Source organism: Amycolatopsis sp. MJM2582 (assembly GCF_000754115.1).
GTDB lineage: Bacteria > Actinomycetota > Actinomycetes > Mycobacteriales > Pseudonocardiaceae > Amycolatopsis > Amycolatopsis japonica.
The window spans coordinates 55802-112015 of the sequence record NZ_JPLW01000006.1; the positions used below are offsets into that span (position 1 = coordinate 55802).

A 56214-nucleotide genomic window follows, 5' to 3' on the forward strand; every position below is an offset into this window, starting at 1 on the left:
CGCCACCGCGGCGGGCTCCGCCCAGGGATGCGTCGTGCGCACGAGCCGGACACCCGGACGGGTCAGCCAGCGCAGGAGGATGCCGATCTCCTCCGGGATCGCGCCGAAGAGCGGGCCGGGCCCCGGGATGACCGTCTCCGCCGAGGCCACGAGCATCTCGACGACCGGCATCGGCGGCACCCCGCGCCGCGCGACCCCCGCCGACGCGAGCCTGCCGTGCCGGATCACCGCCAGTTCCCAGCCGCCGTTCCCGTCCGGACCGGCGGCGATCAGCTCCGGGATACCCGCCAGCGCCGACTGCCGGTGCGCCCGGCCGACCGCGCGGATCAGCCCGGCCAGCTGATCGCGATGCTGGGCGGCCTGCTCGTAGTGTTCCGCCGCGGCGAGCCGGGCCAGCTGGTCGGCGGCGGCCCGCAGCGGACGCCCGTCCGTACCGGCGATGAGACCGGACACCGCCAGCACTCCCGGCCGGTACGCCTCGACCGTCTGCAGCCCGGCGCACGGCGCTCCGCAGCGGCCGAGCTCGGCGAGGACACAGGGCGTCCCGTTCGGCGCGGTCGCCGAGATGCGCTGGGTGCACGTCCGCAGCCCGGAGGCGCCGGCGAGGGTGTCCGCGGCGGACCGGGCGTCGGTCTGGGTGCGGAAGGGCCCCAGCATCCCGTCTCGCGGCATGCGGACCACCGAAAGGCGAGGGAACGCCTCCTCGGTCAGCGCGACCCACCACGCGTGCCGTGGGTTCTTGGAACGGCGGTTGTACATGGGGCGGTGGGCGGCGATCAGCCGGAGCTCACGGACGGCGGCTTCGAGCGCGTGCGCGCATTCCACCGCGTCGACCCGCTCGGCCAGCGCGACCATCTCCCGGATCCGGCCACGGCTCTCCGAACCGGTGAAGTACTGCCGGACCCGGCGGCGCAGATCGGACGACGTGCCGACGTAGAGGACCTCGTCGCTCGGGCCGCGGAAGAGATAGACGCCGGGCCTCGACGGCAGATGTTCGGCCAGCGACCGTTTGCGGCGCTGGGCCGCGGTCACCTCTGGCAGGTAGTCCAGCAGCTCTTCGAGGGTGTGGACGCCGAGATTGCCCACCCGTTCGAGCAGGGCGTGCAGGACGTCGACGGTGGCGCGCGCGTCGGCGAGCGCGCGGTGGTTGGGCGTCGTGCGCGCTCCGAACAACGCCGCCAGCGCGGAAAGCCGGTAGCTGGGCGTCTCGTCGCGGGAGATGACCCGGCGGGCGAGCCGGACCGTGCAGACGACGGCCGTCTTGGGCCAGTGGTAACCGTGGCCCTCGCAGGCCGCGCGCATGAATCCGGTGTCGAAGGCGGCGTTGTGCGCCACGAGCACGGCACCGGAGATGAATTCGAGGAACGCGGGGAGCACGCGCTCGATCCGGGGAGCGTCGTAGACCATCGCCCCGGTGATGCCGGTGAGCTCGACGATCTGCGGCGGGATCGGCATCCCCGGGTTGACGAAGGTGGCGAACTCGCCGACGACCTCGCCCGCGCGGATCTTGACCGCGCCGATCTCGGTGATCCCGTCCGGGCCGGGTTTCGTGCCGGTGGTCTCCAGGTCGAATACGACGAACGTGATGTCCCGCAAAGGAGTTCCCAGCTCGTCGAAGGCGAGTTGCGCCGCGCCGGGCCGCCGTCCGGTGTCCATGGTCGGGCACAGTAGGGGCGGGCACCGACAATCCCAGGATGCGCGCACGCCGTCCCATCGAGCGCGCCCCGAGGCCAGGGGGCCTACGCTGGAGCGATGCAACCGCAGCCCGCAGTGCCCGAATCGCCCGAGGACGCCACCGGCGGCCCCTCGGGTGTCGTGGCGTCGGCGGGTGCGCCGGAGCCGTCCGAAGAGGTGCCCGCCGAAGGCTGGACCGCCCTGCCGGAGACCGTGCGGGAGCGGATCGCCGAGCTGGCGGCCGCCGCCGTCGGCAAACTGCCGGTCGCCGACGTGCCGAGGCAGCTGCGCCCGGTCGCGAAGTTCGCCCCGGCGAAACGCGCGAAACTCGGCGGGACGGCGCTGCTCACCGCGTTGGGGGAGTCTTCGCAGTTCCGGGTCGCGGTCACCGAATGGCTGCGTGACCACCGCAAGGACGCCCTCGACCCGAACGCCCCCGATTCCGTCGCCGCCGCGGCCGCCGCCGTGCTGCTCGGCGAGGCGGGCGCGGCCGGACGGGTCCGGCTGGTGGCGAAGAACGCCGAGGAGACGGCGTTGCGTGCCGAACGCGACGCCGCGCTGGCGCGCAACCAGCGGCTCGAAGCGGAACTCGCCCAGGCGCGCGAAGAACTGCGTGAAGCCAAGGAGATCGCCGGTAGCGCGCGGGGCGAACGCGACGCCGAGGTCGAAAAGCTCTTGAAGCGCCTGCGGGAACAAGGTGTCCAGCTGCGCCAGGCGAAGGACGCCGTCGCCGAGGCGCACGCTCGGCTGGAGAGCGGAGGTGCCGAGAGCGCCGAAGAGATCAAGGCGCTGAAGGCGCAGTTGGACCGTGAGAGGCAGCGCGTCGCGACAGAGCGGGCGCGGGCGGAAAAGGCCGTCACGGATGCGGAGATCGCCCGTCAGTCGGCGCGTGAGGCGCGTCAGGCCGACGAGGTCAGGCTCGAGTTGCTGCTGGACACGATCGAAGGCGCGGTCGGCGGGCTCCGCCGCGAACTTTCGGTGAGCGCGCGGGGGCAGCGTCCGGCTGACATGGTGCGCGGCGCGACGTCGGGTCTGGGGGCGGGCGGCAAGATCCAGGACGTCACCGCGCTCGACCGGCATCTCGCGCTGCCCAACGTGCATTTGATCGTCGACGGCTACAACGTCACGAAGACCGGTTATCCGGAGCTGGCGCTCTCCGACCAGCGGGACAGGCTGATCCATCAGCTTTCCGCACTCGCCGCGCGGACTTCGGCCGAAGTGACCGTCGTGTTCGACGGCGCCGGCGTGCTTTCCGTGCCCGCCGCGGTGCCGCGCGGGGTGCGGGTGCTGTTCTCCGAACGCGGCGTGCTCGCGGACGACGTCATCCGGTCCCTCGTCGCGGCCGAGCCGCCGGGGCGGCCGATGGTGGTCGCGAGCACGGACCGGGCGGTGGCGGATTCGGTGCGGGGCAAGGGCGCGCATCCGGTGCCGTCGGCGGTGCTGGTGTCGCGGCTCAGCCGGGTGTAGCGCTTCCGGATGTCATGAAAGGGCCGTTCAGGACGTTTTTCGTCTTGAACGGCCCTTTCATGACATCCGGGCAGGCTCCTTGCCACGCATGAGGCCCGAAACTGTCGGTGGTCGCTCTTAATGTGCACCTCACCACTGAAAGTGAGGAGCCCGAGATGGACGACAAGGCCATCGCCGATATAGCCGACATAGAGACGCTCGTCATCGATTGCGACCGGTGCGCGGTCCGCGGTGACGCATGTCATGACTGCGTCGTCAGCGTCCTCCTCGGCGCGCCGCTCGCGCTCGAATGGGACGCCGACGAGCGGAAAGCGGTCGACGCGCTCGCCGAAGCCGGGATGGTCCCGCGCCTCCGGATGGTCGAGATCGTGGAGCAGGAGCGCCGGAAAACGGCCTGAGGACACGCCTCGACCGGGGTATTCGACGAGTGGTCGATCCGATCGGGTGAACGGTAGGTAGTCGTGATCGGCCCCAGGTTGTAACGCCCGTCACACCTTTCCGCTCATGCTGGTCCGAAGGTGTTTCGGCGCATCACGGAGAGTTTTTGCGCTTGCCATGGTGGACGCGGTGCCCGTGGTTTCGTAACCTGTCCGAGATCTCGTGGCCGGAAGTCGTCGCCAGACGGCGACACGGGATCGCCACTGAGGCAGCTTTGTCGGGGAGCTGCACCGGAACCAGCCACGCGCCAAACCTGTTGCGATAGCACTCGGCCAGGCGCGAGGCGGGAAACGCGGGGAACCGCGCGGACCTCACGGTCGGCGTCGCGGCTTCGCGGAAGAGGGCCCCCGACCTCTTCGTCCCGGGTTCCGAGTCGGTGGCCGACAGCAAAGGAGACACGCGCGACCGTGCAGTCGCATCCAGTCAAGCGCGTGGTGTCAGGAGCTTTGGCCGCGGCCGCGGTGATCACCGCGGTGACAGTGGCCCAGCCTTCAGCCACCGCTGCCCCAGGCCCCGCCCTCCAGCAGCCCCCGTCCGGTTCGGACGCCCTCGCCAAGTACCGCGACCTCGCGGCACAGGCCGAGAAGGCGAACGAAGACCTCCTCAAGGCGAAGGACGACCTCGCCGCGAAGCAGGGTGAGCTCGACAAGGCGACCGCCGACGCCGCCGCCGCCAAGGAGCTCGGTATCAAGGCGGCCGGTGACGAGAAGACCTTCCAGGCCGAGGTGAACAAGTTCGCCGGTGCCTCCTTCACCAGCGGTGTGCAGCTGAACAAGCTGTCGTCGCTGCTGTCGGGCGCGTCGACCCAGGACTTCCTGGAGCGTTCCTCGGCACTCGAGGTCCTCGCCGCGAACAAGAACACCGCTCTGACCAACCTGAGCGGTGCCGTCGCCCAGGCCGCGGCCGCGGCCAAGCAGGCGGCGGACGCCCAGAACACGGCCACCGCCGCCCGTGACACGGCCGCCAAGCTGACCACGGACATCGAGGCGCGCCAGAAGACGCTGAACGACCAGCTCAAGGAGATCGAGCGGGCCGGCGGCAACCTGAGCGCCTCGGATCGCAACGCCCAGAAGGACAAGGGCGGCGCGTTCCCCAACCTGCCCGCCCCGGGTCCCGCCGCGGCGGCGGCCCTCGCGGCCGCGAAGAGCAAGCTCGGCAGCCCGTACGGCTGGGGTGACACCGGACCGTCGTCCTTCGACTGCTCCGGTCTGATGCTCTGGGCGTACAAGCAGGCCGGTCTGACCCTGCCGCGGTCCAGCCGTCAGCAGTCGACCTTCGGCGCCCCGGTGCAGAGGTCGCAGCTCCAGCCGGGCGACCTGGTGTTCTACAACTCGCCGGTCTCGCACGTCGGCATGTACGTCGGCAACGGCATGATGGTGCACGCGCCGACCACCGGTGACGTCGTCAAGGTGTCGCCGCTGCAGAACAACTACGTCGGCGCCCGTCGCCCGACGGCCTGACGAACAGACGACAAGGGGCGGTACCGCGCGAGCGGTGCCGCCCCTTTCGCACGCGGAGGGCCAAGTAGCCTGCAGGGGTGCTGAGGACCCTGCTGGTGACCAACGACTTCCCGCCCCGGCCGGGCGGTATCCAGAACTACCTGAACTCGCTGGCCACCCGCCTGCCCGCCGACGACCTGGTCGTCTATGCCCCCTCCTGGGAATCGAGCACCGGCTCGCACGGCGAGTTCGACGCCGCCGCCCCGTTCGAGGTGGTGCGCCATCCGACGTCGCTGATGCTGCCGACCCCGGACGTGCTCAAGCGGGCGAAGGAGATCATGCGCGCCCGCGACTGCGAGGCCGTCTGGTTCGGCGCCGCGGCGCCGCTGGCGCTGCTGGGGCATCCGCTGCGCTCGGCGGGCGCGCGCCGGGTGCTGGCGTCGACGCACGGCCACGAGGTCGGCTGGTCGATGCTTCCTGGTTCACGGCAGGCACTGCGGCGGATCGGCGACACCGTCGACGTCGTCACCTACGTCAGCAAGTACACGCGTTCCCGCTTTTCGGCCGCTTTCGGCCCGATGGCGGGGCTGGAGATGCTCCCGTGCGGCGTGGACACCGCGCTCTACCGGCCGGATCCGGCCGCGGGCAAGGAGATCCGAGAGCGGCACGGGCTCGCCGACCGGCCGACGATCGTCTGTGTTTCGCGGCTGGTGCCGCGAAAAGGCCAGGACATGCTGATCAAGATCCTGCCCGAGCTCCGCAAGCGGATCCCGGACGTGGCGCTGCTGCTCGTCGGCGGCGGCCCCTACCGCAAGACGCTCACCGGGCTCGTCGGAGCGCTGGGGGTCGAAGACAGCGTCGTCATCACCGGATCGGTGCCGTGGAAGGAGTTGCCCGCGCACTACAACGCGGGCGACGTCTTCGCGATGCCGGCGCGGACGCGCGGGAAGGGGCTCGACGTCGAGGGTCTGGGCATCGTGTACCTGGAAGCCTCCGCGACCGGATTGCCGGTCGTCGCCGGGAATTCCGGCGGGGCGCCGGAAACGGTGCTGGACGAGGTCACCGGGCACGTCGTCGACGGCCGCGACGAGCAGCAGCTGAGGGAGACGCTGGCGGCGTTGCTGGCCGATCCGGTGCGGGCACGGCGGATGGGGGCCGCCGGTCGCGACTGGGTCGGCGAGAACTGGCGGTGGGACACCATGGCGAGCCGGCTTTCCGGCCTGCTCGACGGCGACCCCGTCGCGGCGGTGCGCTGAGGAATCAGGGTTCGTAGCGCGCCGGATGCTTCGGATCGTCGACGCGGATCACCACGTCCGACAGCGCCGACGGATCGACTTCCTGTTCGTAGCGCGCGTAAGCGGGAAGCGCCCAGGCGTCCGGCACCCGCCGCCTCAGCGCGCCGGGGGAGAGCCACAGATGCACGCTCAGGTCGAACGCGAGCCCCGCGCCGAACAGGAACTCCCCGTCCAGCAGGACGACGCCGCCCTCGGGCAGTTCAACGCGTTCGGCGCGCGTGGCGCGATCGCGGACCGGATCCCACAGCGACGGGAGGACGAGACCGCTGCCGTCCTCGGCGAGCGGGTCGAGCACTTCGCGTCGCAGGGCGCCGAGGTCGAGCCAGTCGCTGTAGCGCGAGTCCGGATCCTCTTTTCCGCGTTCGAAGCGCAGTGAAGCGGGGCGCAGGAAGTCGTTCGCCGAGATCCGCAACACCGCGTGACCGGCGATCCGCAGGGGATCGACCAGGGCGTCGGCGAGTTCTGTGGTGTTGGTCGCACCGGCCGCGCCGTCGACGGCGACCGCGATCCGGCGGCGGCCCGTGATCGAGGCGATGCGTTCGGTCAGTTCGGACACCAGCAGAGCGGGAGAAATCGGACGGTAGCGCACGGGAAGACATCCTCCACCCGGACCGGTGACTGCCGCACGGTACACCCGATGGGATGATGGCCCGGTGACCAAGACAACGGCCAAAACAGCCGGAAGTGGTTGGCAGGTAGGCGTTTCCCAGACGGTGCCGTACAGCGGCACCCAGGTGTGGGACTTCCTGGTCGGACGCGAGGGTGTGGGCATCTGGCTCGGTCCGGGCGCCGAACTCGGCCACGAGCTGGGCGCGGCGTACGAGACGGCCAACGGGACGACCGGCGAGATCCGCGGCCGCTCCGAAGGCGACAAGCTCCGGCTGACCTGGCGCCCGAAGGACTGGGACCACGACTCGACCCTGCAGATCACGGTGAGCGGCACCGACCAGAAGACCACGCTCCGTTTCCACCAGGAATGGCTCGCGGGCGCCGACGAACGCGAGGAACAGCGGGCATACTGGACCGAAGTGACCGAGCGAGTCGTGGCCGCGCTGGCCGAACGCTGACCGGCGCGCCGGGGAGGCGTACCGATGGGGGAACCGAAGAACCTGGAGTGGGATCTCGTCCAGGAACCACACCGGGTTTCGGCGCTGCTGCGCGAAGAGGGCCCGGCCCGCAAGGTCCGCCTGCCGCGCGGCCTCGAGGCCTGGATCGTCACCGGATACGCCGAAGCCCGCGCGATCCTCGCGGATTCCCGCGTGGGCAAGGATCCGGCGGCCATCCAGCGGCTCTTCGAACGTGACGGCTTCGTCTCGGCTGCTGACAGCGCCGTACGCGCGCTCGGCGCGCACATGCTCAACTCGGATCCGCCGGACCACACCCGGTTGCGCAGACTGGTCAATCAGGCCTTCACCTCGCGTACGGTTTCCCGGCTGCGGCCGAGGATCGAGCAGATCACCGCGGAACTGCTGGACGGCGTCGGCGACGCCGAGCGCGTCGACCTGCTGCCCGTTTTCGCCGTCCCGTTGCCGATCCGGGTGATCTGCGAACTGCTCGGCGTCCACGCGGGCGACCAGCCGGCGTTCGCGACCTGGTCGAACACGATGGTCGCCTGGTCGACGCCGGAGGAACTCCAGGCCGCGGCCGCGAAGATGCACGCGTACCTCGTCGACCTCATCGAAGAGAAACGCGCCGAGCCCGCCGAAGACCTGCTTTCGGGCCTGATCCACGCCAGCGACGAAGGCGATTCGCTCGCCGCGGACGAGTTGCTGGCCATGGCGTTCCTGCTGCTGGTGGCCGGGTTCGAGACGACGGTCAACCTGATCGCGAACAGTGTCTTGGCGCTGCTTCGCGAGCCGGAACAGCTGGCCGCCCTGCGCGCCGATCCCACGCTGCTGCCCGGCGCGGTCGAGGAGTTCCTGCGCTACGACGGCGCGATCCACCTGGCGACCATCCGGTTCACCAAGGAAACCGTGTCCGTCGGCGAAGTCGAGATCCCGGCGGGTGAGTTCGTCCTCGTCTCCCTGCTCGGCGCGAACCGGGACGCCGGACGCTTCGAAGAACCGCACCGCCTGGACGTCACCCGCTCGGCGGCGGGGCATCTCGCGTTCGGGCACGGCATCCACCACTGCGTCGGCGCCCCGCTGGCCCGTCTGGAGGCCGAGATCGCCTTGCGCGGGTTGCTGGAGCGGTTCCCCGGCCTCGGCTTGGACGCCGAGCCGGAAACGTTGCGGTGGCGGGAAAGCACCCTGGTCCACGGGCTGGAGACCCTCCCTGTGCGCCTGCGCTGAGGAGGGCGTGTCGTAGGGTCGCCGGATGGACGCCGCCGAACTCCTCGCGCTCGACGCGGAACACGTCTGGCACCCGTACGGGCCGATGCCGAGCACGATCGACTCCCTGCTGGTCCGCGAGGCGAGCGGGGTCCGGCTCACCCTCGACGACGGCCGCGAACTGGTCGACGGCATGTCGTCCTGGTGGGCGGCGATCCACGGCTACCGGAACCCGGTGCTGGACGCGGCGCTGGCGGAGCAGGCGGGCCGGATGAGTCACGTGATGTTCGGCGGGCTCACCCACGAACCGGCCATCAGGCTGGCCAAGACGCTGGTCGACCTCGCGCCGGAGGGGTTGCGGCACGTCTTCCTGTGCGACTCCGGTTCGGTGTCGGTCGAGGTCGCCGTCAAGATGTGCCTGCAGTACTGGCAGTCGGTGGGGCGCAAGGAAAAGCGGCGCCTGATGACCTGGCGCGGCGGCTACCACGGCGACACCTTCACGCCGATGAGCGTCTGCGACCCCGAGGGCGGGATGCACTCGCTGTGGCGCGGGATCCTGCCGGACCAGCTGTTCCTGCCCAAACCGCCCGGCGGTTTCGCCGACGAGCCGGATCGGGACTACCTCGATCTGCTCGCCACCGAGATCGAGCGGCACGCGGGCGAACTGGCCGCGATCATCGTCGAGCCGGTCGTGCAAGGTGCCGGCGGAATGCGGTTCCACCCGCCCGCGTACCTGCGCGCGCTGCGCGAGATCACCGAAGCGAACGACGTCCTGCTCATCTTCGACGAGATCGCCACCGGTTTCGGCCGCACCGGCCGGATGTTCGCCGCCGAGCACGCCGGGGTCACGCCCGACGTCCTGTGCCTCGGCAAGGCGCTGACCGGTGGGTACCTGACGATGGCGGCGGCGCTGTGCACGCCGGAGATCGCCGACGGTATCTCGCGCGGTGAGCTGCCCGTGCTGGCACACGGCCCGACGTTCATGGCGAATCCGCTGTCCTCGGCCGTCGCCAACGCCTCGCTGGGGATCCTGGCCGAAGGCGGCTGGAAGTCCGACGTCCCGCGGATCGAGGCCGCGCTGAAGGCCGGGCTCGAACCGGCTCGCGAGCTGCCCGCGGTCGCCGATGTGCGGGTGCTCGGCGCCATCGGCGTGATCGAACTGGACCATCCCGTGGACATGGCGGTGGCGACGGAGGTCCTCACCGGGAACGGGGTCTGGCTGCGCCCGTTCCGGAACCTGATCTACACGATGCCGCCCTACATCTCCGAGGCGGAAGACCTCGTCGCGATCACTTCCGCAATGGTCTCGGCCGCACAAAAAGCGTAAAAACGGCAAAGTTCAGCCCAAAGAGTGTGACAGCGGCCACAGCAATCCGGAGAGGCCACGCTCGGTACAGAGCGTGGTCGCGAGTTGATCTTGGTCAAGCGAACGGGCGAGTCCGATCGGGGTCCTTCTCGGGTGCTTTGCCCTGAAAGGGCGGTATGCCCTAGTTCGCGGGCGCACAAGCAAACCTGAGAAACCTTTGCGTAGCGGACTTTTGCGCGCCGATCGGGTTTCCTGCCCCCATGATCGACATCGTTGGTGACGAGCACGACACCGGGCCTCCGGGCCGCCGCAACCCCGCATCGACCCTCCTGAAGAACCTTCGCCACGACGTTCCGGCTTCGGTCGTCGTCTTCCTCGTGGCCGTCCCGCTTTCGCTCGGCGTCGCCCACGCCGCCGGAGCCCCCTTGCTCGCCGGACTCGTCTCCGCCGTCGTCGGCGGGATCGTCGCGAGCTTCTTCGGCGCCTCCGCCCTCCAGGTCAGCGGTCCCTCCGCCGCGCTGACCATCGTCATCGCGGAGACCATCGCCTCCTTCGGCTGGGCCGCCACCTGCGCGATGACCGCCGCGGCGGGCGTGGTCCAGATCCTCTTCGGCCTCACCCGCGTCGCGCGGGCGACGCTGGCGATCTCGCCCGCGATCGTGCACGGCCTGCTCGCCGGGATCGGCCTGATCCTCGTCCTCGGCCAGTTGCACGTGGTGCTGGGCGGTGTGGCGCGGAGTTCCACGATCGAGAACATCCTCGCGCTGCCGGGCCGGATCGTCGGCCACCACGACCAAGCGGCGCTGGTCGGCGTGGTCACCGTCGGTGTCCTGCTGGCGTGGACCCGGCTGCCGCGTTCGGTGCGCCGCGTCCCCGGCCCGCTGGCCGCCGTCGCGCTGGCGACCGGCCTTTCCGTCGCGGCGGGGATGGACCTGCCGCGCGTCGACCTCCCGAACGGGCTGCCGGGGCTGGGTTTCGTCCCCCAGGCGCCGTCCGGATCCGTGGCGGCGATCATCGCCGCCGTCCTCTCCATCGCGCTCATCGCCAGCCTGGAGAGCCTGCTGTCCGCCGTCGCCATCGACAAACTCCGCGACGGGCCGCGCACCGACCTCAACCGCGAACTGGTCGGCCAGGGCCTCGCGAACGTCGCCGCCGGTTCGCTCGGTGGCTTCCCGGTCACCGGCGTCGTCGTGCGCACCATGACCAACTTCGAAGCGGGCGCCCGCACCCGGATGTCGGCGATCCTGCACAGCGTCTGGATCCTCGGCTGCTGCCTGTTCCTGGCGGGCGCGCTGCGGCTGATCCCGCTCGCGGCGCTCGCCGGTCTCCTCGTCCACGTCGGCGCGAAACTGGTCAACCTCACCAATCTCCGCGAGGTCCGCCGCCACGGCGACCTGCCGGTCTATCTCGCGACCCTGCTCGGCGCGGTCGCCGTCAACCTGCTGACCGGCGTCGCCGCGGGGATCGCGGTGGCGCTCGCCTTGATGCTGCGCCGGATGTTGTTCTCCGGGATCCACGTCGAGCGGGACGGCTCGCGCACCCGCGTCGTCATCGAGGGCGCGCTCACTTTCCTTTCCGTGCCAAGGCTCACGACCGTCCTGGCCGAAGTCCCCGAGCGGGCGGAGGTGACGCTGGAGCTGTTCGTCGACTACCTCGACCACGCCGCATTCGACTGCCTGCGCGGCTGGCAGCGCGCGTACGAACGCGCCGGGGGAACGGTGATCGTTGACGAGATCGGGCATCCGTGGTTCGAACGCGGCAAGGCTGGCGTGCCGACCGTGCGCCGCGGCGTCGCGTCCCGGGTGGTGCCGCGCTGGCTGGCGCCGTGGTCGCAATGGCAGGCCGAACATCTCGAACTGCCGAGCCAGCGCGGCGGCAGTGTCCCGTTGTGCCGCGGCACTTCGGAGTTCCAGCGGCGGACGGCGCCGTTGCTGCGGAGCACTTGGGACGGGCTGGCGAACGGGCAACAGCCGCATACGCTCTTCATCACCTGTGGCGACGCGCGGATCGTGCCGAACCTGATCACCACGAGCGGACCGGGCGATCTGTTCACCGTGCGGAACATCGGGAATCTGGTCCCGCGCGCGGAAGCGGATTTCTCGGTGGGGGCGGCGATCGAGTACGCCGTCGGGCTGCTGCGGGTGCGGGAAGTAGTGGTGTGCGGGCATTCCGGCTGTGGCGCGATGAAGGCGTTGCTCGGGGACGCGCCCGACGGCCTCGCGCACCTCGGCGGCTGGCTCCGCCACGGCGAGGCGACCATGCGGCGCCGGGAAAGCGAAGGGCCGGTGCTGCTCGACGGCGAACGACCGGCGCACGAAGGCGATCGGCTCGCGCTGCACAACGTGGTGCAGCAGCTGGAAAACCTGCGCTCGTACCCGGTGGTCGACGCCGCGCTGGCGCGGGGGGAACTGCGGCTGACGGGGATGTACTTCGACGTCGGGAAGGCGAACGTGTACCTGCTCGACGAAGCGCTGCGGTCGTTCACGTCGGCGGCGGCCCCGGTGAAGTCCTGAGGCAGGGCGATCACGCGTGATCGGAGACCGATCTCGCGTGATCAGAGGCGTAACTCGCGTGATCGCGCGAGTTACGCCTTCAATCACGCGAGAGCCGGCTTCAATCACGCGAGATCGGGGTATGGGTTGACCGGGCGCCCAACCGATATTTCCCAGGATTCGGGACCAGGTAAGGCTTTTCGCAACGCGGGAGACATCTCCGGGCAACGAATCGGGGCGAAAGTGGGCCACGCCACCCGTCCGTAGGGTGATATTCACTCGATCAGGTGGTGCATATCGGACAATTCACCAGTTTCCTGGTGATCATGCTGGTGTCCACGAAAAAGCCCCTCGCCGTGCTTCGTCACGACCTGCCCGCCTCGTTGGTGGTGTTCCTCGTCGCCGTCCCGCTTTCCCTCGGGATCGCTCTCGCGTCAGGGGCGCCGATCGTCGCGGGGCTGATCGCCGCCGTGGTGGGAGGTGTGGTCGCCGGAGCCCTCGGCGGCTCCGCGCTTCAGGTCAGCGGCCCGGCCGCCGGCCTGACGGTGATCATGGCCGAGACCATCGCGACCTTCGGCTGGGCGACCACCTGCGCGATCACCGTCGCCGCGGGCGCGCTGCAGATCCTGCTGGGGCTGAGCCGGATCGCCCGCGCGGCGCTCGCCATCTCGCCGGCCATCGTCCACGGCATGCTGGCCGGGATCGGCGTCACGATCGTCCTCGGCCAGCTCCATGTCGTGCTGGGTGGATCGGCGCAGAGCTCGGCGCTCGAGAACATCGCGCAACTGCCCGCGCAGATCGTCGGCCACCACGACACCGCCGCGCTGATCGGCGTGCTCACCATCGGCATCCTGCTCGTGTGGCCGCGGCTGCCCAAGGCCGTCCGCAAGGTGCCCGGCCCGCTCGCCGCGATCGCGCTGGTGACCGTGCTTTCCGTCGCCACCGCGATGACGTTGCCGCGCGTCAACCTGCCGGGTGACCTGCTCAACATCCGCTTCGCCCCCGAATTCCCGGACACCGGCTGGGGCGCGTTCGCCGTCGCGGTGGTCACCATCGCCCTGATCGCGAGCGTGGAAAGCCTGCTGTCGGCCGTCGCCGTCGACAAGATGCACACGGGGCCGCGGTCGAACCTCGACCGCGAACTGATCGGCCAGGGCGCCGCGAACATGACTTCCGGCGCGCTCGGCGGCCTCCCGGTCACCGGGGTGATCGTCCGCAGTTCGACCAACGTCGCCGCCGGCGCCCGCACCCGGGCGTCCGCGATCCTGCACGGCGTCTGGATCCTGGTGTTCGTCGCCGCGTTCGCCGGGCTCATCCAGAACATCCCGCTGGCCGCGCTGGCCGGTCTGCTCGTCCACGTCGGCGCGAAACTGGTGAACCCCGGCCATATGAAGCAGGTCCTCAAACACGGCGACCTGGGGCTGTACCTGGTGACGCTCGCCGGTGTCGTCGTCTTCGACCTGCTCACCGGCGTCCTGCTCGGTATCGCGCTTTCGGTGCTGCTGATGCTGCGTCGCACGGTGTGGTCCGGGATCCACGCCGAGCGCGACGGCGGCGAATGGCGCGTCGTCGTCGAGGGCGTCCTGACGTTCCTTTCCGTGCCGAGGCTCAGCCGTGTGCTCGCGACCGTGCCCGACGGTGCGAAGGTGACCCTGGAACTGGTCGTCGACTACCTCGACCACGCAGCCTTCGAGAGCCTGTCGAACTGGCAGCAGGGCCATGAACGCGCCGGCGGCACGGTGATCGTCGACGAGGTCGGGCATCCGTGGTTCGCCAAGGGCAAGTCCGGCGACCCCACGCTGACCCGGACGGCGGCGGCGCGGTCGGTGCCGCGGTTCCTCGCGCCGTGGTCCGACTGGCAGGCCAAGGACGTCGAACTGCCCGGACAGCGCGGCGGGCCCACCCTGCGTGGGGCGACCGAGTTCCAGCGGCGCACGGCCGCGCTCATGCAGCCGGCGCTCAGCAAACTGGCGGGCGGCCAGTCGCCGCACACCCTGTTCATCACCTGCGGGGACGCGCGGATCGTGCCGAACATGATCACCACGAGCGGTCCCGGCGACCTGTTCACCGTGCGCAACATCGGGAACCTGGTGCCCGCCCGCCGGGCCGATCCGTCGATGGGCGCCACCGTCGAGTTCGCCGTCGGCGTGCTGAAGGTGCGCGAGATCGTGGTCTGCGGTCATTCCGGCTGCGGCGCGATGCAGGCGCTGGCCACCGGAGCCCCGGACGGCGCGCCGATGCTGGCCTCCTGGCTGCGGCACGCCGAGCCGAGCGCGCACCGCGACGCCACGGTAACCCTCGACGGCGAACGCCCGGACACCGAGGTCGACCGGCTGGCGCTCAAGAACGTGCTGCAGCAGCTGGAGCACCTGCGGCACTATCCGCTGATCGCCGAGGCGGAGGCACGCGGCGAGCTGCACCTGACCGGGATGTACTTCGACGTCGGGGCGGCGCAGGTCTACCTGTCGGACGAGGGGAGCCCGTCGTTCACCCCGGTCGGGGCCGTCACCACATCCGGGGGCTAACGGAAGCCGTTCAGCGGGACTCGATTCCGACCCACTAGATTCATCGCACGTGAGCATGCTGGTCATGACCGGCACCGGTACGGGTGTCGGCAAGACGATCTCCACCGCCGCCATCGCCGCTCTGGCCGCCGGTCAGGGCCAGCGTGTCGCCGTGCTGAAACCCGCGCAGACCGGAGTGGGCCCGGACGAGGCGGGCGACCTCTCCGACGTCCTCCGCCTCGCCGGCCCGGTCACCACCCGCGAGCTGCGGAGGTACCCGGATCCGCTGTCGCCGGAGGCGGCGGCCAGGCTTTCGGGACTGCCGACGCTCGCCCCGAGCGAGATCGCCGCCGCGGCGAGCGATCTCGACGGCGACCACGACCTGACCCTCATCGAGGGCGCGGGCGGGCTGCTGGTCCGGTTCGACGCCGACGGGGCCACGCTGGCCGACGTCGCGTGGTCGCTGGGCGCGCTGGTCATCATCGTCGCCGAGGCCGGGCTGGGCACGCTCAACGCGACCGCCCTGACCGCCGAGGTCGCCACCAAACGCGGGCTGACCGTGGCCGGGGTGATCATCGGATCCTGGCCGGACGAGCCGGATCTGGCGGCGGTGTCGAATCTGCGTGACCTGCCGGTCGCCGCCGGGGCCCCGTTGCTGGGCGTGCTGCCCGCCGGGCTGGGCACGGCCGGACCCGAGGAGTTCGCCGACCGGGCCAAGGCGGGTCTCTCGCCGTGGTTCGGCGGGGAGTTCGACCCGGAATGCTTCGTCGGCCGCGCGTCGGCGCAGAAGTGACCTGCGTCGCTGTGGCCGAGCCGCCCGGTCATGCACGATGATGTGCCTTCGCTTCACCGCCCCACCCCGAACAGGAGCCGCCTCGTGACCACTGCCCCGGAGACCGTCGACATCCTCGCCGTGGCGCGTGACCAGGTCCTCGAGCGCGGTGTGGGGCTCGGCGAGGAGCAGATCCTCGAAGTCCTGCGGCTCGACGACGAGCACCTGACCGACTTGCTGGCGCTGGCCCACGAGGTCCGGATGCGCTGGTGCGGCCCCGAGGTCGAGGTCGAGGGCATCATCAGCCTCAAAACCGGCGGCTGCCCGGAGGACTGCCACTTCTGCTCGCAGTCCGGCCGGTTCCCGACGCCGGTGCGGTCGGCGTGGCTGGACATCCCCGGCCTGGTCAAGGCCGCCCGCCAGACCGCCGAGACCGGCGCGACCGAGTTCTGCATCGTCGCCGCCGTCCGTGGCCCCGACAAGCGGCTGCTCTCGCAGGTCCGTGAGGGGATCAAGGCCATCCGCGAGGACGGCAACGACATCCAGATCGCCTGCTCGCTCGGCATGCTCACCCAGGAGCAGGTCGACGAACTCGTCGAGATGGGCGTGCACCGCTACAACCACAACCTGGAGACCGCGCGCTCGCATTTCGCGAACGTCGTCACCACGCACACGTGGGAAGAGCGCTGGGAGACCCTGCGCATGATCCGCGAGGCGGGTATAGAGGTCTGCTGCGGCGGCATCATCGGCATGGGGGAGAGCATCGAGCAGCGCGCCGAGTTCGCCGCGCAGCTGGCCGAGCTGAACCCGGACGAGTGCACGATGAACTTCCTCATCCCGCAGCCGGGTACGCCGTACGAGGGCTACGAGGTCGTCGAGGGCAAGGACGCGCTGCGTACGGTGGCCGCGTTCCGGCTGGCGATGCCCCGCCCGCTGCTCCGCTTCTCCGGCGGCCGTGAGCTGACCTTCGGCGACCTGGGCACGAAGCAGGGCATGCTCGGCGGTATCAACGCGATCATCGTCGGCAACTACCTGACCAACCTCGGCCGCCCGGCCACCGCGGATCTGGCGATGCTCGAAGAGCTGAAGATGCCGGTGAAGGCGATCAGTGACGTCCTCTGACCCGGCGGCGTACTGCGTCCACTGTGGACAGACGTCCGACGGTGGCGCGGAACATCCGGCCTGCCACAACCCCAGAACGGCACTCGAGCCGCCGCGGTACTGCACGTACTGCGCGCGGCGGATGGTCGTCCAGATCACCCCGGTCGGCTGGACGGCCCGGTGCAGCCGTCACGGTGAACTCGCCGGCTGACTTCCGCATTTCGTCCTCTGGATGCGGTAGTTGCACGCGCAAGCATCGCGTTCAGAGGACGAAACGCGGGGCGATGTGTGCCGGGTCGCGTGCGCAGGGGGCGTCATTGGTTACGCTCTGCACAAGCAGCTCGAGGGAGGAGTCCGGGGTTGGGCGAGACGACGGGTAAACCGGCGCACCTGTCTTCCAGCGTGCCCGACCCCTGGTCGGTGCCGGTGCTGCCGAGGCCACGCCGCCCGTTCCCCAAGGTCGTCGTCAAGGCCGATCTGCTGCCGGCGGTCAGCGTCCTGTCCACGGCGGGGCTGCTCGGCTTCCCGCTGGCCTGGCTGTGGGCGCGGCTCGCGCCGCCCCAGCGGATGCGGGTGATCAACGACCACGGCGGCCTCGCCCCGCTGGAGCTGGAGAGCTGGCACCGTTTCGACGACCTCGCCGTCTACGGTTTCCTCGCGCTCGGCGCCGGGCTGCTGATCGGCGTCGTGACCTGGCTGCTGCGGGAACGCCGCGGGCCGGTCGTGCTGATCGCCGCGACCGGCGGCGCGACCCTCGCGGGCTGGCTGGGGACCACGATGGGCGTTTCGTTCGCCAACGGCCGCTACGAGATCGGCGCGGCGCCCGCCGTCGGCGACGTCATCGCGAAGGCACCGCAGATCGAATCCCCGTGGATCATGCTCGCCGCGCCGTTGATGACGACGCTGGCGTACACGCTGCTGACCGCGTGGAACGGACGGGAAGACCTGGGCCGCCGCCTCGGCTGACGGATTTCCTCTAGGGTGGGCCGGGACACATCTCTAGGGGGCTTTCTCTTGACCGACGACATCGAGGTTTCCCGGCACAACGCCGTCCGCTTCCCGGGTATCAGCCCGCGCGCGTACGAACACCCCGTCGATCGCGGCGCACTGGCCACCCTGCGCGCCGTTCCGGGGTTCGCGCAGGTCGTGAAGGCGGTTTCCGGTTTCTACGCCGAACGCGGCGAGCGGCTCATGGCGCTCGCGTCCGCGATCCGGGTCGGCCCGAAGCAGTATCCGGAGCTGGACAGGCTGCGCCACGAATGTGCCGAAACCCTCGACCTCGACCGCGTGCCGAACCTGTTCGTCGCCCGCAGTCCCGAGGTCAACGCGCAGACGATCGGCATGGACGAGCCGTTCATCGTGCTCAACACCGCGGCCGTCGAGGCGATGGACCTCGCGTCGCTGCGGTTCGTGATCGGGCACGAGATGGGGCACGTGCTGTCCGGGCACGCGGTGTACCGCACGATCATGATCCGGCTGATCGGCCTGCAGATGTCGATGTCGTGGACGCCGGTGAGCGCCATCGGCATCCGCGTCGTCATCGCGGCGCTGCGCGAGTGGTACCGCAAGGCCGAACTGTCCTGCGACCGCGCCGGGCTGCTGTGCTCGCAGGATCCGACGGCGGCGCTGCGCTCGCAGATCCTGGTCGCGGGCGGGATCGACCCGTCGAAGATCGACATCCCGGCGTTCCTGCAGCAGGCGTCGGAGTACGAGTCGGTCGACGACATCCGCGACAGCTATCTGAAGTTGCGTTACGTCGAGACGATGTCGCATCCGCTGGCCGTCGTGCGTGCCGCCCAGTTGCAGAAGTGGGCCGCGTCCGAGGAGTACCGGGGGATCCTGGCCGGCGAGTACCCGCGCCGCGACGAGGACGCGCCTTCGTCCACCTGGACCGACGACCTGAAGTCGGCCGCGAAGTCGTACAAGGACTCCTGGAACAGCTCGACCGACCCGCTGACGAAGGTGTTCAGCGACGTCGGCGAGGCGGTGTCCGGGGCGGCGGGCAAGGTGTGGAGCAAGTTCGGTACCGGCAACGGGTCGGACGAGGGGTCTTCTTCGGAGTCGGGCAAGTAGCGCTTCGCGGATGTCATGAAAGGGCCGTTCAGGACGTTTCTTGTCCTGAACGGCCCTTTCATGACACGGGAGCGGCGGCTCAGTTCAGGTTCGACGGGCGGGTGAACTCGCCGAGTTCCCCCGGCGGCATCGGGACCGCGCCCAGCGTGCTCAGGAACCCGGCCTCCCGCGTCAGCAGGCGGCACGCGATCCGCAGCCGCCGCAGCGGGTTGGTCTCCTCCAGCAGGCGCTGCCGGTCCTCCAGCGGGAGCAGGCAGTCGGCGGTGAGCCGGTAAGCGAGCGCCGCGATGTCGCCGTCCTCGGGCGGGGTGGTCCAGTCTTCGTCGTTCCAGGCGGACTCGCAGTAGCGCCGGTGCGCGGCCTTCGCGACGTCGGCGAGCCTGGTCACGGTGTCGCCATGCACCGTGGCGACGCGGTCGTCGGGTACCCATTCGACCGAGCCGATCAGGTACGGCGCGGAAACGCGGTCGATCTCCAGCAGCCGGAACCGGCGCCGCGCGGTGGTGACGACGTCGAATCTGCCGTCCGGCAGCCGTTTCGCCTCGCGCAACACCGTGCTGCAGCCGAACTCGTGGACGTGTTCGGGCCCGCTGACCTCCCTGATCATCGCCGAACGCAGCGCGACCACTCCGAATTCGCGGTCCGGGACGACTTCGGCGACGAGGTCGGCCATCAGCTGCCGGTACCGCGGTTCGAAGATGTGCAACGGAAGGTGTGTTCCGGGCAGAAGCACGGTCTGTAGCGGGAACAGCGGCAAGATCGCCTTCCCGGTGGACTCCTCGCTCGGCTCGGTCACCCGTTCAAGGTACGGGGACCGGGAGGAGTTCGCAGGACGGTCACTTCCCGGTGGGCGGACGGAACACCGCGAACGGGTCGGTGATCTGCATCCCCTTGCCCGCGAAGGAGAACAGCGCCGCCGGACGGCCGCCGCTGCGTCCGGGCGGAGCGGTGTGGCCGGTGGGCAGGAGCAGCCCGCGCCGGGACAGCACACGCTGTAGGTTCGTCGCGGACACGCGGTAACCCAGCGCAGCCGAGTACAGCCTCCGCAACGCCGAAACGGTGAACTCTTCCGGGGCGAGCGCGAAGCCGAGGTTCGTGTAGCAGAGCTTCGAGCGGAGCCGGTCCCGCGCGCGCAGGACGATGGACTCGTGGTCGAACGCCGTCCGGGGGAGCTCGGAAACGTCGTGCCACTCGGTGTCTTCGGGGATCTCGGGGTCCACATCGGACGGTACGAGGCCGAGGAACGCCGTCGCGACGACGCGGGGGCCCGGCACCCGGTCCGGCGCGCTGAAGACCGCCAATTGCTCCACATGCTTCAGCTGGCGTACGTCGACCTTCTCCGCGAGCTGCCGCCGGATGGACGCCTCGACGTCTTCATCCGGGCGAAGCCTGCCGCCGGGAAGGGACCAGCGACCGAGGTGCGGATCGAGCGCGCGCCGCCACAGCAGGACCCGGAGTGTGTCCGAGCGCACTTGAAGGACCGCTCCCAAAACCTCGTGGGCGAGGGGGGTCTGGGTGTTAAGATGACTTCGCACGGTTTTCGATTATAAGGCGAAAACCGGAGACAGGTCCAGGAGGGCCAGAACGATGACGAGCACTCTGCAGAACGACTTGACCCCGTACGGTGGCGTGGTCGCCGACGCGGCTTGGGCGGAGGAGGTGCGCAGCCTCGCGCGCAAACGCGACGCCGTCCTGCTCGCGCACAACTACCAGGTCCCCGAGATCCAGGACATCGCCGATTTCACCGGCGACTCCCTCGCGCTCAGCCGTATCGCGGCGAGCAGTGACGCGTCGACCATCGTCTTCTGCGGCGTGCACTTCATGGCCGAGACGGCGAAGATCCTGGCGCCGGAGAAGACGGTCCTGATCCCGGACGCGCGGGCGGGCTGCTCGCTGGCGGACTCGATCACCGGCGACCAGCTCCGTGCCTGGAAGGCCGAGCACCCCGGCGCGGTCGTCGTGTCGTACGTGAACACCACGGCCGAGGTCAAGGCGGAGACCGACATCTGCTGCACGTCGTCGAACGCCGTCGACGTGGTCGCCTCCATCCCCGCTGACCAGGAGGTTCTCTTCCTGCCGGACCAGTTCCTCGGCGCGCACGTCAAACGCGTGACCGGCCGGGAGAACATGCACATCTGGGCCGGGGAGTGCCACGTGCACGCCGGGATCAACGGCGCCGAGCTGGCCGAGCGGGCTTCGGAGAACCCGGACGCCGATCTGTTCATCCACCCGGAATGCGGCTGCGCGACCTCGGCGCTGTACCTGGCGGGCGAAGGCGCCGTCGCCCCCGAGCGGGTCAAGATCCTCTCGACCGGCGACATGGTCCACGCCGCCCGCGACACCAAGGCGAAGTCGGTCCTCGTGGCCACCGAGATCGGGATGATCCACCAGCTGCGCAAGGCCGCGCCGGAGATCGACTTCCGCGCGGTGAACGACCGGGCGTCCTGCCGGTACATGAAGATGATCACGCCGGCCGCCCTGCTGCGGTCGCTGCGCGAGGGTGCCGACGAGGTCCACGTCGACGCCGAAACCGCCGCCCGTGCCCGCGCTTCCGTGCAGCGCATGATCGAGATCGGGCAGCCTGGCGGCGGAGAATGACCGACCCGGTTACCGCTCTCCAGGCGAAAACCCACCCGGTCTGGGAGGCCGCCGCCGATCTCGTGGTGATCGGCAGCGGGGTGGCCGGGCTCACTGCCGCGCTGCGTGCGCACGAGCTCGGCCTGCACGTCCTGGTGGTCACCAAGGCGACGGTCTCCGACGGCAACACCCGCTGGGCGCAGGGCGGTATCGCGGTCGTGCTGGAGGGCGAGCACGAGCCGGGCGACTCGGTCGGCAAGCACGCCGAGGACACGCTCACCGCCGGTGCCGGGCTGTGCGACGAGAACGCCGTCCGGTCGATCATCGCCGGCGGCCCGGCCGCGGTGGCCCGGCTGCGGGCCGAGGGGGCGCGCTTCGACCCCACGGCCGAGGGGCGGCCCGAACTGGCCCGCACACGGGAAGGCGGGCACAGCGCGTTCCGCGTCATCCACGCGGGTGGGGACGCGACCGGCGCGGAGGTCGAGCGGACGCTGGTCGCGACGGCCGGAGGACGGCGGGTCCCGGTGCTGGAGCACCACATCGCCGTCGACGCGATCCGCACGCCCGCGGGCGAGGTCGTCGGGGTGACCGTCCTGGACCACAACGGCGTGCCCGGCGTCGTCCGGGCGTCCGCGGTGCTGCTGGCCAGCGGCGGACTGGGGCAGCTTTACCAGGCGACGTCGAATCCTGAGCTCGCCACGGGGGACGGGCTGGCGCTGGCGTTGCGCGCGGGCGCGCAGGTCGCGGACGTCGAGTTCGTCCAGTTCCACCCGACGGTCCTGTTCACGCCCGGCGCGCGTGGCCGGCTCCCGCTGGTCACCGAGGCGGTGCGCGGCGAGGGCGCGACCCTGCACGACGCGACGGGTGCCTCGGTGATGCGCGGGGTCCACCCGCTCGGGGATCTCGCGCCACGGGATGTCGTTTCCGCGGCCATCACGCGCCGCATGGTGCAGGCGCCCGGCGGCGTCGACGACCACGTCTTCCTCGACGCCACCGGGATTTCCGGCTTCGCCAAAAGGTTCCCGACCGTGCACGCGGCGTGCGCGGCGATCGGGCTGGACCCGGCGAAGGAGCCGATCCCGGTCACGCCCGCGGCGCATTTCGCGTGCGGCGGTGTGGTGACCACTGTGGACGGACGGTCCGGTGTTCGCGGTCTCTACGCCGCGGGCGAGGTCGCGAGGACGGGGCTGCACGGCGCGAACCGCTTGGCCTCCAACAGTTTGCTCGAAGGTCTGGTGGTCGGGCAGCGGGTGGCGGAAGCGGTCGCCATCGACCTCGCCGCCGGCCTGCTGGGTGATCCGCGCCGCGGTGTGCTCCTGCCTCCGGTGAAGGCCCCGGTGGCCGATCGGGACGCGCTGCAGCGGGCGATGAGCCGGTACGCCGCCATCGGCCGCGACGCCGAAGGGCTGTCGGTCGTCGGCTCGGTGCTGGATCTTTCGGTGATCGAGAGTCCTTTGTGGACGCCAAAGACCGTTGAGGACGCGGCGCTCACCTTGGTGGCGGAGGCCTTGGTCGCGGCGGCCGCGCGCAGGACGGAGTCCCGCGGCTGCCACGTACGGACCGATTTCCCCGAACGCGACGACGACGTCTGGCAGCGCGGTCAGCTCATCCGGCTCAGCCCGTCGGGGCAGCCGGTGCTGGCCGATCCGATCGCTTTGGAGGGTGTGGCATGAGCGAATTCTCCCCGTGGGTGGTCAAGGCGCTGGCCGATCACGGCCTGGACGTCGCCGACGTGCGGCGCGTCGTCACGACGGCGCTGGCCGAGGATCTGCGGTACGGGCCCGACGCGACGACGAACGCCATCGTGCCCGAATCCGCGCGTGCGCTGGCCGAACTCACGCCGAGGACGGCCGGGGTGGTCGCCGGGATCCCGGTGGCGCTGGCGGTGTTCGACGTCGTGCTCGGTTCGAGCCTGGAGATCCTGGCCGCCCGTGACGACGGCGATCGGCTGACCGCCGGTGAGCCCGCGCTGGTCGTGCGCGGTCCGGTGCGGGGCCTGCTCACCGCCGAACGCACCGCGCTGAACCTGCTGTGCCACCTGTCCGGTATCGCCACCGCGACCGCCGCCTGGGTGGCCGCGGTGGAGGGAACCGGTTGCCGGGTCAGGGATTCCCGCAAGACGCTGCCCGGGCTGCGGTTGCTGGAGAAGTACGCCGTCCGCGCGGGCGGCGGGGTGAACCACCGGCTCGGGCTCGGCGACGCGGTGCTGATCAAGGACAACCACGTGGTCGCCGCCGGTTCGGTGACCGCCGCGCTCGCCGCCGCGCGCGAGCACGCGCCCGAACTGCACTGCGAGGTCGAGGTCGACGATCTGGCCCAGCTGGAGGAGGCGCTCACCGCGGGCGCCGACGAGGTACTGCTGGACAACTTCACGCCCGACGAATGCGCGAAAGCGGTCGACCGGCGCGACGAGGTTTCCCCGAAGACCCGCCTGGAATCCTCGGGCGGTCTGCGGCTCGACGTCGCGCGGGCGTACGCGGAGTCCGGTGTGGACTTCCTCGCCGTCGGGGCGCTCACGCATTCCTCACCCGCACTCGACCTCGGGATGGACCTGCGCTGACCTCCGGCACTAGAATTCCCTTGTGTGACAAGGGGATTCTGGAGGAATGGTGGGCTTTGCCGGTAAAAGTGCCGTCGCGGGATGCGCCGGTTTCATGGCACTGCTCGGCACCCCCGTCCCGTCGACGGCGGTCGCCGAGCAGTGCGCCAACCCGACGGGCACCTACACCGCGGCCGTTCCGTGGGGCCAGCGGCTGATCGATCCCGTGCGGCTCTGGCCGCTGTCCCGCGGCACCGGCCAGCTGGTCGCGGTGATCGGCACCGGCGTCGACGGCGGCAACGGTCAGTTCGCGCCGGGGCAGCTGCTCGGCGGGCAGGGCACCGAGGCCGAAGACTGCGACGGCCGGGGCACGATCGCCGCCGGGATCGTCGGCGCGCAACCGAATCCGTCCACGACGTTCACCGGCATCGCGCCCGGTGCCAAGATCCTGCCGATCCGCTACACCCAGGTGAACGGCGGCGGCGATCCCGGGCAGCTCGCGGGCGCCATCGAAACGGCGCTGAACCGCGGCGCCGGGATCATCCTCATCGCTGTCCCGGCCGCTTCCGACAGCCCCGCGCTGACCGGCGCCGTCTCACGCGCCAAGGAAAAGGGCGCGCTGATCGTCTCGCCCGCCGCGGGGACCCAGCAGGGCCAGACGTCGTACCCGACGGCCACACCGGGTGTGCTCGCCGTGGGTTCGACTAACCAGGCGGGGGAGGCCGTGCAGACGGAATCCGGTTCGTACGTGGGGATTTCCGCGCCCGGCGCCGAACTGGTCAGCACGTCCGCCGGCGCGGGCGGGACGGTGGCGCACCGGTGGCCAGTAAGCGATCCGAGCCTGGCCGCCGCGCATGTCGCCGGGGTCGCCGCGCTCGTGCGCGCGTATCACCCCGAGCTGTCGCCGGAGCAGGTCGTCGCGCGGCTGACGCTGACCGCGCACCGCGGTCCGAGCGGTGGACACGATCCCCGCCGGGGCTGGGGCGCGATCGACGCCTACGCCGCCGTTTCCGCCTCGATCCCGGCCGGTACGCCCGGCCCGGGAGGACCGCCGAGCGTCGGTCCGGACACCTTCGTGGTCCCCGCGGCGGCTCCGGCACCCACCAGTGCGGACAAGGTTTCGGGTGTGCTCGCCATCGCCGGGGTGGCCCTCGCCATCGCGGCGGGCGTCGTGGTGGCCGCGGTGCGGCGGGGCAAGCGCCGGGGCTGGAAACCTTCGCGATTCCGCGCCTCGTGAGCGGCAGCGGTGTACTGGGGGACACCGCCACCGCTCACGAGGTCTTTCGCGACCCCCTGGGGTTTTAGGGGACGGATACGCAGGCGGTCGAGCCCACGATGGCCACGCCGTCGCCGACGCGGGAGACGTGCACGTTGAAGTCGGCGCCGTCGCGGCTGAACTGCGCGATCAGCTCACGCGGGTTGCTGCGGTCGCGCCACCGCCAGCCCTGGCTCTCCAGCATGGGCAGGACGTCGTCGACGAGTTTGCGGATCGCGTCGGTCGCGTCGTCCACGCGGAGGCCGTACTGCCAGCAGAGCGACCGGCCCGGCTGGGTGGGGTCGCAGTCCAGCTCGCCTTCCACGGTGCGCTCCGCGCTGGTGCCGAAGGTGCCCGCGACACCGTCGATGACCGCGGTGAGGTCCTCGGCCAGCGGGTCGAGTTCGGTGTGCTTCGTGATCATGAACAGTCCCTCACAAGCCTCGTCCGACGCCTTCGATGACCATCTCGCGCAGCGAGCCGCCGGTGAAGCCTTCGTGCGTGACCGCGCCGCCCGTGATCACACCGTAGATGTTGTTCCACGAATCGGAACCGGGTTTCAGCACACCGCTGTGGGAATCGAACCCCCACTGCAGGTCGCCGTTCGCGTCGCGGCCGGTTTCCAGTTCGACGACGCCGGGGAAGCGGTCGGGGTCCGCTCCGTGCCCGGCGCCGAGCCATTCGATGAGGCCGGCGTTGCCCTGTGCGATCACGATCGGGTCGAAGGGGGCCGTCATGGAGTACCGCTGTACACCGGCCTGGCTGGCCGGGAGGTCGCTCGGGCTCCAGATCCCGTGCCCCATACCCGCGGACTCGACGTGCAGCACCTGGTCGGCCTTGAGCCCGAGCTGCTCGGCGAGCCCGACGGTCGCGCCGCCGTAGCTGTGCCCGACGGCGGTGACCACCACACCCGGTCCGGCGTGGCTGTCGATCTGGCCGCGCAGTTCGTCGCCGAACGCCTTGAGATCGGGCGCCATCGTCTGCGCGTAGTGCGCGGCCGGGCCTTCGGTGACGACGTTCTGGGGGAAGACCCCGTCGGCCCAGACCACCATCGCGGTCCGGCCGGTGGCGTCCGCGGCGACCAGGCTCTTGCCGAGGTCGGCGTAGCTCTGGAAGTTGTCGAACGAGGTGTTGACGCCGGGGACGAACAACCCGACGTTGCGGGTGCCCGGCTCGATGCGGCCGACCAGTTCGACGATGCGCCCGTTGCCGGACGGGTCGAACCTCAGGATCTGCCGGTCGTTGGCGAGGATGTCCTCGTACAGCGCGATCCGCGTGCGCGCGCTCGCGATGTCGTCGGCTTTCCCGCCCTGTGCGAGGAGGTTCGCGAGCCGCTCGCGTTCGGCGGTCAGCGCGTCGGTGACCTTCGTGCGGTTCTCGGCGATCGCGGTGGCCCACGAGCCGGTGTCGGCCGCGCCGCCGACGCCTGCCGGATTCCCGGCCTTGGGCAACGGGTTCTCCGGCATCAGCGACCGGTACGAGGCGGCGACCTGGACGTCGGCGCGCCGATAGCCGCCACCCGCGGCCGTCAGTCCCTGGTGGATGACCGTCGCCTTGGTGATCTGGCCGTCGAGTTTGCCCGAGACGTCTTTGATCGTCTTGGTGTACGTGGCCGAAGCCGCGCTGGAAGCCGAAACCTGGCCGAACGCGGTCGCGGGGACGTTCTCACCCGCCAGCGCGGTCTGCGCGGTCTTGAGCACGCCGGCGCGCTGTTCGAGTTCGGCCGCCGCCGCTTCGAGCCTGGCGGGGGCGACTCGGTAACCGCCCGCACTGGATGCCATCACCGAGCCGCCTCTCCTGGTCGGGAAAATCAGTACTGTTCGGGTTCTTCGCCGAGCACGGCGGGAGCGACCGGGGACGACTGGCCCCAGACGTTCTCGGTCTCCACGAGCCACGGCGGGATCCGTCGTCCGGAACCCATGTCGCCGCCCGCGCCCATGCCCATCGGCATCATGGGCATCATCGGCATCGCGCCCTTGGCCGCCGCCGCGCCCGCGGCACCGGCCGCTCCGCCGGCGAGCCCGCTCATCGCGCTGCCCGAGCCGCCGTCGCCCGCCAGACCGGAGAACGCGGCCGGGGCCTCACCGGGGCCGGAGAACCCGCCACCGCCACCGGCGCCGATCGCGCCACCGTCCAGCGACGGCGCGCCGCCACCGCCGATCGGGATACCGCCGCCGGCACCACCGGCGGTCGCGCCGGCCGCACCGGCACCGCCGCCCGCGGGCTCGCCGTTCTTGTCCTTGTCGTTCTTGCCGTTCGCCCACGCGGGCACCCGCGGCATGATCGAGCCGAACCGGCCGAACGCGGCGGCCGAAGCCGCGGCGAGACCGGCGGTGAACATGTCGCCGAACAACGGGTTCGACTTGGGCGGCTGGCCGGGCTGCCCGGTGGTGGGCGGCGTGGAGCCGTCCGAGGGCAGCGGATGCGTGTTGTCGCCGGGAACGACGCCGACACCCGGCGTCCCGCCGATGTTGTTGCCGACCGAACCGCCGGGGGCCGTGCCGCCACCGGTGACCGGCGGCGGGGTGACGGCGTTCGGCGAGGCCGGAATCGACTCCTCGGCCGTGGAGTACTCGCCCGCGAGCTGCGTCATCACGACGATCGCCTTGCTGTGCGCCGCGCTGGCCGCGCTCGCCGCCTGCTGCTGCGCTTCGACGTTCGCGATGGCCTGCTGACGTTGCTGGGCGGCGTTGATGATCGTCGCCTGCGACGAATCCGGCGGCAGGAGCGGCGGATTGACGGCCAGCGCGAGATCGGCGGGGGAGACGTCCGGCACCGCGACCGGCGGCGGCATCTCCTTCTTGGCCTTCACCAGCGCGTCCGCCGCGTCCTCGAGGAGGTGGTTCATCGCGTTCGCGGTCTGGGCGACCTTGCGGATTCCGCCGACGAGGTCGGTGATCATCGTGTGGTACTTGTCGGCCGCTCCGCCGGTCCAGCTGGTGGAGAAGTCCTTCAGCTCGCCGGTCAGGTTCTCGGCCTGCTCGAACAGCCCGGAGCCGGTGGACTGCCATTTGTGGGCCGCGTGGCGGGCCGTGTTGGGGTCGCCCGCCTGCAGCATCGCGTAGAGCTGCTGGTGCGAATACGCGGCGAAGTTCGTGTGCGCGGTGTCGGTCATCCCTTGTTCCCCCCGCCGTTCGAGCCGCTGTTACCGCCCAGCACGCCCCCGAGGACGTTGAGCAGCGGATCGAGCAGCCCGGTCTGCTGGCTCGAGTGGTGCATGTCGCCCGCCACCGAATCGTCGGCCGCCGCGTAACCGTCGGCGACGGTCGTCGTGACGTCCTGCGCGAACGTGATCGCGCCCTTGACCTGATCCAGCAGGCCCTGCATCTCGGCGACGGCGGCCTGGTGCGCCTTGTTGAGTGAACCCGCCTCCCCGAACTCGCCGAACAGCAGCGGCTGTTCGCTCAAGGTCAGCAGGAAGTCGTTCGGCTTGGACATCGCGTGGATCTGGGTCTCCAGTTCCCGCACGAAGTCCTTCAGTGATTCCAGATGGACGTAGTACGACTGGTCTTGCATTGATCCCGGCTCTCTCGAAATCGGCCATGCCAACAAGGGACGACTACGCGCAAAGCCGGCCGGCCGGTGCCGAGGGGGGTGAAAGCACCGGCCGGCCGACGGTTGGGGATCAGCCGGCGAACAGGCCCTGGTTGCGGTTCTCCAGGCTGTGCTGGAGATCGTGGGCGTCGCCGACCTTGCCACCGAACTGCGCGATGATCGCCACGATGTCCGCGGTGGCCTGGCGCAGGCGGGTTTCAGACGCACGGGCGGCCTCACCGGCGGAGCTGCCGGAGGCGTACCAGGTCTGGGTGATCGGCTGCAGGTTGGTGTGCAGCTGTTCGAGCTGTGAGGTGAGCGCCTTGGCCTTGGCGGCCAGCGAGGCCGAGCTGTGCTGCAGCGCGGCGAAGTTGATTTCGACGACGTCAGCCATGATTGGTGGTCCTCTCGCGGATCAGGGGTTCAGCCGGTGGATCACGGTCTGGTCGACGACTCCGCTGACGCCGGTGAGGCTTTCCCGGACCTGCTCGTCACCCGAGTTGTAGTTCCGGTTGCTCTCGTGAACGAGGCGCGACATCGTGTTGAGCTCGTTCACGGCGATGGTCATCTTCTCCTGCAGGCGGCGCTGCAGGTCCCAGAACGCGACGGCCTGGTCACCCTTGTAGTTGTGCAGGGTCTGGGTCAGCTCGCTCTCCAGGCTGGCCATCGTGGTCTTGGCGTTCGACGCGGTTTCCTCGAACCCCTGGACGGCGCGCGCCATCGCAGCTGCGTCTGCCTGATATCCCGTACCGGTCATTGATGGGCCACCTCCTCTCATCTCGCTGGAAATCCCGGTGAGCACCAGGGGACGCCCTGTCTGCTCTTGTGAAGGACACGCTAGAAAAGAGGGGAGTGCGGTCAAACGGCACAACTGCCGGTCGCGGTGACGGCACTATTACCCACAGGTCGGCGGTAGGGCTTTCCCCACCCTCGATCAGGGGGAGTACTCCAGTGTCCGGATCGGAGCTTCGCGGCACCCTCGAATCCATGGTGGACAAGGGATCCAGGGCAGTACCGCACCGCCCGCTGATGATCTTGACGGCGGCGATGGCGGTACTCGGCGTGATCGCGCTCGGGGGTCTGGTTTTCGACGATCGCAGCCTCGTCAACGCGCCCCTTTGGCTCAAACCGCTCAAGTTCACGATTTCCGTCGGGCTCTACGCGGTGACCCTGGCCTGGCTGATCGGGCAGCTGACCCGCGGCAAACGGCTCGGCTGGTGGCTCGGGACGGTGTTCGCGGTCGGCCTCGGCATGGACATGGCGCTGCTGTTCTGGCAGATCGCCGTCCGCGGGCGGACGCTGCACTTCAACCGGGAGACCCCGGTCGACCAGTGGATCAACAACATGGTCGCGAACGGCGCCTTCACCGGTTGGGCGGCGACGGCGGCCATCGCGATTCTCCTGTTGTTCCAACGTCTTCCCGACCGGGCGATGAATTCCGCGTTGCGCGCGGGTGCCGCGTTGTCGGTCGCCGGAATCGGGATCGCGCTGCTGATGTTCGGGCCGAACGAACAGCAAATGGCCCAGTTCCGCGCCGGCGAACGGCCGTCGATCGTCGGCGCCCACGCGGTCGGTGTGCCCGACGGCGGACCGGGGCTGCCGGTGCTGGGGTGGAGCACGGTCGGCGGGGACATGCGGATCCCGCACTTCTTCGGCATCCACGCGATCCAGGTGCTGCCGCTGGTCGCTTTCGGGCTGCTCAAACTCGCCGGGCGGTATCCGGTGCTCGAATCGGAATTCGTCCGGCGGAACCTGGTGCGGACCGCTTCGGTGGGCTTCGCGGGATTGCTCGTGCTGCTCACTTGGCAGGCTCAGCGAGGACAGTCCATCGTGCACCCGGACTTCTGGACGCTGGTCGCCGGCGCCGGGATCATCGCCGTCGTGGCGGCGGGTTCGGCGCTTTCGCTTCGGCCGATGCGCCAACTGGTCTGACGCTCAGTGTGTCTACTTTGGACTGGGGGCCGTCCGCACGCGAACGGCCCCCAGTCGGTCGTCTCAGACTCCCGCGGTGGTGCGGATCCAGCTGCGGCTCGCCGCGACACTGGCGTAGTTCTGGGTGCCCTGCGGGTTCGTGCCGGAGTTGCTGCCGGTCGAGCAGACGCCGACCTGGACGCCGTTCGCGAGCTGCGGGCCGCCCGAGTCGCCGTGCCAGGCGGAACCGTTGATGCCGACGCTGGCGATGGCCTGGCCGCCGTACGCGTCGCTGCTGGTGCCGGTGATGCGGACGTTGGCCGTCTTCAGGACGCTCGAAGGCGGGTTGTTGCCCTGGGTGCGGCCCCAGCCGTAGATCTGGTTCGTGGTGCCGTTGGCCGGGTTCGCGGTGCCGAGCTTCATGTAGGTCGTGCTGACCGCGGTCGTGAGGTGCAGCAAGGCGATGTCGCCACTCGGGGCGGCCTTCTGCTGGTCGACGTCGGCCTCGGTGCCCTGGTTCAGGTTGACGTTGCCGACCTTGACGTGCATGCCGGGCTTGTTGAGGCAATGCTTCGCGGTGAGGACCCACTGCGGTGCGATGATCGTGCCGGAGCAGTTGAAACCACCGAACGCGGTGGCGTCGTCCCAGTAGATCTGGGCGCCCCACGGCGCGGAACTCACGGTGCCGCCGCCGATGATGTCCTGGCCCGCGTTCGCGGCGGGGGTGGCGGCAAGGGTCAGCGCCGCGGCGGCGCCCGCCACCGTTGCGACGATCTTGGACATACGCATGAATACGCCCTTCGGCCTGCGTCGGGGAAACCGTTTCGAGTCGAAACGGTTTCACCAAGTTAGGTCGCGGTAAGGATTTTAGTAACCTACCGAAGTCGGTAACCGCCGTGACGAATGTATTGGCGCGTCCGTTGTATCCGTTTTGCTGGAAAAGTGTTCGTCTTTAGGCTGTCGGAGTGACGACCAGGGTGATCGTGCTGAACGGCGGCTCCAGTTCCGGCAAGTCGGGGATCGCCCGCTGTCTGCAAGCGGTACTGCCGGACCCCTGGCTCACCCTCGGCGTGGACACCTTGATCGGCGCCATGCCCGCCGCGGTCGACGAGGGGATCGACTTCGCCGGGGACGGCGGGGTGAGCGTCGGAGCGGGTTTCCGGCGGCTCGAAGACGCGTGGATGGCCGGTGTCGCGGCGATGGTGCGGGCGGGGGCCCGGGTCGTCATCGACGACGTTTTCCTGGGCGGCGCCGCGTCACAGCAGCGGTGGCGCGACGCGTTGGACGGGCTCGAAGTGCTCTGGGTCGGCGTCCGGTGTGACGGTGCCGTGGCCGCCGGGCGGGAGATGGCTCGCGGGGACCGGGTCGCGGGAATGGCGGAGGCGCAGGCCGAGATCGTGCACCGGGGCGTGGTCTACGACGTCGAGGTGGACACCGGGGTGAACGAGGCTCTGGCCTGTGCCCGGGAGATCGCCTCCGCTATCGGAAGGTGAGCTGCACCTTGACCAATTCGCCACCCGTGGAGAAATCGCTGCCGACGACCGAGCAACCCCCACTCAAGGTCTTGCAATCGTAAGCGCGGTCGTCGAACGACATATGCCGGTAGACCGTGGCGGTGGTCGAGATGACGCCGTTGGCGTCCGCCGTCGGATATCCGATGACGTAACAGCTGCCGTCCTCGGTGGGGCATTCGAGCAGCAGGATCTGGCGGTTGGCGTCGAGACCGCCGGCCGTGACGGTCACGGTCTGTTCGGCGGCGAGATTCGTCGACGGTGACACGGACATCGTCCAGCCTCGCGTCTGGGCCGCCGCCGTGCCGGGCAGGCCGACGACGGCGATCGCTGCGGTGACAGTGCTGGTGAACGCTCTGGTGAACGCGCTGGTGGCCGCGCGCCTCGAAAGTTTCACAATTCCCCCTTGTGTTCGATTCGCTTTCCCAGCCTGCCGTCGTTATGCGAGAGGCGTCAACCCCTTCGATTCGTTATCACGCGCGTCACAATCGAGTGCGCCGGATTTCTGAGGCGGATGACAAGCGCGCGGGTATGGATTGCCTGGTGCGAACGGCGCCGAGTACGGTTCGGTCCGCTACCTCGATTCCGTTGGCTGTGAAGGATTTGAGCCCTATGACTCTGGCGAATCGACGCGCCTTCCGGCTGCTCACGGCCGGCGTGGTGCTCTCGCTGGGAGCCTTTTCGCTGAGCTCGGCTTCCGCCGCCCAGGGCGAGGTCGACGCTCCGCGCGCGGACGCGCCCACCATGGCCGCGGGTTTGAAGGCGTCGTATTTCGTGCGGAATACCGTGTCGCGGATCGCGAAGCTGAACTCTCAACTGGCTACCGGTGAGGGACGTTTCGATGGCACTGTCGACTCGGTGAAAGAAACCCTCACGGGGTCGATCACTTTGCCACCCACGGTGGGCGCGTATTTCGTGGCTTTTCGCTTCATGCCGGTGACGAGCACTGTCAGCCTGGTTTCCGAGGGCGACCAACACGGGGTATTGGTGAAGAACCCCGGCGACGCGGGTGTGGTGGCCCCGAGGCTTTTCCCGGACGGCAAGAAGTACCTGTCGGTGATCATCGACCTCACGCTCAGTCTCGGCCTTCGGCTGAGCGACACCAAGGTCGATGGCAAGGTGCTCGATCTAGGGCCCAATTGCAAAACGGCGGCTCCGCTGACGATCAAGGTCAAGGGATTGACGGGGTTGCAGGACACGGCGCCGCCGACGGTGCTCACGAGCAGCTTCGAGATCCCGCCGTTCTCGGGATGCGGGGTGCGGGAGGATCTGGACAAGCTGCTGACCGGCATGATCTCCGGGCCTGGCAACGAGATGAGCACGACGATCGCGGTGCGGTGCATCAGTACTTGTCCTGAGGGGTAGCTGCTCGTCGGGGAGGTCTGGCATGCCCCTCAGGCTGTCCAATAAGGACACTTTTCGAGGAAAAAGAGTCTGATTTGGGCACTTTGCGCAGTGTGGCCCTGGGGTCGTGAGTGGCAATGGTCGTTCTAACCCTCTTTATCACTCACGACCCCCGCAGGAATCGGACTCCATGACATCAATCGGGCGCGCAGTCCGCGCAAGGTGTCCGTTGTGGACACTCGCGCCGGGGACATCCCCGCGAGTCATTCCGTAATCCCGCGCGGCTGGGGGGCTGCGGTGTAGGTGCGGCCGGTGGGGGTCGCGGCAAGCAACTCCAGACGCTGTTCGTACAGCCGGCTACAGCCGGTGCTCAGTCCTCCACCGGCTTCGTCCACGCCACCTGCACCAGCCCGGTCCCATGCCGCCGCGACACCAGCACACCCCGCCCGGCTGGCTGCGGTCCCGGCTTCACGTCGCCGAGCAGCGCCCCTTCATCCCGCGAGCCGGACATCACGAGACCGGGCGAACCCAGCTCCCGGATCCGTTGCAGCACAGGCTCGAACAGGGACCGTCCTGCGCCGCCGCTGCCGCGCGCGATGACGAGGTGGAGCCCGATGTCCCGTGCCTGCGGCAGGAATTCCAGCAGCGGCTGCAACGGGTTCCGGCCGACGGTCGCGACCATCTCGTAGTCGTCGACGAGCACGAACAGCTCCGGACCGCGCCACCAGGACCGGTTCCGCAACTGCTCCGGCGTGACGTCCGCGCCGGGCAGCCGGTTCCGCATCGCCTGCTGGCACTGCTCGATCAGCCCGCTCAGCACGGTTTCCGAACCCGCGTAGCCGAGCAGATGCGAATCCGGCACCGCGCCCAGCATCCCGCGCCGGTAGTCGGCGACCACGATCGCCGCTTCCTCCGGGGAGTACTTCGACACGATGCCGTGCGCGATCGCGCGCAGGAGCGAACTCTTGCCGGATTCCACATCGCCGAAGGCCAGGAAGTGCGGTTCGGTGGCGAAATCAAGGTGCACCGGCCGCAGATTCGATTCCGCGATGCCGAGCGTGACCTGCTTGCGCGGCCCGGCTTCCAGCGAGTCCAGCGGGACCTCGGCGGGCAGCAGCCGGACCTGCGGCGCCGCCGCACGATTCCAGGCCGCCGAAATCCGGCGGTTCAGATCCAGCCCACCGGCGCCGACGGTGTCCGGCCGCTGGTCCGAGTCGATCCGCGGGAGCGCCGCGAGGAAGTGCAGCTTGTCCGCGGTCAGCCCGCGTCCCGGCCGGTCCGCCGGGACGTTCTGCGCGATCTTGCGGTCGATCAGCGAGTCCGCCGGTTCACCGAGCCGCAGTTCGAACTTGGTGCCGATCGCGTCCCGCAACGGCGCCCGCATGCCCATCCACTGGTTGATCGAGACGACGACGTGGATACCGAAACCGAGCCCGCGTGACGCGAGGCTGGTGATCTGTTCCTCCAGCTGCTCGTATTCCTGGCGGATCGTGGTCCAGTTGTCCACGAACAGGAAGACGTCGCCGAATTCGCGGCCTTCCGTGCTCTCCCGGAACTCCGAGCGCCGCTGGCGGAACGTCGTGATCGACTCGATCCCGTTGGCGGAGAAGAACTCCTCGCGCTGTTCGAGCAGGGTCGTCAGCTCCGCCACCACCCGCCGGCACCGCTGGGCGTCGCGCCGCGTCGCGTAGCCGGACACGTGGGGCAACCCGGCGATCGGCGCCAGCGCGCCACCACCCATGTCCAGCACGAACAGCTGGACCTCTTCCGGTGTGTGGGTCAGCGCGAGCATCGCGGCGATGTCGCGCATCAGCGTGCTCTTGCCGCTCTGCGGCGCCCCGACGATCAGCGCGTGCCCGGCGGCACCGGAGAAATCGGCCCAGAGCATGTCGCGCCGCTGCTCGAAGGGCTTGTCCACCAACGCGACCGGGATCATCAGCTTGCCGTTGCCGCCCCAGCCCAGCGGGCACAAGCCGCGTTCGGGGTCTTCACCGAGCGGCGGCAGCAGCTGGTCCAGGGTGGGCGGTTCGGCCAGCGGAGGAAGCCAGATCTGGTGCGCCTCCGGGCCTTTGCCTTCGATCCGCGAGATCATCGCGCCGATGATCGTCTCGCCGGTGCCCTTTTCGACCGGCTCCTCGGCTTCTACGGTCACCGGGATCTCGACCGGCGCCAGCGTGAACGGCATCAGGCCGAGACTCCGGCCGTCCTTGCGCACGATCTTGCTGCGCGGCGGCAGTTCCCCCGAGACGTACGCGGCCTTGAGCCGGATGAGGGTGTCGTTGTCGGACTTCAGATACGCCGAACCAGGCACGGGCGGCAGCTGGTAGGCGTCCGCGACACCGAGCACCGCGCGGCTCTCCGACGCGGAGAAGGTCCGCAGGCCGATCCGGTACGACAGATGCGAATCGAGCCCGCGCAGCCGTCCTTCCTCCAGGCGCTGCGAGGCCAGCAGCAGATGGATCCCGAGACTCCGGCCCAGCCGCCCGATCGCGACGAACAGGTCGATGAACTCCGGCCGCGACGACAGCAGCTCGCTGAATTCGTCGATGATCACCAACAGCGACGGCAGCGGTCGCAGGTTGACGCCCGATTCCCTGGCCTTTTCGTAGTCCCGCACCGACGCGTAGTTCCCGGCGGCGTGCAGGAGCTCCTGACGCCGCAACAGTTCGCCGTTCAGCGCGTCCGCCATGCGGTCGACCAGCGCGAGGTCGTCGGACAGGTTGGTGATGACGGCGCAGGTGTGCGGCAGCCCGGTCATCCCGGCGAACGTCGCCCCGCCCTTGAAGTCGATCAGCGCGAGGTTGAGCTTCTCCGAAGAATGCGTGACGGCGAGCGCGGTGACCAGCGTCCGCAGCAGCTCGCTCTTGCCGGATCCGGTCGCGCCGATGACGAGACCGTGCGGACCCATGCCGCCTTCCGCCGATTCCTTGAGGTCGAGTTCGACGGGCCTGCCTTCGGGGTTGACACCCAACGGGATCCGCAGCCGGTCCCGTGCCGAACGCGGTGCCCAGGTGACCGCGGTGTCGGTGTCGCGCGGATCGCCGATGCCGAGCAGCCCCGCCAGCCCGAACGTCGCCGACATCGGCGCCTCGCTGACCACCGCCGCCCCCTGGAACAGCGGCGTCAGCATCCGGGACAGCGCCTCGGCGGCCCCGCGGTCCAAGGTGTCCGGCTTGCCGAGGAACCCGAGCCGCTGCTCCGTCCCGTCGCCGACGACCATGCCGAGCTGATCGGGACTCATGTGCAGGCTCAGCAGCCGGTCCGACGAGACCGAACGCGGCTGCTCCGTGCCGATCTCCACCACGGTGACGCCGAGCCTGCCTTCTTCGGCGACGAGCCGGGTGTCGCCGTGGACGTGCCCGCCGTCGACGATCACGACGACATGCGGCAGGTCCAGCCGGGTGTCCGGCCGCCGGGTGAACGCGGGCCGGTCGGCGAGGTCGGGGCCGAGGAGGTCGGCGAGCTTCCCGGAGTCCGCGTCCACGAGCCGCCGCGGACCGGCGGCGTCGGCCGCGGTCGAGGCGACATGCGGCAGCCACTTCGCCCATTCCCAGTCGTGCAGCCTGTCGTCCTTGACGCACAACGCGATCCGCAGGTCACCGGGCGAGTGGAAGGTCGCGAGCTGGGTCAGCAGCGCCCGCGCCGTGCCGAGCGTGTCCGGGCGGCGGCCGGACAGGCTGACCTGCGCGAACGATCGCAGCGAGATCGCGACCGGGAGCCCGTCCACCGTCGAGTAGGTGCGGATGAAGTGCTTGAGGTTCGTCGAGCACACCGGGTCGAGGTCTTCCAGCGGCACGGTCTGCGGAGCCTTCAGCGGTGTCGCCAGCCGCTGCGGTCCCGTCCCTACGCGCACCTGCCCGAACTGCGGATCGGATTTGCGGCGATCCCACAGTTTCCCCGTCTCGATGTACGCCCACAGATCCGCCGGGTCGGGCTGCAGCGCGGCCATCGCCGCGCGCTGGTTGTCCGCGATCTCGCGGACCTGGCCGCGCAGACCGGTCAGATACCGCTGGTAGTCCCGGCGTTCCTCGTTGATCTGCGCCTTCTTCTGCGCGCCGCCGCGGCCGAGCGACATCACCACCATGCCCACCATCGCGGTGAGGAACAACGCGCCGAAGATGTAGGTCATCACCCCGCCGTCGCGTCCGATGTAGACGAACGACATGGCGCCCATGCCCAGCATCATCGGCATGAACATCAGCAGCTGCATGGCTCCGCCGGAGGAGCCCTTCGGCAGCATCGGCGGGGACTGCAGGACGATCTCACCGGGCTGCTCGCCCAGGGCCGGCAGGCGGTCGCGAGTGGCGCTCATCAGGGTCTTTCTGGCCGCTTGTGGGTAATCCTGCCGATCATTCTGGCCACTCGTGCCGCCCTTGCGGTGGGTACTTTTGCCGTCCGCTCACGTCTGGTGGCGAACTTACGCTGCTGGTCACGCAGACGTGGGGGAACGAGAGAAGGAGAGCCATGGTCGGCACGGGCGAGTACCGGGCGGAGCCCGAGGCCATGCGCTCGGCGGTCGGGAACCTGGGCGGCATCATCATGCAGGGCATCAACGTCGTCGCCGACCTCGAACGCACCGTCCTGCAGCCGATGTCGTTCGCCACGTTCGGCAGCGCGGTGGCGGCGGCCAACACGGCGATGCAGAGCCAGCAGGTGGTCGCGGTCCGCACCCTGCTGCAGCTGCTGCAGCAGATCAACGGCTTCATCAAGAGCAGCGCCGACGCGTACCAGGCCGCCGACGAGGCGGTCGCGGGCGGATACGGCGGCCGCCCCGGCGGCGGTGCCGGATCGACGTCTTCGTCGATCTGGGGGAACTCGCACGCCTCCGAGCTGGCGACCCTGGCCATCAACGACAGCGCCGGCGCCAACGGCGAGCCGTCTTCGGTCGGCAACGTGCTGCGTTACCTGGAGGACGCGCGGCTGGGGCAGCTCGGCGACCACCCGATCACCGACACGCGGTTCCACGGCGTTTCGGATTTCAACGACTGGCTGGCCGGTGACGCCGACAACCAGGCGCGGGTCGGGGTCATCGAGGTCTACGCGGGTACGGCTCGCAACTTCGGCGACGTACCGGGCGGTGTGCACAGCGGCGACGTCGTCGTGGTCGAGCCGCTCCTGTTCTCCGACAGCAAGCCGATCATCGCCATCGCCGGAGAGGGCGGGCTGCTCTACAACCACGGACTCGTCGAAGCGGATATCAACGGCCTGGCGAAGGTCAGCGTCTACCGCCCGGCTTCCGTCTGACTTCGGGCCTGAGGAGCGACATGCTGACTTACCCCAATTCCAGCGCGATGGACGCCACGGCGTCCTCGGGCGGGCCGATCACCATCCTGCCGCAGATCCTCACCGGCCAGCCGGAGCAGATCGCGAAGCACGTGCTCGAGGTGCTCAAGAAGGCCAACGAGTTCCTCACCATGTACAACGAGGTGACGAAGGCCGCCGAGCAGCTGGGCAAGATCTGGTCCGGCGGCGCGTCGGACTCCGCGCTGAAGAAGATCACCGATTCCCTGAACTCGCTGACCAAGATCATCCAGGTCGTGCAGAAGGGTGCCGAGCTGCTCGGCATCGCCGGGACGCTGATCAAGACCGCGCAGACCGCGTACAAGGCGGTGGTCTCGGCGGTGAACCCGACGGTCGCGGGCTTGATGTCGAATCCGTGGACCTACGGTGCCGCGGTCGCGCTTTCCACCGCCACCAGTGCTTCGCTGCGCGCGTTCATCACCGCGATCGGCGCGCTGCTGAAGGCGCTCGGCGTGGTCGACCTCGCCAACCAGATCACGCAGATCGCCACCATCATCGGCGAGGTCCAGAAACTGTTCGGGCACAACGACGCCGGTGACAACGGCGCGGCGGGCAACTCGGCGGTCTCCGGCACCCCGGTCACCAACCCGCAGGCGCCGGGTTCGGTCGCCAGCGGTTCGGGGCAGGCCGCGATCGGTGGTTCCGGTGGCGGCGCGGGCGGTGGTTCGACGCCGGGCGAGACGCCGCCGTTCACCCAGTACCGGCCGCCGGCGTTGGGCGGCAACGGATCCCAGGGCAACTGGCCGGGTGGCGCCGACGCCTGGATCCCGGTGGACAGACCCTCGGGCGGCGGCGCGGGTTCATCGGGCTCGTTCCCGGGAGCGGGAGCGGTCGCGGGCAACGGGAACACCGTCACCATCACCACCGACCTGAGCACCGGCAAGTCCACCGTGCAGGCGCCGGGTGGTCAGGACATCGATATCGACATCGACATGAACTACGGCGGAAAGCACTTCGAGCAGCACATCGACATCGACGCGGGCGCGGATTCACCGGCGAAGGGCAGGTAAACCGTGTGGGGGAGCGGTGTGGTCGACGCTTCGGGCGTCGTCAGCTCGATCCTGTCGAATTACCGGCGGCTCGTGGTCGAGTACCAGCGGCGGGTCACCGGTGACCCGTCGGCGCTGACCGCGGCCGGTCAGCGGTGCGGCGAGCGGGCGTCGACGGTGTCCGGCCGGGCGGACGAGATCGGCAAGGCGTCGAAGGCGCTCAACGCGTCTTGGGAAGGCGACGCCTACACGGCGTTCTCCGTCTCCGCCGCGAAACTGTGCCAGGAACTCGGCGAGCTCGGCGCGAAACTGAGCGACCAGTCGAACCGGCTGCGGGCGGGAGCGCAGGCGCTGCAGGGCGCGAAGTCCTGTGTGGACTCGATCCTCGCGCAGTTCGACCAGTACGCCGCGCAGCTCACCAGCCAGGCGCGGACGGCGAACGCGAACGTGGTCAACGCGTTCATCTCCGCCGCCCGCCAGCTCGGCGAACGCGCGGCGCAGGCGGCGCAGGAGATCGCCGACGAGCTGAGCGAGGAACTCGCGCGGCTGTTCCCGCCGGAGGGCACCGGCCGGATCGAGCACGAGCTCGGCAAATGGGGTCGCGGCCCGTTGTACTGGCTCAACGGCGAAGCGCTCGACGGCCGCAAGCGCCCGCGTTCGCATCCGTCGTGGTTCGGCAATTCCGGCTGGAAGAAGCTCACCTGGGACGGCCTCGAAGGCACGCGCGCCCCGCGGGCGGGCGACACCCCATTCGGCAGGCCGAAGCCGGAGACCCTGGGCGGAAAGGCCTGGGGCAACACCGAGATCACCTACGCCAAGTGGAAGCAGGAGCAGGACGGCTTCACCCCGGGGTGGGACGCCAAGATCTCCACGCAGGGCTGGGACTTCAAGGCGTCCGGGCACGCCGAATTGGCCGCCTTCAAGGAAGAACTCGAAGGCAAGAAGGAATGGGGCGTCGCTTCGGCCAGTGCCAAGGGGACCGCGTTCGTCGGCGGTGAGGTGAACGGATCGCTGCAGGCTGGCGCGCACGGGGTCGGCGTGCACGCCAACGCCTTCGTGGGCGGCAAGATCGAAGGCGAGCTCGCGGCGGACGTGGCGGGCGTGGGCGTCGGTGCGAGCGGCACCCTCCAATATGGACTCGGTGCGCAGCTCGACGGCCAGGCGGTCTACGACGCCGGGCACATCAAGGTCAACTTCAAGGCGGGTGTCGCGCTCGGGCTCGGTGCCGGGGTCGGCGCGAAGATCGACATCGACCTGCCGAAGATCGCGGACACCTTCGGCGAGTACGGCGGTGCGGCCGTCGACGCGGTGAGCGGGGCGGCGGGCCAGGCGGCGGACGCCGTCGGCGAGGCGTGGGACGACGCGATCTCCTACGTGGGCACGTGGTGACGGGGATGAACGACATGGCGACACAGGACCGGGTCTCCCTTCCTCTCGGCTTCGACATCCCCGAAGGGTGGGTGCCGGTCGAGCCGTCGTCCGTGGGTGCCGAGGGCGCGGTCTTCGTGGCGGTGCACCGCGGGACCGCGTCGGAGTTCACCCCGAACATCACCCTGAGCGTCGGGCAACGGCCGGACCAGGCGCAGATCACCGACATCGCCGACGAGGCCGTCGAACGTCTCGGCCGGTCCATGGCCGCGCTCGAAGTGGTGCGGCGCAAGGTGATCGGCACCGGGATCGCGCCGGGCGTGACGCAGGTGCTGCGTATCCGCACCGGCGAAGGACAGGACCTCGTCCAGACGCAGGTGCAGCTGACCGTGCCGGGGGCGAGCCCGGCCGAGCGGCTGATCCTCGAGATCGCCTGCACCGCGACCCCCGAGGCGGCCCGCGGCCTCGGCGACGACTTCCGGCGGTTCGTGGGCAGCGTCCACGTCCGGCGGGATACCACCGCAGATGAAGGAGAAGACTCGTGACCACCGACCCCTACGCCATGCCGGACATGGACGAGTTGCTGGACCAGGTCCGCAAGCAGACCGAAGAGGTGCAGCGCATCCAGCGTTCGGTCGAGGCGATGGAGGTCAAGGCGCACTCCCGGCAGAACGAGGTCACCGTCGTGCTGCGCGGGGACGGCCGGTTCACCTCGATCGACATCGACCCGCGCGCGGTGCGTCAGTACGACGCGCGCAACCTCTCGGAGATCGTGCTGGAGGCGGTCAACAACGGGCTGCAGAAGCTGGCCGAGGCCAGCAGCGCGAAGTTCGCCCCGGTCATCGAGTCCGCCAAGTCGATCGAAGCATGACGGCCGCGATCGCGGGCTCCACCCGGCGCGTCACGGTGGTGACACCGCGGGCGCGCGTCGATGTGGCGCTGCCGCAACAGAGCACGTTCGCCGAACTCGTCCCGCAGCTCGTGCGGCTCGCGGGTGCTTCGGGGCAGGCGTCGGCCGAACATCCCGGCTGGGTGCTGTCCCGCCTCGGCGGCGCGCCGCTCGCGCTCGGGCTCACCGTGGCCGCCGCGCAGGTGCGCGACGGCGAAGTACTCCATCTGACCCCGCGGGAACGCCCGCGGGGTCCGCTGCTGTTCGACGACGTCGTCGATTCGATCGCCAGCGTCGCCGAGGCCGGGACCGGCCGCTGGGGACCGTCGGTGGCACGCAAGGCGGGCATCGTCGCGTCCGTGGTGCTGCTGCTCGCCGGTGGGCTGCTGGTGCAGGCGGCGGCGTCCGGGAGTGTGCTCGCGCCGATCGGGACCGGGCTGCTCGCGCTGGTCCTGGTTCTCGGCGGCGGCGCGCTGAGCCGCGCGTACGGCGATGCGGAGGCCGGTGCCGCCGGTGCCCTCGCCGGGGTCGGCGCGGCCCTGCTGGCCGGGATGTCGATCCTGTCGCCGCACCCGCTGTTCTCCCTGTCGGCGGGACCGCTGGCCGCCGGGCTCGCGGTGGTGACCGTGTACGGCGTGATCGCGGCCGTTTCGGTGGCGGACCGGTTGCCGTGGTTCGTCGCGGTGACCGTCGCGGCCGGACTCGGCGCGATCACCACCGCCGTCGTCCTGCTGGCCGACGTCCGCCCGGTTTCGGCGGCCGCCGTGGTCGCCGTCGTGGCGACGGCATTGGCCGCGGTGGCGCCGATGATGGCGCTGCGGCTCGGCAGGCTGCCGCTGCCGCGGGTGCCGGACGACATGGACTCGTTCCGTGCCGACGAGAACCCTTCGCTCGGCGAGGACATGGTCGGCGGGACGACGTACGCGCAGGCGTTGCTGACCGGGCTGCTCGTCGCGCTCGGGCTCGTCGTGGTCTCGGCGTCGGTGGTCCTGTCGTCGTCCGGCGGAGCCTGGGAAGCGGGGCTGTGCGCGCTGCTGGGCCTGGCGCTGATGCTGCGCTCGCGTGCGTTCGCCGGCCGTTCGCAGCGGCTCGTGCTCGTCGGTTTCGGGGCGGCGGCCTTGGTGGCGGCCGGTTTCTGGCTCGCCGCGAGTGGTCCGCGCTCGTTCGTCTTCGCCGCCGGTTGTGCCGTCGTCGTCGCGGCGGGCGTCTGTCTCACCTACGCGACGCGTGTCGCGAAGGGACGGCGTTCCCCTTACTGGGCAAGGACTCTCGATATCGTCGAGTTCGTGGTGCTGCTCTCGCTGATCCCGTTCGTCGGCATGATCGCGGGCGTATACGAGGCCGTGCGAGGCTGATCCCTCTCTTCCCGCATTTCGTCCTCTGAATGCGATCGTTGCGCGACGCGACGATCGCATTCAGAGGACGAAATGCGTCACGTCCGTGGAGGATTCCTTCCCTACCCTCAGAGAAGAAAGGAATCCTCCACGGACCGTCCCCTCAGTTCTCCAGCGCCAGCGGCAGGGTCCGCCGGACCGCCGCCGCGTGCCGTCCGTGCAGCGGGGTCACCGCGATCCCGTTCGGCCGCACCGTTTCCGCTCCCGGCCGCCCGCCGACCCGGATGGTCACCTCGGACTTCTCGCGCCCGCCGGGGGAGCGGTACAGCGTGTACGAAGTCGCGGTGAACGCCGAGCCGGGGACGTGAAGATCCAGTGTCCGCGCGAGATCCCGCTCGGACCGCGGCCGGTAGCAGACCTGCGACGCGCCGCCCCAGTCCCAGGAACGCCAGCCGTCGACCGGCGCGCCCTGGCCGCTGCCGAGCGCGACACGCAGGTTTTCCGCCACCTCACCGGCTTCGAGCACGGTGCTCTCGAACCCGGCTTCGGCCAGCGCGCCCATGAGGGACAGCGCCGCGCACGCGGTGCTCCGCAACGCGCCCAGTTCCCCGCCGCCCCTGGCGAGAGCCGCGATCGGCGCGTCCTCGGGCCGGTACCGGACGGTGAGCCAGCGAACGCGCAACACCGACTGTCCATTGGGGACTGTCCAGGTCAGCAATTGCGCGCTGGACAAAGGGATTCCGGTGCTCGTGTACGCGTCACGCAGGATGCCGACGAGCAGGTCCGGCGTCGGCGCCACGGCACCGGGGGTGAGCCGGACGATCGCGCTCCATCCGTCGCTCACCTCGGCGACGCCGAACCGGTTGCCCGCGCGGTCGACGTGCTGCCGCACCCGGACCGGGCCGGCGAGCCGGTGCAGCGGATCGGGGACTTCGGGCTTCTCCCGGCGCTTCAGCCGGTAACCGGCCCAAGTGAGCAGCCAGCCCGCGACATGGCGTCCGGCGAAACGAACCGAGGTCGTCAGCACGAGGACGCCGGCGACGGCGGCGATGCTGATCCGCGCGGCCTGCGGGACCCCGTCGACGGTGAAGGCCAGCAGGATCGCGATCCCGGCGATCTCCCAGAGCGCCGCCTGCAGCGGGCGGACCGGCAGCAGCCAGGGCAGAGGCGCCGCACCCGCGACACCTCGCGCGGGCGCGTGTTCCTTGGCCGGGCGGGCCGGGGCATCAACCGACAAGGACTTCCCCTTCTCCGTGCACGCGCCCGACGGTAACCCCGCCCCGCGCGGGGGAGGGGCGTAAAAAATACCCTCACCGCGAACCTGGGCCGGACCTAACGTGAGCACCCTCGGAACGGGTGGGCACGAACGGCGGGGGACGGGAGCGTGTGGACGCAGCGGGACCAGATCCAGGCCTACCAATTCCTCCGCAGGAGACTGGTTTCGGCACTGGTCTCGGCTGACGCCAACCATCCGGTCGCCCCGAGCCGCAGGCTCGTCATCGGCACCCTGTGCGGCCTCGGCGTGGCGTTGCTCGTCACCGCGGTGTTCGGCGTGATCGGCCTGCTGAACCCCTCCGGCGGCAAAGACTGGCTGGCCGGCGGCAAGGTGATCGTCGAGGAGGGCACCGGCGCCCGCTACATCCTCGGCCAGGACGGTGCTCTGCACCCGGTGCTCAACTACGCCTCCGCGCGGCTGATGGCGGGCGGCAACGGCGAGGCCACTGTGACCGTCCCATCGGACAAGCTCGCGAAGGCGCCGAGGGGTTCGCAGATCGGCATCCCCGGCGCCCCCGATTCGCTGCCCGCGGCGGCCGCGCTCGTCAACACCCCGTGGACGAGCTGCTCGCGCACGACCCAGGACGCGCCCGCGTCCGCCGAACCGGAGACGACGGTGCTCCTCGGCGCGCCCGCCGCCGGGATCGACCTGCCGAGGGATCAGGCCGTCGTGGTCCGCGTCCCCGAAGGGGAGCGCTACCTCGTGACGGCCGGGCGCCGCTACAAGCTCACTTCCGAAGCCGCCACGGCGTTGCAGTTCGACACCTACCCGGCGATCGCGGTGTCCTCCCGGTGGATCGGCACCGTCGCCGCCGGACGCGATCTGGCCTACCGCGCGGTCGAAGACGCCGGGCGGCCCGGCCCGAAGGTCGGCGGCGTCTCGACGAAGGTCGGTTCGGTGCTCGGGGTCGTCGACGCGATGGCGTCGCCCAACGACGCGACGTCGTACTACCTCGTCCGTGCCGAGGGGCTCGAACCGATCGGCCAGACCGAGGCGAGCCTGCTGATCAACACCCCGCAGAACGCCGACGCCTACACCGGCGTCCCGGCGCCCGTCGCGGTACGCGCGGCCGACGTCGCCGCGGTGGCGAAGGTCGGCACGGCGAGGGCGGGTGGGGCCGATCCCGCGGAGTATCCCGACCGGATCCCGCGAAAAGCGCCCGTTACCGGACAGTCCGTGACGTTATGCGCCCAGGGTTCTCGAATCGTTATCTCCGCACAAGTCCCGTTGCCGCAAGGTGCGAAGGCGATCCCGGTGACGGCGCGGACGGACGCGTTGGTCGCCGATGCCGTCTTCGTGCCCCCGTCGGGAGGCGCGGTGGTGGCGGAATCCGGTTCCGGCACGGTCTACGTCGTCACCGATACGGGCCAGAAGTACCCGGTGGCGAGCACTGAGGCACTCGCTTCCCTCGGCTACGGCCAAGCCGAACGGCAACCGGTTCCGAATGGATTGCTGGCACTGGTTCCGCGCGGTCCCGCGCTGGATCCGGCGCAAGCGGGTCGTGCGGTGTCCGCGGCGGGTGGGACGGGGTGATCGGAACGTGCAGCTGACCGAAGACAGGCCGGAGACCGACCGGGTCGACGTCGCGGTGATCGAAGACCATCCGTTGTACCGGCACGCCGTCGTCCGGGTCCTCACCGAGGCCGAAGGCATCGAACTGGGCGCGGTGGTCGATTCGGTCGCCCGGTTCCACGTCCACCCGCAGCCGCCCGGCAGCGTGGTGCTGCTCGACCTCGGCCTGCCGGGGATCGCCGGGGCGGCGGCCGTGCTCCAGGTGTGCGAACTGGGGCATCACGTGCTCGTGGTGTCCGCGCAGGCCGAGCCCGAGCAGGTGCTCGGCGCGATCGCGGCCGGTGCCAAGGGATTCCTGTCCAAGGACGTCGACGTCGACGAGCTGCTGACCGCGATCAGGACGGTCGCGCGCGGCCGGGCCTACGTTTCCGCGGTGGTGGCCGGAATGATCATCAAGGACAACGCCGACCGTCCCGCGTCCGCTCCGGACGTCGCGCTCTCCGCGCGGGAGAAGCAGGTCCTGCGGCTCGTCGCGGCGGGCGAACGCGACGTCGACATCGCCCGCATCCTGGGCATCGGAGTTCGGACGGTCCGCGGTTATCTGGACCGGATCCGTGACAAACTCGGAGAGAGAAGGCGGGCCGGTCTGGTCCGCAAGGCCATCCAGCTCGGGCTCGCGTCTCCGCCGGAGGTGCCCGGTCCGTCTCGGCCGGTCGCGCCCCGCGCCGACGCGGGCGGATTCGAAGGACGCCGGTGAACGCAGACGAGCAGCAGCCGAAACGCAGCACGCCGATCAACGTCGGGGTGATCGAGGATCATCCGCTGTACCGGGACGCCGTCGCGCGTGTCCTCACCGAAGCGCCCGACATCGAGCTGGGCGCCGTCGCGGACTCCGTCGCGCGGTTCGCCGTCCAGGAGCAGCCTCCCGGCAGCGTGGTCGTCCTCGACCTCAAGCTGCGTGGTGTCCAGGACGCCGCCGCGGTGCTCGAAGTGGGGCAGATGGGGCACAAGGTGCTCGTGGTGTCCGCGCACGCCGAGCAGCCCGAGGTCCTGGGCGCCATGCAGGCCGGGGCGAAAGGCTTCCTGTCCAAGGACGTCGACGGCGACGAACTCCTGCGCGCCATCCGCACCATCGCCGACGACAACGCGTACGTGTCGCCGACGCTGGCCGGGATGATCATCCAGGACAGCGAAGACCGCCACGCCGGGCCCAAGATCGTCCTCTCCGAGCGGGAGAAGCAGGTCCTGCGGCTCGTCGCGGCGGGCGAACGGGACGTCGACGTGGCGGAGATCCTGAACATCAGCGTGCGGACGGTGCGGTCCTACCTCGACCGGATCCGGGACAAGACCGGCGAGCGGCGGCGCGCCGGCTTCGTCCGCGTGGCGATCCGGGAAGGCCTGCTGCGCTAGACCCCCTCCGCGTTTCGTCCTCTAAATGCGTGGGGCCGAGAAGTTCACCCGCAGCGTGTACACCGAACTGGACGCGGTGATGAACAGGTCGTTCCGCCGCGGCCCGCCGAAGGTCAGGTTCGAGCAGACCTCCGGCACCCGCAGCTTCCCGATCCGCGTGCCGTCGGGCGCGAAGCAGTGCAGGCCGTCGTGCGCGGCGGCCCAGACCCGCCCCGCGGCGTCCAGCCGTATCCCGTCGAAACCGCCGGCGTCACTCGTCGCGAAGACCTCGCCGCCGGAAAGCCGACCGTCGTCCACCGAGAAAACCCTGATGTGGCTGGGCTTCTGCCGCGTGTCCGCGATGTAGAGCAGCGACTCGTCGAGCGAGAACGCCAGCCCGTTCGGGCGCGAGAAGTCGTCCGCGACGATCCGCACCGAACCGTCCACCGGATCGACGCGATAGACGTGACAGGCGCCGATCTCGCTCTCGGCTTGATGGCCCTCGTAATCGCTGTCGATGCCGTAACTCGGGTCGGTGAACCAGATCGCGCCGTCCGAGGACTCGACGACGTCGTTGGGGCTGTTGAACCTCTTGCCCTGATAGGTCTCCGCGAGGACGGTCGTCGTGCCGTCGTGCTCGGTGCGGGTCACCCGGCGGTTGCCCTGTTCGCAGCTGACGAGCCTGCCCTGCCGGTCGACGGTGTGCCCGTTGTGGAATCCGGCGGGCTCGCGGAACACCCCGACCGCGCCCGTGGTCTCGTCCCAGCGCAGGACCCGGTCGTTCGGGATGTCGCTGAACACCAGGTACCGCCCGGCGGGGAAGTAGGCGGGGCCCTCGGTCCAGCGGCAGCCGGTGTGCAGCCGCTGCATCCACTCGTCCCCGTTGACGCGGGCGAACCGCTCGTCGAGCATTTCGAACTGCGCCTTGACCATGTCCATGAGAACCCCAGTGTTCCGAATGAAATATTGCGATCATCATGAACCGCCGAACTTGATATGGTCAAGGCATGGATGACATGGATCGCATGTTGCTCACCGCGTTGCAGCAGGACGCGACTCAGGCGTATGCCGCGCTCGGCAAGACGGTCGGGCTGTCCGCGGGCGCCGCGCACGAGCGGGTCCGCAAACTGCGCGAACAGGGCGTCATCCGGCGCACGACCGTCGACGTCGACCCGGCGGCAGTGGGCCGGGGCGTGATGGCGTTCGTGCTGGTCGAGGCGGGCTCGTGGATAGGCGACGCACCGACGAAGGCCGCGCTGGAAGCGCTGCCGGAGGTCGTCGAGGCGCACATCATCGCGGGCCCGGCCTCGCTGCTGGTGAAGGTGCGCACGCCGACCACCGAAGAGCTGCAGGCGTCCTTGCGCAGGCTGTACGCGATCGAGGGCGTGACCGGGACACAGACGATCGTGGTGCTCGAATCCTTCTTCGAGCGCTCGGTGGACGCTACAGGCGACGGTTCGCCAGAACCCCCGTCGCCGCCCGCGCCTTCCCGCTGACCGCGGGGTCGACGTCGACGATCACCAGTTCCGGCCCGGCGCCCAGCTGGGTGTGGAGGCGGCCGAAACCGTCGGACACCGTGGAGTAGCCGATCCCGGTCGGCGCCTTGGGGTTCACCGGGGTCGAGGTCGTGGCCGGGTCGGCCTGCCCGCAGCCCAGCACCCAGCAGCCGGAGTCGAGCGCGCGGGCGCGCACCAGCACCTCCCACTGCTCACGTTTGCCTTCGCCCGCGCCCCAGGACGTGGGCACGAGGACGATGTCGGCGCCGTCGTCGGCCAGCTTCCGGAAGAGTTCGGGGAAGCGGATGTCGTAACAGGTCGCGACGCCGAAGGTCACGCCGTCGACCTCGAAGGTGACGGGCGCGGTCCCCGGGGCGACCGTGTCCGACTCGGCGAACCCGAACGCGTCGTACAGATGGATCTTGTCGTAGCCGAAGTGATGCCCGGCACCGGTGACGAGCAGCGTGTTGCTCACGCGTCCGTCGGGCGACGGCGTGAACATGCCCGCGACGACCACGACGCCGTGCTCGTCGGCGAGAGCCGCCACTGTGGACGCCCAGGGGCCGTCCAAGGGTTGCGCGACGGGTGCGAGCGGGATGCCGAAGCGCGCCATCGCCGCCTCGGGGAACACCACGATCCGCGCGCCCTCGGCCGCCGCGGCCGTCACGCCTTCGCGAATCAGCTTCAGGTTCGTTTCGGGATCCTCGGCCGCCGTGAGCTGGCACAACCCGATTCGCGGCACGGAGGCCTCCCTCATCGTGGGATCGCTGGTCACCACCCCAGTGTGCCTGCTCGGGGCGATCCGGCCACCTCGTACCCTTGACCCATGCTGAACCGTACCGACCTGCGTGGACAGGTCCCGTCCGTTGCCGAACTCAGGAGCACGCTCCCGCGTGCCGAGTACGACGTGGACGCGGCGCTGCATCACGTACGGCCGGTGGTCGAGGCGGTCCGCGATCGCGGCGTCGAGGCGGTCCTCGAGTACACCGAGAAGTTCGACAAGGTCCGTCCCGGCGGTGTCCGCGTGGCCGCCTCAGAGCTCACGAGCGCGCTCGCGAACCTGGACCCGGCCGTCCGTGAGGCGCTGGAGGAGTCCATCGTCCGCGCCCGCAAGGTCCACGGCGATCAGCGCCGTCAGGACGTCACGACCGAGGTCGTCGACGGCGGCACCGTCACCGAGCGCTGGATCCCGGTCGAGCGTGTCGGGCTGTACGCGCCGGGTGGGCTCGCGGTGTACCCCTCGACCGTGGTGATGAACGTCGTCCCGGCGCAGATCGCCGGTGTCGGCACGCTCGTGCTGTGCTCGCCGCCGCAGGCCGCGTTCGGTGGGCTCCCGCACCCGACGATCCTGGCCGCCGCCGAACTGCTCGGCGTCGACGAGGTCTGGGCCGTCGGCGGCGCGCAGGCCGTCGCGCTGCTCGCGTACGGCGGCACCGACACCGACGGCGCGATTCTGGAGCCCGTCGACATCGTCACCGGGCCCGGCAACATCTACCTCACCGCGGCCAAACGGCTGCTGCGCGGCATCATCGGCATCGACTCCGAGGCGGGCCCGACCGAGATCGCGATCCTCGCCGACGAGACCGCCGACCCGGTGCACGTCGCAGCCGACCTGATCAGCCAGGCCGAGCACGACCCGCTCGCCGCGAGCGTGCTCGTCACCACGTCCGAGGAACTCGCGGACGCCGTCGACAAGGAACTCACCGGTCGCGTGGCCGCGACCAAGCACTCCGAACGAGTGACGGAGGCCTTGGGCGGCAAGCAGTCCGGCGTCATTCTGGTGTCCACTGTGGACGACGGGATCCGGGTCGTGGACGCGTACGCCGCGGAACACCTGGAGATCCAGACCGCGGACGCGCGTGCGGTGGCGGCCCGTGTGCGCAACGCCGGCGCGATCTTCGTCGGGGCGTACGCGCCGGTCTCGCTCGGCGACTACTGCGCCGGGTCCAACCACGTCCTGCCCACCGGCGGATTCGCGCGGCACTCGTCCGGGCTTTCGGTGCAGAGCTTCCTCAAGGGCGTGCACGTCGTCGACTACAGCCAGGACGCGCTGCGCGAGATCGCCGGCCGCGTCGTCGCGCTGGCGAACGCCGAAGACCTGCCCGCGCACGGCGAGGCCATCACGGCGCGGTTCGAGGGGGAGCGGGCATGAGCATCGGCGAGGAGATCACGCTCGACGCGCTCCCGCTGCGGGAGGACCTGCGGGGCAAGACCCCGTACGGCGCACCGCAGCTCGACGTGCCGATCCGGCTCAACACCAACGAAAACCCGTACCCGCCGCCGGACGCGCTGGTGGCCGACGTCGCCGAGGCCGTGCGCGCCGAGGCCGCTTCGCTGCACCGGTACCCGGATCGCGACGCCGTCGCGCTGCGCCAGGACCTCGCGGACTATCTCGCGGTGTCCACCGGTGTGCTGGTCTCGGAGTCGAACGTGTGGGCCGCCAACGGATCCAACGAGATCCTGCAGCAGATCCTGCAGGCCTTCGGCGGTCCCGGCCGGTCGGCGCTGGGCTTCGAGCCGTCGTACTCGATGCACCCGATCATCTCGGCGGGCACCCGCACCGACTGGCTGCCGGTGCCGCGCCGCGACGATTTCACGCTCGACACCGAGAAGGCGGCCGCGCTGGTGCGGGAACGCCGTCCGGACATCGTGTTCGTGACCAGCCCGAACAACCCGACCGGCGGGTCGATCCCGTTCGACGAGTTGCGCGGGCTGCTCGAAGCGGCGCCGGGCATCGTGGTGGTCGACGAGGCGTACGCGGAGTTCTCGTCGCAGCCGAGCGCCGTCGAGCTGATCGAGGAGTACCCGGCGAAGCTGATCGTGTCGCGCACGATGAGCAAGGCGTTCGCCTTCGCGGGCGGACGGCTCGGCTATCTCGCGGCGGCGCCCGCGATCGTCGACGCGCTGCAGCTGGTGCGCCTGCCGTATCACCTCTCGAAGCTCACGCAGGCCGCCGCGCGCGCCGCGCTGCGGCACGCGGACGCCACCCTCGCCTCGGTCGCCAAACTCGCGGCCGAACGCGACCGCGTGGTGGAGTCGTTGCTGGGCTTGGGATTCACGCCGGTTCCGAGTGACGCGAACTTCGTCCTCTTCGGACGGTTCGCGGACGCGCCCGCGACCTGGAAGTCCTATTTGGACAACGGCGTGCTGATCAGGGACGTCGGCATCGCCGGGCACCTGCGGGTGACCATCGGCACGCCGGAAGAGAACGACGCCTTTCTCGAGGCCAGCAAGGAGGTGCCGCGATGAGTCGCGTCGGCAAGGTGGACCGCACCACCAAGGAATCGTCCATTTCGGTCCAGCTCGATCTGGACGGCACGGGGCAGGTGGAGATCGACACCGGTGTCCCGTTCTACGACCACATGCTCACCGCGTTCGGCGTGCACGGCTCGCTCGACCTCAAGGTGCAGGCGACCGGTGACGTGCACATCGACGCGCACCACACCGTCGAGGACACCGCGATCGTGCTCGGCCAGGCGCTGCGGCAGGCGCTCGGCGACAAGAGCGGTATCCGCCGGTTCGGCGACGCGTGGATCCCGATGGACGAAACCCTCGCGCACGCCGCGATCGACGTCTCCGGGCGGCCGTACTGCGTGCACCTGGGCGAGCCCGAGCAGTTCAACAGTTTCACCATCGGCGGGAACTACCCGTTCGTGCTGACGCGGCACGTGTTCGACTCGCTGTCGTTCCACGCGCAGATCGCGTTGCACGTGCGGGTGCTGCACGGCCGGGACCCGCACCACATCGCGGAGGCCGAGTACAAGGCCGTCGCGCGGGCGCTGCGTGCCGCGACCGAGCCGGACCCGCGAGCGGGCGGCATCCCGTCCACGAAGGGCGTCCTCTAACCCCCGCATTTAGAGGACTAAATGCGGCCGGTGGGGCGGTAGGTGGTGAGCTGGACGCCGGACGGAGTCGTCGTCGAGCCGACGAAGTCCAGGGCCTGGGCAGGCGTTCCTTCGGCGAAGAAACGCTTGCCCGTGCCCAAAAGGAGCGGGTAGACGGCCAGCACGACTTCGTCCGCGAGTCCGTTTTCGAGCAACGTCGACGTCAACGTGGAACTGCCCGAGAGGATGAGGTCCGGTCCGTCCTGCGCCTTGATGCGGCTCAAGGCGGTGACGATGTCCGGCCCGATCCCCTCGAACGGGCCCCATTTCAGGCTTTCCGGCCGGTGGGTGACGACGAACTTCGTCGCCGCCTTGATCCGGTCCGCGAACGGCTCGCTCGGCGCGTCCGGCCAGAATTCCGACCAGAGGTCGTAGGTGCGGCGGCCGAGCAGCAGGTCGAAGCGTTCGGTGTGCGCGGCCAGGAGGGCTTCCCGGCCGGCGGGGGTCCGGTAGGGCATGTTCCAGCCGCTGTACGGGAAGCCGTTCTCGTCCTCGGAATGCTGGATCACGCCGTCGAGCGAGATGTGCTCGATGATCTTGAGCTTCCGCATCATGCCTCCAGCAGTGCGTCGAGCTGGGGCATCGCGGCGCGGAACCCCTCTTCCATCCCGGGAATCGTCTTTTCCATGGCTTCGACGCTGGAAAAGCGCGTCACATGGATCATCCGGGATCCCGTGGCTGTCGTCTCGAAGGTGAAAGTCATGGACGTGGGCATGTCCTCGTCGTCGCCGTCACCGTCCTCCGCCTCGAAGAAGTCGATGGGATTCACCGCGGCGAACTTCCAGGAATTGGGCCACTTCTCGCCGTTGGGCCCGGTCAGGAAGTATTCGGCGCGGCCGCCCGTCCGGAAATCGTGATGGGTGAACGTGGCGGGCGCGAACGGCGGCCCCCAGAAGCGTTCCAATTGTCTTGGATCCGCCCAAGCGGCCCAGAGGCGTTTTTGCGGAACGGGAAAGTCCGCCACGACGGTGAGCTGGAGTTTCTCGGGATCTTTGGTGACCGAGGTGATCGGCATCGTCATTCCCCTTCCCGGAGGACATCGTCGAGCTGCGCCACCCGTTGGCGCCAAAGGACTTCGTAGGAGTCGAGAAGCTTGGTGGCGCGCTTGAGCCGCTCGCGGTCGGTCGACACCAGTTGTTCGCGGCCGTTGGCGCGCTTCCGCACGAGCCCCGCGCGCTGGAGTACGGCGACGTGTTTCTGCACGGCGGCGAAGCTCATCTCGTAATGCGCGGCGAGCTCGGACACCGTCGGCGCTTCCGCGATCGCCCGCGCCAGGATGTCGCGGCGGGTGCCGTCGGCCAAGGCGCGGAAGAGCTGGTTGAGCGACTCCTCGCTCTCCTCACGAAGTACAACCATGTGGTTGTACGTTAGCCGGGTCCCGCCCCGGTGACAAGGGACGAGCCCGGCGCGGTCCGGCTCGCGGGCGTGTGGCAGGGTGGCGGTCGTGAGTAACACGACCATCGCTGTGCTGCTGTTCGCGCTCGGCGGCTTCCTGATCGGCGGCGTCTACGCGACCTGGAAGAGCGTCAAGTTCATGGCCGTCGTGCTGGGGATCGGCGCGCTGCTGGCCATCGGCGGCGCCATCGCCTGGCTGGCCTGAGCGCCGTCCGCTAAATCGGCTGCGCGTCGCGACGACGGCGAGCATGCTGTCCGGCATGTCCGGAAACCCGCGCTCGGTCGCCGAGGTCGTCCGGCTCCAGCGATCGGGGAGCCGCGTCAAGTTCCTGTACTTCTGGGGTCATCAGCCCCGGCGTGACGGCACGGTCGGGCCCGAATGCTTCAGCCAGTGGTGGCCCGCCCGGTTCACCGCCGACGGCGAAACCTTCCCGACGGCCGAGCACTACATGATGTGGCGCAAAGCGGTCCTGTTCGACGACGCCGAGAGCGCGGCGCGGATCCTCGGCGCCCGGCATCCGCGTGAGGCCAAGGCGCTGGGCCGCGAGGTGCGGGGATTCGAACAGGCGCGCTGGGAGGACGAGCGCTACGGCATCGTTCTCGACGGGACGCTCGCGAAATTCGGGCAGCACCCGAACCTGCGGGACTTCCTGCTCGGCACCAGGAATCGTGTGCTGGTCGAGGCCAGCCCGCTGGACACCGTCTGGGGGATCGGGCTGGCGGCCGACCATCCGCACGTCGAAAACGCCGAACGCTGGCGCGGGCTGAACCTGCTCGGCTTCGCGCTGGGAGAGGCCCGCGCGGCACTCGGCTGAATCCGTGAAGGCCTCCTTGAGGGACCCAGAGTCACTCAAGGAGGCCTTCACGGACAGAGCTACTTCGAGGCGTCGACCAGCTCCCGCTCGTCAGGCGCATCCAGCTGCTTCGCGAGCTTCTCGCCTTCGACGTCGACATCGGGCAGCACGCGATCCAGCCACTTCGGCAGCCACCACGCACCGCGGCCGAGCAGCGACATCAGCGCCGGCACGATGGTCATCCGGATCACGAACGCGTCCACCAGCACCCCGAAGGCCAGCGCGAACCCGATCGACTGGATCAGCGAGGATTCCGCGAGCACGAAGCCGGCGAACACGCTGATCATGATCAGCGCGGCGGCGACCACGACGCGGGAGCCGTGCCGGAAACCGGTCACCATCGCCTCCTGCGGGTCGGCCCCGTGGACGTATTCCTCCCGCATCCGCGTCACCAGGAACACCTGGTAGTCCATCGCGAGCCCGAACAGCACGCCGATCAGCAGGATCGGCAGCATGCTCATGATCGGCCCGGTCGTCTTCACGCCGAGCAGGTCGGTGAGCCAGCCCCACTGGAACACGGCCACCACGGCGCCGAACGTCGCGACCACCGAACCGAGGAAGCCCAGCGTCGCCTTCAGCGGCACGACGATCGACCGGAACACCAGCATCAGCAACAGGAACGCGAGCCCGACGATCAGCGCGAGATACGGCAGCATCGCGTCGGCGAGCTTCTCGGAGACGTCGATGTTGGCCGCGGTCTGGCCGGTCACGGCCAGCGACGCACCGGTGGCCGAGCCCAGTTTCGCGTTCAGGCCGCGGATGTCGCTGACCAGGTCTTCGGTCGCGGTGCTGCTCGGGCCGCTCTTCGGGATGACGGTCAGCAACGCCAGGCCACCGCCGCGGTTGGTCTTGGGCGGCGTGACGATCGGGCGCTCGGGGAGGCCGCCGATACCCGCGGCCGCCTGCTGGAGCGCGGCTTGCCGGTCGGTGCTGCCGCTCAGGTCGACGACGATCACCAGCGGGCCGTTGGCGCCTTCGCCGAAGCTGCGGGCGACGGTGTCGTAGGCCTTGCGCTGGGTGGTGTC

General features: G+C 69.9%; 56 protein-coding genes (2 of these 56 only partly in view). 36 read left to right on the plus strand and 20 right to left on the minus strand.

The window, feature by feature from the left end:
- Window positions 1–1656: the 5' portion of a DEDD exonuclease domain-containing protein gene (locus ED92_RS31475; RefSeq protein ID WP_037344754.1), read on the minus strand. It extends 66 nt beyond the left edge of the window; only the first 1656 of its 1722 coding nucleotides appear in the window; the start codon lies at window positions 1654–1656; its stop codon lies off the left edge, out of view.
- A gap of 96 nt (window positions 1657–1752) precedes the next feature.
- Between ED92_RS31475 and ED92_RS31480 the strand changes: the two genes are divergently transcribed.
- The 4 genes from ED92_RS31480 to ED92_RS31495 all read left to right on the plus strand — a co-directional run bounded on the left by ED92_RS31480 (window position 1753) and on the right by ED92_RS31495 (window position 6274).
- Complete coding sequence (locus ED92_RS31480; RefSeq protein ID WP_037344756.1) at window positions 1753–3141, plus strand: NYN domain-containing protein; 1389 nt, start codon at window positions 1753–1755, stop codon at window positions 3139–3141.
- A 155-nt stretch (window positions 3142–3296) separates the two neighbouring features.
- Complete coding sequence (locus ED92_RS31485) at window positions 3297–3539, plus strand: hypothetical protein (protein ID WP_037344759.1); 243 nt, start codon at window positions 3297–3299, stop codon at window positions 3537–3539.
- Window positions 3540–3986: 447 nt separating this feature from the next.
- Window positions 3987–5039 carry an NlpC/P60 family protein gene (locus tag ED92_RS31490; RefSeq protein ID WP_200882765.1) on the plus strand — a complete coding sequence of 351 codons (1053 nt, stop codon included), beginning with the start codon at window positions 3987–3989 and terminating at the stop codon, window positions 5037–5039.
- A gap of 77 nt (window positions 5040–5116) precedes the next feature.
- Window positions 5117–6274 (plus strand): glycosyltransferase family 4 protein, encoded by a 1158-nt coding sequence (locus tag ED92_RS31495; RefSeq protein WP_199755070.1) that lies wholly within the window; start codon window positions 5117–5119, stop codon window positions 6272–6274.
- A 4-nt stretch (window positions 6275–6278) separates the two neighbouring features.
- Here ED92_RS31495 and ED92_RS31500 read toward each other — a convergent pair whose 3' ends face one another.
- A complete protein-coding gene (locus ED92_RS31500; RefSeq protein WP_037344762.1) occupies window positions 6279–6902 on the minus strand; it encodes a uridine kinase in 624 nt (207 codons plus the stop codon).
- A gap of 124 nt (window positions 6903–7026) precedes the next feature.
- On the opposite strand from ED92_RS31500, the gene ED92_RS31505 reads away from it, so the two are divergent.
- The 10 genes from ED92_RS31505 to ED92_RS31545 all read left to right on the plus strand — a co-directional run bounded on the left by ED92_RS31505 (window position 7027) and on the right by ED92_RS31545 (window position 18831).
- Complete coding sequence (locus tag ED92_RS31505; RefSeq protein ID WP_016336029.1) at window positions 7027–7380, plus strand: SRPBCC domain-containing protein; 354 nt, start codon at window positions 7027–7029, stop codon at window positions 7378–7380.
- Between the two features lie 24 nt (window positions 7381–7404).
- A complete protein-coding gene (locus ED92_RS31510) occupies window positions 7405–8604 on the plus strand; it encodes a cytochrome P450 (RefSeq protein WP_037344764.1) in 1200 nt (399 codons plus the stop codon).
- 25 nt (window positions 8605–8629) lie between these two features.
- Window positions 8630–9910, plus strand: coding sequence for an adenosylmethionine--8-amino-7-oxononanoate transaminase (locus tag ED92_RS31515; protein ID WP_037344766.1), 1281 nt, complete (start codon window positions 8630–8632; stop codon window positions 9908–9910).
- A gap of 239 nt (window positions 9911–10149) precedes the next feature.
- Window positions 10150–12402, plus strand: coding sequence for a bifunctional SulP family inorganic anion transporter/carbonic anhydrase (locus ED92_RS31520; protein ID WP_037344769.1), 2253 nt, complete (start codon window positions 10150–10152; stop codon window positions 12400–12402).
- 305 nt (window positions 12403–12707) lie between these two features.
- Window positions 12708–14906 carry a bifunctional SulP family inorganic anion transporter/carbonic anhydrase gene (locus ED92_RS31525; RefSeq protein ID WP_152611084.1) on the plus strand — a complete coding sequence of 733 codons (2199 nt, stop codon included), beginning with the start codon at window positions 12708–12710 and terminating at the stop codon, window positions 14904–14906.
- Window positions 14907–14955: 49 nt separating this feature from the next.
- Entirely contained in the window at window positions 14956–15678 is a 723-nt protein-coding gene (gene bioD, locus ED92_RS31530) for a dethiobiotin synthase (protein ID WP_037344772.1), read from the plus strand.
- A gap of 84 nt (window positions 15679–15762) precedes the next feature.
- Window positions 15763–16779: a biotin synthase BioB gene (gene bioB / locus ED92_RS31535; protein ID WP_037344773.1), complete on the plus strand. Its 1017-nt coding sequence runs from the start codon at window positions 15763–15765 to the stop codon at window positions 16777–16779.
- A complete protein-coding gene (locus ED92_RS42120; protein WP_081809725.1) occupies window positions 16766–16969 on the plus strand; it encodes a hypothetical protein in 204 nt (67 codons plus the stop codon). The genes bioB and ED92_RS42120 overlap by 14 nt, the downstream gene beginning before the upstream one ends.
- A 149-nt stretch (window positions 16970–17118) precedes the next feature.
- Entirely contained in the window at window positions 17119–17724 is a 606-nt protein-coding gene (locus ED92_RS31540; protein ID WP_037344774.1) for a DUF2567 domain-containing protein, read from the plus strand.
- A 48-nt stretch (window positions 17725–17772) separates the two neighbouring features.
- The gene (locus tag ED92_RS31545) at window positions 17773–18831 is read left to right on the plus strand and encodes a M48 family metallopeptidase (protein WP_037344775.1); all 1059 of its coding nucleotides are present in this window, start codon (window positions 17773–17775) and stop codon (window positions 18829–18831) included.
- Window positions 18832–18910: 79 nt separating this feature from the next.
- On the opposite strand, the gene ED92_RS31550 is transcribed toward ED92_RS31545, so the two are convergent.
- Together ED92_RS31550 and ED92_RS31555 are read right to left on the minus strand one after the other, a co-directional pair.
- Window positions 18911–19627: an LON peptidase substrate-binding domain-containing protein gene (locus tag ED92_RS31550; protein WP_037344777.1), complete on the minus strand. Its 717-nt coding sequence runs from the start codon at window positions 19625–19627 to the stop codon at window positions 18911–18913.
- A 40-nt stretch (window positions 19628–19667) separates the two neighbouring features.
- Window positions 19668–20303 carry an NUDIX domain-containing protein gene (locus ED92_RS31555; protein WP_016336019.1) on the minus strand — a complete coding sequence of 212 codons (636 nt, stop codon included), beginning with the start codon at window positions 20301–20303 and terminating at the stop codon, window positions 19668–19670.
- A gap of 115 nt (window positions 20304–20418) precedes the next feature.
- Here ED92_RS31555 and nadA point away from each other — a divergent pair, with 115 nt between their 5' ends.
- Genes nadA through ED92_RS31575 form a run of 4 tightly spaced genes read left to right on the plus strand, consistent with a single transcriptional unit; the run spans window position 20419 to window position 25184 of the window.
- Window positions 20419–21429: a quinolinate synthase NadA gene (gene nadA, locus ED92_RS31560; protein WP_037344779.1), complete on the plus strand. Its 1011-nt coding sequence runs from the start codon at window positions 20419–20421 to the stop codon at window positions 21427–21429.
- The gene (locus tag ED92_RS31565) at window positions 21426–23081 is read left to right on the plus strand and encodes an L-aspartate oxidase (RefSeq protein WP_081975968.1); all 1656 of its coding nucleotides are present in this window, start codon (window positions 21426–21428) and stop codon (window positions 23079–23081) included. The genes nadA and ED92_RS31565 overlap by 4 nt, the downstream gene beginning before the upstream one ends.
- A complete protein-coding gene (gene nadC, locus ED92_RS31570) occupies window positions 23078–23968 on the plus strand; it encodes a carboxylating nicotinate-nucleotide diphosphorylase (RefSeq protein ID WP_037344781.1) in 891 nt (296 codons plus the stop codon). The genes ED92_RS31565 and nadC overlap by 4 nt, the downstream gene beginning before the upstream one ends.
- A gap of 46 nt (window positions 23969–24014) precedes the next feature.
- Window positions 24015–25184: a S8 family serine peptidase gene (locus ED92_RS31575; RefSeq protein ID WP_037344783.1), complete on the plus strand. Its 1170-nt coding sequence runs from the start codon at window positions 24015–24017 to the stop codon at window positions 25182–25184.
- A 64-nt stretch (window positions 25185–25248) separates the two neighbouring features.
- Here the strand turns inward: ED92_RS31575 and ED92_RS31580 are convergent, their stop codons facing one another.
- The 6 genes from ED92_RS31580 to ED92_RS31605 all read right to left on the minus strand — a co-directional run bounded on the left by ED92_RS31580 (window position 25249) and on the right by ED92_RS31605 (window position 29493).
- Entirely contained in the window at window positions 25249–25626 is a 378-nt protein-coding gene (locus ED92_RS31580; RefSeq protein ID WP_037344784.1) for a hypothetical protein, read from the minus strand.
- Between the two features lie 10 nt (window positions 25627–25636).
- Window positions 25637–26983, minus strand: coding sequence for an alpha/beta hydrolase (locus tag ED92_RS31585; RefSeq protein ID WP_037344786.1), 1347 nt, complete (start codon window positions 26981–26983; stop codon window positions 25637–25639).
- 29 nt (window positions 26984–27012) lie between these two features.
- Window positions 27013–28317 (minus strand): WXG100 family type VII secretion target, encoded by a 1305-nt coding sequence (locus ED92_RS31590; RefSeq protein WP_037344787.1) that lies wholly within the window; start codon window positions 28315–28317, stop codon window positions 27013–27015.
- Window positions 28314–28718 carry a hypothetical protein gene (locus ED92_RS31595; protein WP_037344789.1) on the minus strand — a complete coding sequence of 135 codons (405 nt, stop codon included), beginning with the start codon at window positions 28716–28718 and terminating at the stop codon, window positions 28314–28316. Before ED92_RS31595 ends, ED92_RS31590 begins: the two co-directional genes overlap by 4 nt.
- Before the next feature lie 109 nt (window positions 28719–28827).
- Window positions 28828–29130, minus strand: a complete 303-nt coding sequence (locus ED92_RS31600; RefSeq protein WP_005155348.1) for a hypothetical protein — start codon at window positions 29128–29130, stop codon at window positions 28828–28830.
- A 21-nt stretch (window positions 29131–29151) separates the two neighbouring features.
- Entirely contained in the window at window positions 29152–29493 is a 342-nt protein-coding gene (locus ED92_RS31605) for a WXG100 family type VII secretion target (protein WP_076153289.1), read from the minus strand.
- Between the two features lie 230 nt (window positions 29494–29723).
- On the opposite strand from ED92_RS31605, the gene ED92_RS31610 reads away from it, so the two are divergent.
- Window positions 29724–30668, plus strand: a complete 945-nt coding sequence (locus ED92_RS31610) for a hypothetical protein (protein ID WP_037345683.1) — start codon at window positions 29724–29726, stop codon at window positions 30666–30668.
- Between the two features lie 63 nt (window positions 30669–30731).
- Here ED92_RS31610 and ED92_RS31615 read toward each other — a convergent pair whose 3' ends face one another.
- Complete coding sequence (locus ED92_RS31615; RefSeq protein WP_037344791.1) at window positions 30732–31430, minus strand: trypsin-like serine protease; 699 nt, start codon at window positions 31428–31430, stop codon at window positions 30732–30734.
- Window positions 31431–31612: 182 nt separating this feature from the next.
- On the opposite strand from ED92_RS31615, the gene cpt reads away from it, so the two are divergent.
- Entirely contained in the window at window positions 31613–32140 is a 528-nt protein-coding gene (cpt, locus tag ED92_RS31620; protein WP_037344794.1) for a chloramphenicol phosphotransferase CPT, read from the plus strand.
- Here the strand turns inward: cpt and ED92_RS31625 are convergent.
- Window positions 32127–32555, minus strand: coding sequence for a neocarzinostatin apoprotein domain-containing protein (locus ED92_RS31625; protein WP_037344795.1), 429 nt, complete (start codon window positions 32553–32555; stop codon window positions 32127–32129). The genes cpt and ED92_RS31625 overlap by 14 nt on opposite strands.
- 215 nt (window positions 32556–32770) lie before the next feature.
- Between ED92_RS31625 and ED92_RS31630 the strand changes: the two genes are divergently transcribed.
- Window positions 32771–33523 (plus strand): hypothetical protein, encoded by a 753-nt coding sequence (locus tag ED92_RS31630; protein ID WP_037344797.1) that lies wholly within the window; start codon window positions 32771–32773, stop codon window positions 33521–33523.
- Window positions 33524–33872: 349 nt separating this feature from the next.
- On the opposite strand, the gene eccCa is transcribed toward ED92_RS31630, so the two are convergent.
- Window positions 33873–37814, minus strand: coding sequence for a type VII secretion protein EccCa (gene eccCa / locus ED92_RS31635; RefSeq protein ID WP_052120976.1), 3942 nt, complete (start codon window positions 37812–37814; stop codon window positions 33873–33875).
- Window positions 37815–37966: 152 nt separating this feature from the next.
- Here eccCa and ED92_RS31640 point away from each other — a divergent pair, with 152 nt between their 5' ends.
- From ED92_RS31640 to eccD, 6 genes are read left to right on the plus strand one after another with little or no spacing between them, the layout of a single operon-like run.
- Window positions 37967–38746 (plus strand): WXG100 family type VII secretion target, encoded by a 780-nt coding sequence (locus ED92_RS31640; RefSeq protein ID WP_037344800.1) that lies wholly within the window; start codon window positions 37967–37969, stop codon window positions 38744–38746.
- 20 nt (window positions 38747–38766) lie between these two features.
- Window positions 38767–39813 (plus strand): hypothetical protein, encoded by a 1047-nt coding sequence (locus tag ED92_RS31645; RefSeq protein ID WP_037344801.1) that lies wholly within the window; start codon window positions 38767–38769, stop codon window positions 39811–39813.
- A gap of 18 nt (window positions 39814–39831) precedes the next feature.
- Window positions 39832–41181 carry a WXG100 family type VII secretion target gene (locus ED92_RS31650; protein ID WP_081975969.1) on the plus strand — a complete coding sequence of 450 codons (1350 nt, stop codon included), beginning with the start codon at window positions 39832–39834 and terminating at the stop codon, window positions 41179–41181.
- Between the two features lie 14 nt (window positions 41182–41195).
- The gene (locus ED92_RS31655) at window positions 41196–41705 is read left to right on the plus strand and encodes a hypothetical protein (protein ID WP_037345687.1); all 510 of its coding nucleotides are present in this window, start codon (window positions 41196–41198) and stop codon (window positions 41703–41705) included.
- Complete coding sequence (locus ED92_RS31660) at window positions 41702–42031, plus strand: YbaB/EbfC family nucleoid-associated protein (protein WP_016336001.1); 330 nt, start codon at window positions 41702–41704, stop codon at window positions 42029–42031. The genes ED92_RS31655 and ED92_RS31660 overlap by 4 nt, the downstream gene beginning before the upstream one ends.
- Window positions 42028–43404 carry a type VII secretion integral membrane protein EccD gene (gene eccD, locus ED92_RS31665; protein WP_037344807.1) on the plus strand — a complete coding sequence of 459 codons (1377 nt, stop codon included), beginning with the start codon at window positions 42028–42030 and terminating at the stop codon, window positions 43402–43404. Before ED92_RS31660 ends, eccD begins: the two co-directional genes overlap by 4 nt.
- Before the next feature lie 142 nt (window positions 43405–43546).
- Here the strand turns inward: eccD and ED92_RS31670 are convergent, their stop codons facing one another.
- A complete protein-coding gene (locus tag ED92_RS31670) occupies window positions 43547–44620 on the minus strand; it encodes a type VII secretion protein EccE (protein WP_037344809.1) in 1074 nt (357 codons plus the stop codon).
- Between the two features lie 147 nt (window positions 44621–44767).
- Between ED92_RS31670 and eccB the strand changes: the two genes are divergently transcribed.
- Genes eccB through ED92_RS31685 form a run of 3 tightly spaced genes read left to right on the plus strand, consistent with a single transcriptional unit; the run spans window position 44768 to window position 47581 of the window.
- A complete protein-coding gene (eccB, locus tag ED92_RS31675) occupies window positions 44768–46192 on the plus strand; it encodes a type VII secretion protein EccB (RefSeq protein ID WP_037344811.1) in 1425 nt (474 codons plus the stop codon).
- A 7-nt stretch (window positions 46193–46199) separates the two neighbouring features.
- A complete protein-coding gene (locus ED92_RS31680) occupies window positions 46200–46928 on the plus strand; it encodes a response regulator transcription factor (RefSeq protein WP_161791127.1) in 729 nt (242 codons plus the stop codon).
- Window positions 46925–47581, plus strand: coding sequence for a response regulator transcription factor (locus ED92_RS31685; protein WP_037344813.1), 657 nt, complete (start codon window positions 46925–46927; stop codon window positions 47579–47581). The genes ED92_RS31680 and ED92_RS31685 overlap by 4 nt, the downstream gene beginning before the upstream one ends.
- Before the next feature lie 21 nt (window positions 47582–47602).
- Here ED92_RS31685 and ED92_RS31690 read toward each other — a convergent pair whose 3' ends face one another.
- Window positions 47603–48499 carry an SMP-30/gluconolactonase/LRE family protein gene (locus tag ED92_RS31690; RefSeq protein WP_037344816.1) on the minus strand — a complete coding sequence of 299 codons (897 nt, stop codon included), beginning with the start codon at window positions 48497–48499 and terminating at the stop codon, window positions 47603–47605.
- Between the two features lie 68 nt (window positions 48500–48567).
- On the opposite strand from ED92_RS31690, the gene ED92_RS31695 reads away from it, so the two are divergent.
- Complete coding sequence (locus tag ED92_RS31695) at window positions 48568–49056, plus strand: Lrp/AsnC family transcriptional regulator (RefSeq protein WP_037344819.1); 489 nt, start codon at window positions 48568–48570, stop codon at window positions 49054–49056.
- Here ED92_RS31695 and ED92_RS31700 read toward each other — a convergent pair.
- Window positions 49004–49798 (minus strand): carbon-nitrogen hydrolase family protein, encoded by a 795-nt coding sequence (locus tag ED92_RS31700; protein ID WP_037345691.1) that lies wholly within the window; start codon window positions 49796–49798, stop codon window positions 49004–49006. The two genes, ED92_RS31695 and ED92_RS31700, sit on opposite strands and share 53 nt — an antisense overlap.
- Before the next feature lie 84 nt (window positions 49799–49882).
- Between ED92_RS31700 and hisD the strand changes: the two genes are divergently transcribed.
- From hisD to hisB, 3 genes are read left to right on the plus strand one after another with little or no spacing between them, the layout of a single operon-like run.
- Window positions 49883–51208: a histidinol dehydrogenase gene (gene hisD, locus ED92_RS31705; protein ID WP_037344821.1), complete on the plus strand. Its 1326-nt coding sequence runs from the start codon at window positions 49883–49885 to the stop codon at window positions 51206–51208.
- Window positions 51205–52305 carry a histidinol-phosphate transaminase gene (locus ED92_RS31710; RefSeq protein WP_037344823.1) on the plus strand — a complete coding sequence of 367 codons (1101 nt, stop codon included), beginning with the start codon at window positions 51205–51207 and terminating at the stop codon, window positions 52303–52305. The genes hisD and ED92_RS31710 overlap by 4 nt, the downstream gene beginning before the upstream one ends.
- Window positions 52302–52901: an imidazoleglycerol-phosphate dehydratase HisB gene (gene hisB, locus ED92_RS31715; protein ID WP_007029930.1), complete on the plus strand. Its 600-nt coding sequence runs from the start codon at window positions 52302–52304 to the stop codon at window positions 52899–52901. Before ED92_RS31710 ends, hisB begins: the two co-directional genes overlap by 4 nt.
- A gap of 17 nt (window positions 52902–52918) precedes the next feature.
- Here the strand turns inward: hisB and ED92_RS31720 are convergent, their stop codons facing one another.
- From ED92_RS31720 to ED92_RS31730, 3 genes are read right to left on the minus strand one after another with little or no spacing between them, the layout of a single operon-like run.
- The gene (locus ED92_RS31720) at window positions 52919–53491 is read right to left on the minus strand and encodes a dihydrofolate reductase family protein (RefSeq protein ID WP_037344827.1); all 573 of its coding nucleotides are present in this window, start codon (window positions 53489–53491) and stop codon (window positions 52919–52921) included.
- Window positions 53491–53961: an SRPBCC domain-containing protein gene (locus ED92_RS31725; RefSeq protein ID WP_037344830.1), complete on the minus strand. Its 471-nt coding sequence runs from the start codon at window positions 53959–53961 to the stop codon at window positions 53491–53493. Before ED92_RS31725 ends, ED92_RS31720 begins: the two co-directional genes overlap by 1 nt.
- Window positions 53958–54296, minus strand: coding sequence for a helix-turn-helix transcriptional regulator (locus ED92_RS31730; RefSeq protein WP_037344831.1), 339 nt, complete (start codon window positions 54294–54296; stop codon window positions 53958–53960). The genes ED92_RS31725 and ED92_RS31730 overlap by 4 nt, the downstream gene beginning before the upstream one ends.
- Window positions 54297–54384: 88 nt before the next feature.
- Here ED92_RS31730 and ED92_RS43065 point away from each other — a divergent pair, with 88 nt between their 5' ends.
- On the plus strand, window positions 54385–54540 hold the full coding sequence (locus ED92_RS43065) for a hypothetical protein (RefSeq protein ID WP_016335988.1): 156 nt from the start codon (window positions 54385–54387) through the stop codon (window positions 54538–54540).
- 55 nt (window positions 54541–54595) lie between these two features.
- Window positions 54596–55150 carry an NADAR family protein gene (locus tag ED92_RS31735; protein ID WP_037345693.1) on the plus strand — a complete coding sequence of 185 codons (555 nt, stop codon included), beginning with the start codon at window positions 54596–54598 and terminating at the stop codon, window positions 55148–55150.
- 59 nt (window positions 55151–55209) lie between these two features.
- Here ED92_RS31735 and ED92_RS31740 read toward each other — a convergent pair whose 3' ends face one another.
- Window positions 55210–56214: the 3' portion of an MMPL family transporter gene (locus ED92_RS31740; protein WP_037344833.1), read on the minus strand. It continues 1176 nt past the right edge of the window; 1005 of the gene's 2181 nt are visible here — the last part of the coding sequence; its start codon lies beyond the right edge, outside the window; the stop codon is at window positions 55210–55212.

What these genes read in the sequence shown, in the direction of transcription:
- ED92_RS31480 (WP_037344756.1), top strand. Translation starts at nt 1,753, where the DNA reads ATGCAACCGCAGCCCGCAGTGCCCGAATCGCCCGAGGACGCCACCGGC.
- ED92_RS31525 (WP_152611084.1), top strand. Translation starts at nt 12,708, where the DNA reads ATGCTGGTGTCCACGAAAAAGCCCCTCGCCGTGCTTCGTCACGACCTG.
- ED92_RS31580 (WP_037344784.1), bottom strand. Translation starts at nt 25,626, where the DNA reads ATGATCACGAAGCACACCGAACTCGACCCGCTGGCCGAGGACCTCACC.
- ED92_RS31645 (WP_037344801.1), top strand. Translation starts at nt 38,767, where the DNA reads ATGCTGACTTACCCCAATTCCAGCGCGATGGACGCCACGGCGTCCTCG.
- ED92_RS31610 (WP_037345683.1), top strand. Translation starts at nt 29,724, where the DNA reads ATGGTGGACAAGGGATCCAGGGCAGTACCGCACCGCCCGCTGATGATC.
- ED92_RS31695 (WP_037344819.1), top strand. Translation starts at nt 48,568, where the DNA reads ATGGATGACATGGATCGCATGTTGCTCACCGCGTTGCAGCAGGACGCG.
- hisB (WP_007029930.1), top strand. Translation starts at nt 52,302, where the DNA reads ATGAGTCGCGTCGGCAAGGTGGACCGCACCACCAAGGAATCGTCCATT.
- ED92_RS31515 (WP_037344766.1), top strand. Translation starts at nt 8,630, where the DNA reads ATGGACGCCGCCGAACTCCTCGCGCTCGACGCGGAACACGTCTGGCAC.
- ED92_RS31565 (WP_081975968.1), top strand. Translation starts at nt 21,426, where the DNA reads ATGACCGACCCGGTTACCGCTCTCCAGGCGAAAACCCACCCGGTCTGG.
- nadC (WP_037344781.1), top strand. Translation starts at nt 23,078, where the DNA reads ATGAGCGAATTCTCCCCGTGGGTGGTCAAGGCGCTGGCCGATCACGGC.
- ED92_RS31605 (WP_076153289.1), bottom strand. Translation starts at nt 29,493, where the DNA reads ATGACCGGTACGGGATATCAGGCAGACGCAGCTGCGATGGCGCGCGCC.
- ED92_RS31615 (WP_037344791.1), bottom strand. Translation starts at nt 31,430, where the DNA reads ATGTCCAAGATCGTCGCAACGGTGGCGGGCGCCGCCGCGGCGCTGACC.
- ED92_RS31655 (WP_037345687.1), top strand. Translation starts at nt 41,196, where the DNA reads ATGGCGACACAGGACCGGGTCTCCCTTCCTCTCGGCTTCGACATCCCC.
- ED92_RS31575 (WP_037344783.1), top strand. Translation starts at nt 24,015, where the DNA reads ATGGTGGGCTTTGCCGGTAAAAGTGCCGTCGCGGGATGCGCCGGTTTC.
- ED92_RS31520 (WP_037344769.1), top strand. Translation starts at nt 10,150, where the DNA reads ATGATCGACATCGTTGGTGACGAGCACGACACCGGGCCTCCGGGCCGC.
- eccD (WP_037344807.1), top strand. Translation starts at nt 42,028, where the DNA reads ATGACGGCCGCGATCGCGGGCTCCACCCGGCGCGTCACGGTGGTGACA.
- hisD (WP_037344821.1), top strand. Translation starts at nt 49,883, where the DNA reads ATGCTGAACCGTACCGACCTGCGTGGACAGGTCCCGTCCGTTGCCGAA.
- ED92_RS31690 (WP_037344816.1), bottom strand. Translation starts at nt 48,499, where the DNA reads ATGGACATGGTCAAGGCGCAGTTCGAAATGCTCGACGAGCGGTTCGCC.
- ED92_RS31485 (WP_037344759.1), top strand. Translation starts at nt 3,297, where the DNA reads ATGGACGACAAGGCCATCGCCGATATAGCCGACATAGAGACGCTCGTC.
- ED92_RS31510 (WP_037344764.1), top strand. Translation starts at nt 7,405, where the DNA reads ATGGGGGAACCGAAGAACCTGGAGTGGGATCTCGTCCAGGAACCACAC.
- ED92_RS31585 (WP_037344786.1), bottom strand. Translation starts at nt 26,983, where the DNA reads ATGGCATCCAGTGCGGGCGGTTACCGAGTCGCCCCCGCCAGGCTCGAA.
- eccCa (WP_052120976.1), bottom strand. Translation starts at nt 37,814, where the DNA reads ATGAGCGCCACTCGCGACCGCCTGCCGGCCCTGGGCGAGCAGCCCGGT.
- ED92_RS31735 (WP_037345693.1), top strand. Translation starts at nt 54,596, where the DNA reads ATGTCCGGAAACCCGCGCTCGGTCGCCGAGGTCGTCCGGCTCCAGCGA.
- nadA (WP_037344779.1), top strand. Translation starts at nt 20,419, where the DNA reads ATGACGAGCACTCTGCAGAACGACTTGACCCCGTACGGTGGCGTGGTC.
- ED92_RS31590 (WP_037344787.1), bottom strand. Translation starts at nt 28,317, where the DNA reads ATGACCGACACCGCGCACACGAACTTCGCCGCGTATTCGCACCAGCAG.
- ED92_RS31600 (WP_005155348.1), bottom strand. Translation starts at nt 29,130, where the DNA reads ATGGCTGACGTCGTCGAAATCAACTTCGCCGCGCTGCAGCACAGCTCG.
- ED92_RS31725 (WP_037344830.1), bottom strand. Translation starts at nt 53,961, where the DNA reads ATGACGATGCCGATCACCTCGGTCACCAAAGATCCCGAGAAACTCCAG.
- ED92_RS31720 (WP_037344827.1), bottom strand. Translation starts at nt 53,491, where the DNA reads ATGCGGAAGCTCAAGATCATCGAGCACATCTCGCTCGACGGCGTGATC.
- ED92_RS31640 (WP_037344800.1), top strand. Translation starts at nt 37,967, where the DNA reads ATGGTCGGCACGGGCGAGTACCGGGCGGAGCCCGAGGCCATGCGCTCG.
- ED92_RS31595 (WP_037344789.1), bottom strand. Translation starts at nt 28,718, where the DNA reads ATGCAAGACCAGTCGTACTACGTCCATCTGGAATCACTGAAGGACTTC.
- ED92_RS31630 (WP_037344797.1), top strand. Translation starts at nt 32,771, where the DNA reads ATGACTCTGGCGAATCGACGCGCCTTCCGGCTGCTCACGGCCGGCGTG.
- ED92_RS31710 (WP_037344823.1), top strand. Translation starts at nt 51,205, where the DNA reads ATGAGCATCGGCGAGGAGATCACGCTCGACGCGCTCCCGCTGCGGGAG.
- ED92_RS31730 (WP_037344831.1), bottom strand. Translation starts at nt 54,296, where the DNA reads ATGGTTGTACTTCGTGAGGAGAGCGAGGAGTCGCTCAACCAGCTCTTC.